A 57,671-nucleotide genomic window follows, 5' to 3' on the forward strand; every position below is an offset into this window, starting at 1 on the left:
GGCATTAACAAACTGCCTGCAAATATCGGGTAAACCGATATGAACTCCAGGCAATTTTTTTAAGCTTGCCAAAATACGAGTCCACTCTTCATCACTTAATGTTATCCGCTTCATTTCATTCAAAACGGCTTATTCTACCGGATTGGTGAAACGTCAACAGAACCTAGAGAACAACCCCAACTTATCTTCTGTTAGTTTCCTTTGTTGTATCTCGGCTTTTAGTTGAGCAGTGCTCGGTAAAGACAATAGTCGAGGGGTTGCCCAAAACATCAGCACAGCGGCGGCGACTGAAATAAAAGCTGTCAAGGCTTTGATCCAACCATCCAGCCAGTATAAAGGTATCCAGATGGTGATTGCCGAGAATAAATGCGTAGTGCCGCAGGCGAGGATAAATCCGGCAAACAGGATAAACATCCACGGATAGGGCAAATCTTTACGCTTCCGGATAAAATAGACAAGCGCCAAGGGAATGGAATAATAGGCGAGGGCGATTAGCAAATCCGAACTAACGTGCAGCCAGAGTAATACGGGACTCCATGACAGGCAATAGCCGTGGGGAATAAAGTCTTTGATGCTAAAAAGGTCAATGAGTGCTTGCATTTTGTCTAGGATGAAGTGTGAGTTTTTTTGGTAATTTAAGATAGTGTAAAACTAAACTGACAGTCTAATTCTAAATAAATTGGCTGTAACAGGGTTTTTGGGAGAGAGTTCGGTTAAGGTAATCGTAAAGCCATAAGGTACTGGTTTCCGTACATAAGGCGATTTCCTGAAATTAATTTACCCATCTGATGGGCCGAATCATAATGTCCCATTTGGGCAAGATTGGGTTACGTTCCAGTCTGGCTTCAATCGCTAACATCGTTTTCTTAGACAGTGAAATTCGTTTTTGATAAATCGTCTTGCTTAATTTGACTACTCGCTTTAAGCCCTTCCAAGTCATGCTTTTTGCCCATTTCAGCATGTTATCAACGGTTACCAACTTCGTACCATTCCAATGTTGCTCCAAAATACCCCAGCAGGGCTCAATTGGATTGTACTTGCTGTGGAAAGGCGGACAATTTATTCCCATACTTGTATGCTCACAGCATTTAGACCGAAAAACAATACGTATAAATACCTAATAAGCACAAACTCAAAAAATAGGCCGCCTAAATATTCAGTCGCCAGTTAACTTTATAAATCGAAAAAACCGTTTAATAATTTCCGATCACACAATGCTTGCTATTGAGTCGAGAAATTAATGTAATTGATAAGAATTGGCTCGCGGCTTTACGAGAGTAAGCGACCATTCAGGAGCTTGGCTCAGATGACTCCAGTTGGCCGTACTTATCCTGTCGGGTAGAAGCATAATATTTATTTTCGGGTATAAGGTATTGAACAAAAAGCCAGTTAAATTGTATTCTGAGAGCAACCAGATAGTGAAGATACCGTCATGAGCCACCCTATAAATTTATTACGGGTCATATTTCAGGACCCTATCAGCGGTAACATCCATTGGCGTGAAGTGGAATCTTTGCTTCATCGCTTGGGGCCAGTGTCGAACCCAATTATGGAGGCCGTTTTCGTGTCATTCTGAATGAGGTTGAAGGTATTTTGCATCATCCGCATCACGGTAGTGTTTGCAATAAGCAAGACATTAAGCATCTGCGTGAATATCTGATGCAGGCTGGTATCAGTCCTTCACTTTACGACGTGTAAACAGACAAATAGCACTCTGAACCCGTGTCCATTTTAGGGTAAATTTTTTAGCCAGGCTCAAAATCAAGCAAGCACAGTTGTTTGGCTTTATGTAACCGTCCGCTTAACAACGCCTGTTTAAGGGCTTCAATACGCAGCATATAAACTTCAGTTTGTTCACCAAAAGCTTGCCGCAAATGGTGACGTTCCAGTCTCGACAAATGACCATCAAAAGCGGCAGATACACTGAGTAAATCAAGAATAAAATAACGTTCCCGCAGGCTGACTTCATTGAGTAAGGTTAAAAAATCTGCCCAGTTATCATATTCACAACGCTCATCTGTTTCGAAGTTTTTGCACAGCTCAATTAGTAAAACCAACATATTAGGATGATGATTTTGTGATAAGACCATCATGGTGGCGACAGCGCGAATAGTGCCTTCTTTGGCTTTAGCCGATAACTGGGAAATAAATTCGGGCTGCATTATTTCATCGGTAATATGCCGCGCCAAACGATTGCCAAATAATCGTAACCGGGCTTCTCTGGCGACTTTATACATGACGACCGCATCCCAAATACCGGTGACAGGTATCGCAACCCAGGCAAAACCTAAACGTGAACCGCCTTTGCCAAAAACACGTACGCAAACAAATTTAATGAACAGGCTACTTAACAGCACTTTTGCTTTGTATAACAGGCCTATAAACAATAAACCGGATTTCGGTACGTGTTTAAGCGGATCAATACCAAGGTAGTGAATAACGGGATCAGGGACTTCCAAAGCGGCTCTGGCCAACATATTAGGCACAGTATAAGCATCGGTTAAAAACGGATCGTCATGCAAATCATGATGTCCCGTCAAGCAGGCAAGCTGGTGTACGGTTCTAAGTCCCAACCAAAATAATACCGTCATTTCAAGTGCCAACATGGCGCTGATCACGAGCAGATAACCAGTGTAGTAAAGAAAGTCATCCAGGCGTCCCGCATATTTCCATTCAAACCACACACTAACTATCGTCGTTAAAGCGCCAATACTAAAAGCAATGAAAGCAGCCAAACGAGTAATATTATTGGCCGCTGAACACAGACTATCATCCGATGGCAAATCATCAATTGCTACCAATGTCTCTACGTTGGTACTACCGGCTTTTTTAGCCAGATATTGATAATACTTAACTCCCCTGTCTTCTAAAAAACCGGCAGGGTTTTTGCGCTGAAAATTCGATTTTTTGGTAGTTAAAGTACTTTGTGACATAAGGATTGTTGAGTTAATAACGCTACTGATGTAGTGCTTGAATCATGTGAGGCACTAAAATTGTAATTAAGAGCAAGGACATTACAGGACGAAGTAAATTGACTGTTTTCATATTGTGATCTTTAATCGCACTAACTGCATGGTTTGCTGCAGAGAAAGTGAAGAACATCAACATAACCGTAACTATCGTTGAATCAGCATATCTCCCCCAATCCAATACATAGACGAGAACGGCCGTAATAGCCGTAGCGGCATTATTTAGTCGCGATTGAATTTGATAGGCTTTGTTGGGTATATAGCCAATCTTTTCCGAGGCGGCATCTCCAAATAACAAACCCTCCAAAGCTACTGTCCCTGACATTAATAAAACAATGAATGGACCCATGATGTGGAATCGTGAAATTGGATCGTTACCAAAAAAGTAAGCAAAAAATATAATGAAGCTTATTCCTAAAGGCCGGATCCATTCCATCATTGAGACTAATTTCTTGTTATCAAATTTTGGCATCATTCATTATCTGTGTGGATTCTAAAAATTCCGGCCGGAAATATAGTATACCAATCACTGGCTACGTCATGTATGAATGCTTTTGTTGAGGGTTGTCTGATGCCTGTCGATACAGACAAGTAATATCTTACTCATAATTAAAGATCATACGAGGTATTGCAAAGCCACCATACGGTGGCTTTATTTCATATCTGAGGATGGTTATTAATTACCTGGTCCCACTAAAGTGATCTCAATACGGCGATTCTGCGCTCTGCCATCAGCCGTGTCATTACTGGCAACCGGGTTGTTTTCACCAAAGCCTTGGGCTGAGATAATAGTAGGATCGACGCCTTTCTTGAGCAAATAATCAACCACTTCATCAGCACGTTTGGATGACAAATCGAGATTTGAGACGATACCCTGACGTTTAAGGTGGCTTCCGATTGGGATATTGTCGGTATATCCGGCAATCACAACCTTGGTTTGATGCAAAGCCGATAAGGTGGGCACCAACTTGACAAGAACTGACTGGGCAAAGGCACTTAGTTTATATCCCCCTTCCGGAAACAGAAGATTATCCAATAGTGTAACTTTAAGTTCTCCCTCAAGCAGAACAATCTTTGCCTGATCAGCGCTAAAAGCCCCTTCCAATTGATCGTATTGCTGTTGCAAGGCGTTATAACTGCTTGTTGTCGTAACACATGCGGTTAATAAAACCAGCACGAGCAATCCCAAGAATTTTGTAATTATCTTGTTCATTTTTTTGTCTCCCATAGTGTTTTGGATAAAACTGTGCGATGTTTAGCGATAGACATAGATAGTTAAAAAAGCTAGTCAACCGAGAATATTAAGGATTCTTTATCAACTTGGCTATGGCTTTCAATGCTTAACCAAGCAGGCAAGATTAACAGTAAAGTCCAATCGATTGCAATGTCATAGTTTCAGTCACTATCGACCGGAATATCCTTCCTCAAATCTGCAAGTGTTAATGGCCTACACCAGGCCACTCATCCTGATCCGAACGAGTGACTTGAGATTAATCAAAAACGATCATACTGAGTAAATTAATGGATAGTTAATCGATAACGACAAGGGAGAGGAGGAAGCAATTTTTACCCTCCATTGAGTAATGAGGTCTGAGATTCCAACACCATCAGCCTTAAAGCGGTTCAACTCATCAACGTTATCACGATTCAACGCAGGTAAAATGGTTTCTGGTAGAAGATCAAAGTTCACAATACATACTCTTTGATCCGTAATGAAAAGCCTGGCACGGTCGCTCGGTACGACACGGAATATGAACGTAATGGTGTGAGTAATGTTTTTATGTTTTTTGAACAGTTATAGGGTAAATGGTTTGTTGAGGTGACCGATCAAAGAACGACTATTGATTGGGCACATCAAATTCGTAACCTGGTTGATATCCATTACCCTCAGGCTAAACGTATTACCCTGGTTATGGATAATCTGAATACCCATACTGGAGCCTCTTTTTATATAAGGCATTTGAGCCAAAAGAAGCGAGAAGAATTCTTGAAAAACTGGAAATACACTACACGCCCAAGCATGGTAGCTGGTTAAATATGGCTGAAATAGAATTAAGCATCCTGTCGCGGCAATGTCTGGATCGCCGTATTCCAGACCAAGAAACTTTAAAACAGAAATTTCCGCGTGGCAAGAAAAAATAAATGCTATTGCTCGGCCTTATATCTTGATTCTGATCCCTCAAAAGACCAGAATCTCCGATTGGTCATCGGGAGAATGGCGATTTACCACTGAAGATGCACGGATAAAACTGAAGAAACTTTATCCGATATTATAAGATTGACTGAGTACTATAGACTTTTAGAAATTAAACTTCGATAACATGATGATTTAGTTCACACGGATAACATCCCTTAAAGGGATGGTATCCGATAGCATAGAAATTATTTATCTGAAAATCTATAGGATGTATTTTAAGACTAGTCCATTTTTATAAGTGCATCAGGATTGTATCAAATGGAAGGGGATTGAATTTCAGGCATAAAAAAAGGACTGGGCTAAAAGCCTAAGTCCTTGTTTTTTATGGTGCCTCGGGCCGGAATCGAACCGGCATGACCTTACAGTCGAGGGATTTTAAGTCCCCCGACACGCGATTTTTCTAGCCTGCGTACTATCTGGCTTTATGCCATGAAAGCATTGTCATTGCTGTATTTGTCACATTACTTGACATTACTCAAGTATTCTATAATATGCCTAAAACACCGTTTAAAAGTTACCCCGGAGTTACCCCGGATTTTAGACTTTTTTACAAAAAAATCCCTAAGTCGTATTTGTATAAGTTCCCCGACTGAATAACAGAATTGCCGGGGTAACTTTGGAGTATTTAACATGGCCGAAAAATTTAATTTCACACAACAAAGAATCGAAAAATTACCCATGCCTGAAAAGGACAGGAAAGATTATTACGATACCGATAATAAAAAATTAATCTGCCGGGTTAGCGCCAGTGGCAATAAAACATTTTGCGTATTAAAACGCACCTCGGATGGTAAGCTTCAACGGGTTACTTTGGGGAAATGTTCCGAGGTGACAGTTAAAGAAGCGAGGGATAAAGCAACAGCGGCATTATCTGATTTAGACAATGGCATTAATCCCGCTGAAAAAAAACGTATCGAGAAAATAAAAAAGATTACCTTGTCTGAATTGATGGCCCAATACATCGACCAAAAGGGCTCAAAATTAAGCGCCGGTACAGCAAACGATTATCGAAAAAAACTAGGTGAGGGTTTTTCTGGTTGGTTGGATAAGCCGGTTAATTCAATTACTCGTGAAATGGTGGCCAAGCGACACAAGGCACTACCGGGCAATAGCACCTCCAAAGATAACAAGATGCGAATATTACGACTTTTAATGAACTCAGCATTGGCATTAAAAATCATCGAAGAAAACCCTTGTGATGTTCTTAAAAAATCAGAGCTGGATTTATGGAGCAAGCCCACACGCAAAAGTCGTATTATCCCTGCCGATAGTTTAAAAGATTGGTATAGTGCCGTTTTGCAACTCACTAACTCCAAAGCAAAAACCTATTTGTTGCTATTGCTTCATACCGGGTTAAGAGCCAATGAAGCCTTACATCTGGAGTGGAAAAACGTAGACTTTAAAAATGATACTGTTACGGTGATGGACACTAAAAACCACAGTAACTTTACCACCTACATTCCCACGCAATTAAAGCCCTATTTGCGCAGTCTTCAAGAATTGACTGGTAACAATAGCTTTGTTTTTCCCGGCGACAATCAAGAAGGAACAATGGCAATACCCCGGTGGCCATTAGATCAGGTTACGCTAAAAACCGGTATTGAGTTTAGTAGCCATGATTTACGGCGCACCTTTGCCACCATTGCCGAAGCATCCCTATTGCCTGAAACAATCATTAAGCGTTTGCTGAATCACACCACGGATAACTGTGTAACTGGCGGTTATATCCGTACTGAATCAAATACCCTGAAACAGGCCATTGATCGTATTGCCGGGTTTATTCAAGAACACGTTACCCCTGATATTGAGAACATTGTCAGTATCAATAAATCAATTACCAATTAAGGAGCAACCATGAATATTGACTATCACACCATTATTACCATTGAACCCGGCAAACGTAGCGGAAAACCCTGTATTAGAGGTTTGCGCATTACCGTTGATGATATTCTTGATTGTTTTGCCGCTGGCATGACTGAACAAGAGGTTTTAGAAGATTACGATTATTTAACTCAAGATGATATTAGGGCGTGTTTTTCTTATGCAGCCGATAGAGAGCGTCACACCCGAGTTATTACCGGATGAAATTATTATTTGATGAAAATCTATCGCCTAAAATGGTGATGGTTTTGGCTGATGTTTTTCCTGATTCCGCTCATGTTGACCGAATTGGATTAGGCGGTGGTTCCGATGATGACGTGTGGCGTTATGCCAAAGAAAACGGCTTTATGATCGTGAGTAAAGATTCTGACTTTTATGAAAAAAGCATTTTATACGGACACCCACCCAAAGTAATTTTAATAAAACGCGGCAACTGTACTAACCGACAAATTCAACTGATACTGAGAAATAAAGTTGAACTGATAACAGAGTTTTATCAAAACGATGATGTTTCATTTGTTCGTATCACTTAAAATTGAAAACATTGTCAGTATCAATAAATCAATTACCCATTAAGGAGTAACTAATGAGTGCACAGCCACAATATATAACCAATGCCGATGGAGAGAAAATATCTGTTATCTTGTCTTTAGCCGACTATCAAGAATTGCTTGACGACCTAGAGGACTTGGCAGCTATTGCTGAACGTAAGGACGAAGCAACCATACCTTTTGAAACCGCACTAAAAGAAATCGGTTATGACGTACGAGATTGAGATCAAACAAAGCGCACAGAAAGAGCTGGCAAAATTACCGCGAAGTATTGCCGATAAGGTTATCAAAAACATCAAAGCCCTTACCAACGACCCACGACCTAATGGCTTTAAAAAGCTGGTAGGCCAGACTATACCTATCGAATCAGAATAAATGATTATCGTGTAGTGTATTCAATCTTCGACCAAAAACTTGTAATTCAAGTAATTAAAATTGCACACAGAAAGCAGATTTACAAATAAACATCAACTATCGCACCTGATACAATCAAATTTAACCGGATAGCTCGACGGGGCAATAAGCGGGATTCATCCCCCGCTTCCGGTTACTACCTTTCAGGATGACTTACGCTTTGATGGAGTGTTATGAGCAACAATCCCGACTACGATCCGGAACTTTATTACCGGTCGCAAAGAAATAATATGGAATCGAAGCTAAAAGCAGACGGTGAGCCTGATTCGCCAATAGATGAAGCTCTTTTTATTATTGAATGCCTTGCATTAAGAATCGGACACAAATCCTATCTGCAGGATGTTAACAATAGATTGATTAAATATCTTGAGGCCGGATTACCTTTGCCTCCAGGATTGAATCAACACTTAGTTACTCAGCTCAAGTGTATTTCCAATGGTGAGGACGCTAACAATGTTTTTAATATCATAGGAGGAAAAGGAACTAAAGTAAGTCATGCCCTAAGAAATAGGGAAATTTACGATTTTTTAAAAAGATTGGATAGGAAGGAATACTCGCTGAATGGCAGCAGAAAAAAGAAGTCCGCTTTTGAATATGCAGCGAAGTATTTTTGTACCAGTGAAGGGACTGTAAAAAAGGCTTATGAAAGAGAATCTATGAGTCTACAACTCACCAAGTCCATTCAAGACAAGCTAAATAAAAAAAATGAAACAATGGTTTTGAGTATCATCATCAATGAGTTTAAACATTATCAAGCCGAAGGTGGAAGTATGTTATTAATTGACTTTGCAGAACAGAGGCTTGGACTTATAAACCGTACCTAAAAATAAACTACTTATCTTTGGGTATGCTTTGCAATCCAAAGTTCTCCAAAATGACCACTAATTAAACAAATCCCTAGAGGGAGAGTGGTCAGTATGGCAGCAACAATCCGTAACATTTCATTAGACGACAATATTATTGTCGATACTTTCGAAGCATCAATACTTATTTGCACACCTGAAAAGTCATTGATTAAATGGCGCTCCACTGGTGAACACAATATTCCTTTTATTAAGATTGGTCGTAATGTCAGATACAGGACTAAAGACTTAAGAGAATGGATAGATGCGCGTGTTCAGGGCGGTATTGTAGATCGTAAAGCAGCATCAAGAATCGGAGTTTAATCATGGACAGATTAGGCACTACCCGGCAGGAACCGGGCAGCAAGAACAAACAACCTCTTTATTCTATCAAAACCCGCTTAAAACTTCATATTATTGCAATCGTAATCAATCTAACGGCGGTTGTCTTTATTATTCATTTGTTGTCGGGTGGGTCCTAATGAGTATTGATACCCTGCTTTCAAAATTAGATAAGGTCAAGCCAATCGGTAACGGTAAATGGCTGGCACTTTGCCCAGCACATCCCGACAAGTCGCCTTCACTAGCAATCAAACAAGCCGATAACGGAAAAATCTTAATACACTGTTTTGCCGGATGCCAAGTTACGGATATTGTCGCAGCGGTTGGAATGGAGTTATCGGACCTTATGCCCGAAAATCTTACTTACCAGAAAGGCAGCCGGCCACCCAAGTTCAATAAATACGAATTATTTGATAGATTGGTTTTTGAGTCAGTCATTTTGAGTATGGGCATTAGGCAGCTTTTAGCAAAAGAGGATTTATCTACAGAAGATTTGTCGAGAGTGCTACTTGCTGAAAATACCATCAATGGAATTGTTCGGGAGGTAAGACAATGAGCTTAGAAGATAAAAGTATTCAGTTTATAAATGAAGATCCAAATAATACTGAAATCATACCTCCTGCTACTTCTGCTACTTCTGCTACTTATGAGCCCGAACCACTACGCGCTCCATTACCAATAGCGGCAGCTTATCCGGTCGAAGCTTTAGGCGATGTATTAGGCAAAGCAGCACAGGCGCTACAGGAAACCGTAAAAGCTCCATTGGCGCTATGTTGTCAGGCTGTACTTGCAAGCGCATCACTGGCAGCACAAGCGCATTTTGATGTTATGTTGCCATGGGGACAAACAAAACCATTATCTTTATTTTTATTATCGGTCGCTGAATCTGGAGAGCGTAAATCTGGTATTGATGATGTTGTTTTGGGTGCGGCAAAAGCTCAAGAGCGCGAAGATATGGCCGGCTATCAAATTGAGCAAGAACAGTATGAAGCGGATTTGGCACGCTGGAAAGCAGAAACCGAGCAGCAGAATAAAAAATCAGCAACCAAGAGTCAGGCAGCAAGCGATTTTGCAGCGGCAGCGACGCACGACAACCCAAAACCCAAAGCGCCTATTATGCCGTTGCGATTTGTCACAGAACCTACGGTCGAGGGTTTATATAAATTGCTGGCAGTTGGTCAGCCCAGTGTCGGGCTATTTTCTGACGAAGCCGGCCTGTTAATTGGCGGTCATGCCATGAATAGTGATAATGCTTTAAAGACCATGGCGCGGTTGTGTAAATTTTGGGATGGTGCTTCATTTGACAGGGTACGAGCTGGGGATGGTAGCGGCAGTTTATACGGTCGTCGTCTGGCTATGCACCAACAAGCGCAACCTGATGTTATGGCAAAACTATTATGTGATCCCATGGCTAACGGTCAGGGCTTTCTTGCCCGTTGCTTGGTAGCATGGCCTGAATCGACTATCGGGACAAGGTACATTGATAAACTTGAATGGTCGGGAGATCGTAGCGAGCTAAAGCGCCTATTTGCTGTACTAACGGGATTAATGCAAGCAGAGCCACGGACCGCAATGTCAGAGCAAGAGCTTGATCCGGTAGCGTTGCCACTAGATGACGATGCCAAGCAAATGGCTATCGAGGCAATGAATCAATTTGAAACGCTTATGCAAAGTGGCAATGATTTATTTGAAATTAGGGAGCGCACAGCAAAAGCGGTAGAGAATGCGTGTCGTATTGCTGGCGTGTTAGCGGTCATTGATGCTGGTATGGCTACGCGGTCCATTAGTGCAAAGCATCTTGTACAAGGCTTAACACTTATTCAGTGGTACTTAAAAGAGGCGTTACGCATCCGAGGCGCTGCGGTTGTATCTCAAGCGGTAAAAGATGCTGAATCATTATCCAAATGGCTAGATGAGCAAGGCATACGGGTTTTTAGATCAAAGCAAGTACAAACACGAGGGCCCAGTCAGTTACGCCCCAAACCACGCTTTCAAGCCGCTGTAAAAGAACTTGTCGATAATGGTTATCTGCTACTCAATGAGCCGAACACCACCGTTGATAATGTAAAAGCCAAATTATCATGGAGAGTTATTCATGTGGTTTAACCCGTCGGAATTACTAATTAAGGAAATCATACCCCCTGCTACTTTCGCTACTTCTGCTACTTTGGAGGTAGAGAGTAGCAAAGTAGCAAGAGTAGCAGCACCCTTGCCAGTGAAAACCAATAATTCAGATTTGGAAAGTAGCAGAGTAGCAAGAGTAGCAGCACCGGACAATCAAACTTTTGTCAGTTGCGGAAAATGTCTTTATTTCAAATGCAATAACGAGCATGGCCGTGGTGCTGGCAGTTGTAACGCTGGTGGTGATTATGGTCTTTGGTCGGAATCATTACACCAATGCACCAAGTTTGATGCTGTAATCGAATATAAAGATTATGTCGTTAACGATAATGCCTTAACAGTCATTTGCTTTACGCCAAACGGGAAACCACTAAAGGTACAGGCAAGCAGCACAGAACATGCCGAATATTTGCAGCGGATGAACTCAAAGCCAGAGGAAATAAAAACATGAGTAACAATATTATTTTGTTTCCAGTAACCGACCATAAACCAGTTTATAGTCCTGCAATGCAGAAGGCGTTCCATGCCGTTGATAATTTAATCGACGATGAAAGAGAAGCCATGATTGACTGGTTATTTTTAATTGGTTACGGCGAAAAGTCACCGACAGATAAAACTTAAACATTAATCAAAAACGCCCATCATAAATTTATGCTTATGGTGGGGGCTACCTGCTCAAATAACAACGAGAAATACATCAATGGATAATTACCAAACCTATTGGCTGGAGCAACAAAAAAAGAAAGCCGAACAGCCGAAACCTGATGATAAATTAGATGGGACTAAAATAAATGGCAGCTAAAAAGAAAGTACCGGAACAGAAAGCGGTAACAGTTGATAAGAAAATAGACGATGACCTTGTAGCGCAAGCATACATACAACCGATAACTCAGGCCGCTTTTACCATTGAGAAATGGCAGTCGGAACTTGATTTGAGTGCGTTAAGTACAGCATTAGTAAAGGAGGTGGAAAAAGTAGCCAGTGGAAACATGAGACGACCCGAAGCCATGTTATTGAGTCAAGCTCATACACTTGATCAACTTTTTAACAGTTTGGCGCAAAAGGCATTTACGCAGACCCACATGCCGCACTATGAAAGTTTTTTAAGATTGGCATTTAAAGCACAGGGGCAATGTAGGGCAACGATTCAAACATTATCAGATATAAAAAACCCATCCGTTGTTTATGCCAAGCAAGCCAATATTGCAAACGGGCACCAGCAAATTAACAATGGTGTTCCTGCACCTCGTACGGAAGATAAAAAAAATCAGCATAACGAACTATTAACGGAGTTACCCAATGAGACACTGGACAGCAGAAGAACGGGCGAAACAATCAGCATTGATTCAGAACTGGCGACCATGGGATAAGTCAACGGGAGTGCGGACACCCGAAGGAAAAGCGGTATCTTCAAGGAATGCCTACAAGGGCGGCGTAAGGACGCTATGTAAAGAAATGAATACTTTGCTTCGTGAACACAAGGAGATGATGAAGCGGTTTGATTAATTGTAAGAATAGATAGGGCATGGCAACAGTTATAAATATATAAATAATAACGATGTAATAATTTAATATTAAAAGTCAGATAATGCTTTTTTTTATGCCTTATGCTTTCTGATATTCATTATATTATATTTATTGACGTTCACACCTGAAATCAGTGACAATCGAACTGCCTTTTATCGTATAGGCAACTATTGAACACACAAGATAAATGAACTACATCAATCTGGATATGGTTTTTTTGTGGGTTTTACTTTGGAAGACAAACGAAAGGCATAGAACAATGATTCGATTTAAACAAACGGCAATGGTGGCGGTAGTTAGTTTAACGAGAGTGTAAAAAAATCTGTGTAAACTGCCTCTAATTAAAATTAGGCATCCCGTCTTGGTAAATAATCATAAACTAATTAATACCTGATTTCTAATCTCGTAATGGCATGGAACATTTTTTTGAGCAAAGTCCAACAATAACCTCGATACTTTTATTTGTTAAGTTCTTAACAAAAATATCTTATATCCATTTTCAATGAGGCATGATGAAATTTTCCAATATTGCAGTTCTATTTACATTGTTGTTGCCACTGATTGGGTGCGATGAAAGAGCTTCTGTAGATAACAGTATTGAAGCGGGGATACCTAAGGGCTCAAAAAAAACATCCTCTATCGTGAATTGGTATGAGTTAAGCTCAACATTTCCAGAGGTTAACAGCAAGCCAAATAAAATTGACGAAAATTCTGATAAAGAGATGAATAGCCTGCTTAATGCCGATTCAGATACCGAAAATCTCCCTATAGCCAAAAGATTTCCACATTTGATCTTGGACTCGAATGACTGGCTTGGAAATTATACGGGAGCAATATTAAAAGGAACAATATCGCCAAGTCAGTCAGAAACTATAGTCCAAACGGAGTGGCGTGATAAGTTTATACAACTTACGAGAAAAGAAGGGGTAACTTTTCGAGAGCAGATAGAATATTGTTTGCGATGGGTGGAAACACAGCCGCAAGATGCAAAAGCATGGGAAATATTGGGGCGAGTGTGTAGTTTTGCTTCACGAAGTGATGAAGCTAATGGAGCATTCAAATCGAGCTTAAGAGTCAATCCAAGAAATGATATAGCTTGGTATTATTTAGGCGAAACTTATGAGCAGAAAGAATATTATAACGAGGCCATTATTGCTTATAAACAAGCGGTGCGGGTCAACCCAGAAAATGATGGAGCCTGGCATTTTTTAGGGGAAGATTACGAACACACAAATCAGTTCATTAAAGCTATTGATGCTTATCAACAAGTAGTACGGATAAATCCGAAATTTGGTCGGGTAACTAATAAATTTAGTACGCCAAATAATCTTTTCGAACCAGGAACCATGGTTTCTGCTTGGACTTCATTGGGTGATGCTTACAAAAAAACCAATCAAATTGACAAAGCATTTTACGCATTTCAGCAAGCCTTACTCATCAACCCCGATGAACTAAGCGCGTGGTATTCTTTGGGCGAAACGTATGCTTTAAACGGGAACCAAAATAAACTTCTTGGTGTTTACAATCGTTTAAAAACAATTGACCCATACGCTGCAAATTTGTTCTCAAAAGAAGTCCTTAATAAATTTGTAAAACTCAATGATGACTCATCATCAGAGTTTGATTGGAATAATACCAAGCTTATTGATGATAATGGTAAGCAAAGTACTAAGTTTGACGCCAAAGATTTTCTGAATGAAGACCCCCGTGTACTCGTGAAATCTGTCAAACAAGCTACTGGCACCGCTTTCACTGTCAGCAACGAAGGCCATGCACTAACTAACCATCACGTCATCAATGCCTGTACCGAAGTTAAAGTTGTTGGTCGCGAGGGTGTTGCCAAAGTTATTACCTCAGACAGTGTAAATGATCTTGCCTTGTTGCAACTTCCCGACAATAGTGATGACTTTGCCAACTTAAATCCAGATCCCGGCAAACTACGACAAGGCGAAGATGTCATCGTATTTGGTTATCCACTTAATTGGGCACTTTCATCCGGCGGCAACCTGACACCAGGTACGGTTAGTGCGTTAACCGGACTCGGCAATAACACTAATCAGATTCAGATTACTGCACCGATTCAACCGGGCTCTAGCGGTAGCCCAGTAATGGATAAAAAAGGCAATGTGATAGCTGTAGTGTCGATGACGCTGGACGATGGCAAGATGACCAAAATAACAGGACAAGTCGGGCAGAATGTTAATTTTGCAGTCAACGGGCAAACCGTTAAATCTTTCCTGGACGCGAACAAGGTGCCTTACAAAACTGGTGGTGGTTTTTTCTCAAATGAAAAGAGTAATGCAGACATTGCCGATGAAGCGCGTAAATGGACTATGCTGGTGGAATGCTGGAAATAAAGAGCCAATAGACGCTGATAATTGAAAGCTTAAATTATTCAAGTCGGGATAATATCTGGGCTTTTTTGTCTGGAGGTTTGGCACTGACTTAACGGGCAGTTTGCAACCCTTATGCAACCCCAAAATAATACATGGTTGCTTGTCTCCAAATGGAGAGTGATGGATTAAGAAATAAATTAATGTTCGGGTAATACCGGCCTTTTTTGTACATGATGTTTTGGCAAGTATTGCCGATAAGAAAACAGAGTCGCAGCAAGTGCGATTTTTTATGTCCAAATTAACCGGTAATCAGGCGGAATAATTATTCTTAAGTATTCCATGGATTACGTTTCAAAGTTACCCCGGAGTTACCCCGTAAATTTCAGGCATAAAAAAAGGACTGGGCTAAAAGCCTAAGTCCTTGTTTTTTATGGTGCCTCGGGCCGGAATCGAACCGGCATGACCTTACAGTCGAGGGATTTTAAGTCCCTTGCGTCTACCAATTTCGCCACCGAGGCATCTATATCTTTGGTAAGCCGTGCATTATATAGCAACTACAAAAATAAACCAGACCTATCTGATTTTTTTTAAACAATAGCCAATGTTTTTATTGTTTAACACGACTGTTATTTGCTTATGCCATAACAATCCACTAAATTAATTGTCACGTATAAGTTTGCGTGAATTATTGATGTTTTTATAGGTACATGGCTATTTTAATAGAGGTATGAGTATTTTTAGTATACATTTAAAGGGCATGAAAAATTACCAGAATTGCACTTCGGAGTTAAATCCGCCTTTTAATACATTTAATTTTAAACAGGAAAAACTTTTAATGCACGTTTTCAGTAAGCTGTTATTTTTCTATCTGTTACTATTTTTAAGTCTTGCTATTCGCGCTGAAGGTACGAGTGAAAAGCTGATGATAGGCTCTTTTTCATCGGGATCACTCGATCACTGGGAAGCCAAGGAGTTTAAAGGCAAGACCAATTATCAATTAGTTGATCTTGCCGGAACCAACGTATTAAAAGCTGAAAGTACTGGAAGTGCTTCAGGTTTATTTAATGAACAGCGTATTGATCTACATAAAACGCCAGTTATGAACTGGCGTTGGCATATCGAAAATCGGCTCGGTAACGATCTTAATGAGCAGGAAAAATCCGGTGATGACTATGCGGCACGGGTTTATGTGGTTGTTAGTGGGGGTGCTGCTTTTTGGCAAACCAAGGTTCTTAATTATGTCTGGGCCAGCACTTCGCCTATCGGTAAAGTCTGGCCTAATGCCTACGCTTATGCAGGTGCCAATGGAAAAATGACGATGATTGCACTTCGGTCATCAGCTGATAAAACCGGTACTTGGTATACTGAAAAGCGAAATATCCTTGCCGACCTGAAACAACAGTTTGGTGAAGATATACAATATATTGATGCGGTTGCCGTTATGTCTGATACCGATGATTCCAATGGGAAAGTAACGGCTTATTACGGCGATATTTACTTTAGTACAAACTAATTACATTATGCACGGCACATTACCTTATTTGGAACAAACCGATTTTCCTGCTATTAACAGACACACTCTGGAAATATTACAGGTTAATCTGGGTTATTTGTGTAACCTGAGTTGCACGCATTGTCATGTCAACGCGGGACCCAAGCGCACGGAATTAATGGGTAAAGAAACCGTAGATTTGGTTCTGGACTTTATTAAAAGAGAAAATATTCATACGCTTGATTTAACCGGTGGTGCGCCGGAAATGAATCCGCATTTTACCTATTTGGTTATGCAGGCAAGGGCAATGGGTGTTACCGTTATTGACCGTTGTAATCTGGTTATTCTTGAAGAACCAGGATTTGAAGACATGGCCGGGTTTCTTGCCGCCAATAAGGTAGTGATCACTGCTTCATTGCCCTGTTATCTTGAAGATAATGTCGATAAACAACGTGGTAAAGGTACATTTAATAGTAGTTTGTCAGCGTTAAAAAAATTAAACAGTTTGGGGTTTGGTCAAGCGGATAGCGATTTACAGCTTAATCTAGTCTTTAATCCGCAAGGTATTGATTTGCCGCCAGAGCAAAAGGCCTTGGAAAAAGCCTATAAGGAGCATCTGCAAGTACACTATGGTATTGTTTTTAACAAGCTGTTTGCCTTAACCAATCTTCCTGTACAGCGCTTTGGCAGTATGTTGATTAGTAAAGGCCTGTTTAATGACTATTTGCAATTATTAAAAGACAATTACCGATCGGAAAATCTGTCGAGTGTCATGTGTCGTAATACCTTGAGTGTGGATTGGCAAGGTTTTGTTTATGATTGCGATTTTAACCAGATGCTACAACTGCCTTTAGGTGCAAATCCGGTAAATAAAACGCATTTAAGCGATCTAATCGATACTTCATTATTAACGGGTTCCGCTATTAATATACGTCAGCATTGTTATGGCTGTACGGCGGGGCAGGGCAGTAGTTGCGGGGGGGCTTTGGATTAAACCGCTCAATTATAGATCAACCGCTACTGTAATCCTGAAAAACGGTGGTTGATTTCTTAAAAGCACGAAAGCCAAAAGTATACACTTTCAGGTGATAGCAAAAAATCAGCTTACCTCAGGGGGCATAGGTATCTACACAACTTTTCCTCATAATAAAAACAATGAGTTGCAGAAGCGCCAAGCTCCCTCTCTTGTTGGAGAGGGCTGGGGTGACGACTGCACGGATGCAGGAGGTAGAGCAATGCAGGAGCAATTGCCGAGGAGAGTAAAATCAAGCAGTTACATTCCCATCATCCCAACCTTCTCCCTTTGGAGAAGGAGCCGTAGGACTTGTGTAGATATCTATGCTCAGGGGGGGGGCATTGCGTAACGGGAATGTTTCGAACTGTTGCAGGAATAAAAAGCAGAGAGCATCAGGACAAATCTGCTACAAGTAGTTGTTTTTAAGTCAAGTAACTAAAAATTTTGCCACAGATTCCAAATTATAAATAAATTTGATCTGTGGCAGTTTATTGCTTAATAAAAAACCTACACTACAGCCATGATGATTTGATCAAGACAGTTTTTTATATTTGAGGCGATGTGGGTTATTGGCATCACTGCCCAAGCGGCGATGGCGATCGGCTTCATAATCTTCATAGTTACCTTCAAACCACACTACCTGACTATCGCCTTCAAAGGCCAGTATGTGCGTAGCAATTCTATCCAGAAACCAGCGATCATGCGAAATAACTACCGCACAACCTGGAAAAGCAAGCAGCGCTTCTTCCAAGGCTCTCAGGGTTTCAACATCCAGATCGTTAGTTGGTTCATCAAGCAGCAAGACATTGCCGCCGGTTTTTAGTAGTTTGGCTAAATGCACGCGATTGCGTTCGCCACCGGAAAGATCGCCGATACGTTTGCCCTGGTCTGCACCTTTAAAGTTAAAGCGTCCAACATAAGACCGTGAGGGCGTTTCATATTTACCAACCGTAATTATGTCCAAGCCATCAGAAATTTCTTCAAAGACGGTTTTTTTCGGGTCAAGGTCATCACGTAACTGGTCAACGTAAGCCAGTTCAACCGTTTGTCCCAGTGTTAAGGTACCGGAATCTGGCTGTTCAAGACCTGCCATCATGCGGAATAGGGTAGTTTTACCCGCGCCGTTAGGGCCGATAATACCAACGATACCGCCGGGTGGCAGTTTAAAGCTCAAGTCGCTGACTAATAACTTGTCTCCGAAAGCTTTAGTGATTTTATCGGCTTCAATAACGACATCACCCAAGCGAGGGCCGGGCGGAATATAAATCTCATGAGTTTCATTACGTTTTTGCACATCGGATGATGACAGTTCGTCAAAGCGTGCAAGCCGTGATTTACTTTTGGCATGACGGCCTTTTTGGTTGGAGCGCACCCATTCCAGTTCTTCTTTCATGGCTTTTTGGCGGGAAGATTCCTGCTTTTCTTCTTGCAACAGTCGAGTGCTTTTTTGTTCCAGCCAGCTTGAGTAATTTCCTTCCCACGGAATGCCTGCGCCTCTGTCCAGTTCCAGTATCCAGCCCGCTACATTATCCAAAAAGTAACGATCATGGGTTACGGCAACTACGGTTCCGGGATAATCATGCAGAAAGCGTTCCAACCAGGCAACCGATTCTGCATCCAGATGGTTGGTCGGTTCATCCAATAACAGCATATCAGGATTGGATAATAACAATCGACATAAGGCTACGCGGCGTTTTTCACCACCCGATAATTTGGTGACATCAGCATCCCAATCCGGCAAACGTAAGGCATCTGCTGCAACTTCAAGTTTGCGTTCCAGATTATGACCGTCACAGGCATTGATAATATCTTCCAAGCGTGCTTGATCGGCAGCTAATTTATCAAAATCGGCATCAGGATCGGCGTAAGCGGCATAAACTGCATCAAGTTGGTCCAAAGCGGCCTTGATTTCAATGACCGCCTCTTCAACATTGCCGCGCACGGATTTATTGGGGTCAAGTTGCGGTTCTTGTGGTAAATAGCCAATATTAATACCTTTTAGCGCGATAGCTTCGCCTTCGATTTCCTTATCGATGCCCGCCATAATTCTCAGCAGCGTTGATTTTCCGGAGCCATTTAAACCCAGAACGCCAATTTTTGCACCAGGGAAAAAAGACAACGAAATATCTTTAAGGATATATTTTTTGGGTGGGACGATTTTGCCGACCCGATTCATTGAATAGATGTATTGCGCCATAGTCTTTACTTGATCAATTTAAGGTGCGTAAAGATTACCAGAAGTAGGCACTTTAGGCCCAGCTTTTACTTCTTGATATTGATTCCTGAATTTTATATTTTTAACATATTTAGCATTTAGTACAGTTAGTGCTGATATTGTAGCAATTATTGTTTTTTCTTGGGGCGTTATTTACAAGTTAATACATCAGGGTAGATAAGGGTTTGACTATTATTATGTCACATGTTTAAAACGTAAATGGTTGTGGCATATTTTCGATAGTATTTTATATGGATTTACATAAGAATTTATGTGTTATCTTAATATTACTGGCAAGCTATGCTTGATGAATAAAGCTTATATACGATACGATTTTTATGCATAAAATATCAAACTGACATAATAATGTAACAAGATGAATGTATAGTCTCTCAGAAATTAAATTTCCTTATTAATTTTAGGTGAAGACTTTAAAATTTAGTGATGTTTTGTACAAGAATTGGAAATTATTTCTCTGAAAATGTACAGATTGATTTATAGCGATTATTTTCCATTTTATTACTAATGAATTTACAAATACAGAGCTCCAAGAAAAAAAAAGTAATCGATTTTGATGTAAGTAACGAATATTTTAATAATTCATTACACCGGAGCCAATTTTCTACGGTAAAAGATCTGGTGTACTACGTTAAACCTATTTCTTCGGATATGTGGTGCCTGGATGTTTTAACGCTTTTTAGTAAAGATACGACAATTTTTACTGTGCCGATTGTTAATGAAAATAATATTCCGGTTGGGTTGATTAGTCGAGGACGTCTAACGGAGCTCTTTTTTAAACCTTATGCCAGGGATTTACATCATAAAAAAACGATTGGCGAAATTATGCAGAAGGATGCAGTTATTGTCGATACCAATACCAGTATTGACGATCTTGCAAATATTACGATTAACGCCGGCATGCTGCATATGGTTAATGGTTTTATTGTTGTTGAGCGTGGTAGCTATATTGGTATGGCAACAGGGCAGAAATTACTTGAGGAAATTACCTATCGCAAGCAACAGGATCTGCATTATCTGGCACATTTCGACCAGCTTACCGGTCTACCTAACCGATTATTGTTTAAAGACCGCTTACTGCAGTCAATTCAACAGGCAAAACGTACTAATAAGCTGTTTAGCCTGATTTTTGTTGATTTGGATCGTTTTAAATATATTAACGATACGTTAGGCCACAGCTTTGGCGATGAATTGTTAAGGATTTTTTCGCAAAAATTAACTGTTAACGTAAGAGAAAGTGACACCGTAGCGCGCTTGGGAGGTGATGAATTTGTTATCATCCTGCAAAATTTGGTTGAAGCTAAAGATGCAGAAAAAATTGCCCTGGATATTATTGAGTATATTAGAAAGCCGATGCTGATATACGATCAAGAAATTCAAATTACCGCAAGCTTGGGTGTGGCATTGTATCCGATGCATGATGATTCGCTCGATGGCTTACTTCGAAAAGCTGATGCTGCGATGTATGAAGTCAAGGAAAAAGGGCGTAATAATTATGCAATGTACTCTGACGTATCTGATTGTGGTTTTATTCAGCGAAACTCCCTTGAGGTAGGACTGAGAATGGCGTTGAATAAAAATGAATTTTCCCTGTATTATCAACCGCAAATTAATCTTGAAAGTAATGAAGTAGTTGGCGTGGAAGCCTTGTTGCGTTGGCATCATAATGAATTAGGTCTAATACCACCTGCCCAATTTATTCCTATTGCCGAAGAATCAGGCCTAATTATTTCTATTGGTGAATGGGTACTAAATGAAGCTTGTCGACAGCAGGTTGATTGGATTAGCCAAGGCTTGCCACCCTTGCGGATCGCCGTTAACGTATCGGCTATTCAGTTTCGGCAGAATAATTTTTTTGATTGCGTCAAAAAGGCAATCGATAATAGCGGCATAGATCCAAGTTATCTTGAACTGGAATTGACCGAAAGTCTGGTGATGACAAATCCGCTACAAACCGTATCAATGTTGAATAAAATCAGGTCTCTAGGAATTAAGTTTGCTATTGATGATTTTGGCACAGGTCATTCAAGTTTGAGTTATTTAACCCGGTTTCCTATAGACAAACTTAAAATAGATCAGTCTTTTATTCGTAATATTCAGGGTGTACCCGGTAATGAGGCTATTGTTCGGGCGATCATTGCATTAGGCAGTAGTTTAGGTTTGGAAATTATTGCCGAAGGCGTTGAAACATTGGATGAACTGGACTGCATTAAAAATTATAATTGCCAAGAAGTACAAGGCTATTTTTTCTCAAGGCCAATTCCCGCAGATGACTTTAAAGCATGGCATCAAGATGTTATGAAAGGTTAATGGCAATCATTTGACCCCGTTGCGATTCTTGTGGCAGATAACCGATATTAACCTTTTTGCGCAATAGCTTCGCCTTCGATTTCCTTATCTATGCCCGCCATAATTTTCAGTTGAGAAATTTAATTAATTCTTGGCCAATTATATCGCTTCCATATATTGATAAGTGATGTTGATCTCGGTAAAAAGGCTTCCCTTTTTTCATGAGAAAACAATTATCTTCATCGCAGAACGTATTGATCGGGTCAAGAATTAAAAGCTCCGGGAATTTTTTGGTTAACTTTTCAATTAATTTATCCTCATTAACTCTCTGGAATTCAACATAATTTCTGGAAATAGTACAGTCGGATGATGAATAAAATAAGGCTTTTTCTCTTTTTAAGCAGTAATCTCTGAAATCGTCTGCAATATCAGGGGGGTCTCTTACAAATACAATTTTCCTCTTGTATTCACGAATTTTCTCGATTGTTCGACTTAAACCAAAGTAAACTTTTTCTTGGTTTGTTAATTTATTTTCATGTTCATATATTGAAACAAGAGAAATCCCTCCCCAAAATTCTCGTTCTCTTTTATTAATCAATTTGCCGTCAAGAACGGGTCTCCAAAAAGAAGAAAGGATTACGGTATTTATACCGGGATTATTTTTTAATAGATCTAAATTTTTAGACAAAAAATCGATCCTTGCACAAGGATGATCATCTTGGTTATTTTTTACATGTAAAAAGATTCCAAGTAATGGCGTGCAAGTGCCTGCTGCAATTATCCCGGTGTTAGTTAACTTTGCGATACCGGGAAAAAGGTGGTTTCCGTGACTATCACCAATAATCATGATTTTAAGAGTATCACCAGAAACTTGGCAAGGGCTCATTAGGTATTTTTTGTTGCATTCCGTGTCGTTTCCGTAATCCCACTTCGAACTTTTTGTAATCATCTCGTACTTTTGAGGGAGCGCCCTGAAGCCTAACCCATCAAGCTTATAGGTGTTGTATCCAACATAACCAACAATTACTATTAGTATGAGTAGTATGATTGTTTTTGCATTGCCATATTTGCCAAAACGAATTGGCTTTTCAACCAGTATGTATGTCAGCCAGGCAAGCAGGATTGAAACAAAAACAGCAGTAATACGTATCTCACGTGCTGGTGTTTCACTTTCCACTATGCGAGCAAATGACAGTAAAGGCCAGTGCCATAAATATAGCGGAAAGCTAATCAGTCCAAACCATACCAATATACGATTAGAGAGAATTGTACGATTTAGCCATGCTTGCGGGCCAGAAGAAATAATAAGTACCGCACCAAGCGTTGGTAATAGTGCCCACGAGCCTGGAAAGTGTCTTTCTTTTGTAATGATTAGAATGCCGGTACTAATTAGTGCTGCACCTAAAAGCGATTGGACGTTGCGTAGCGTGTTGCCGTTTGCTTCAGATGTGTGTACATAGGTAACAACCCCCAACCACAGATCAAGTTTTTGTTTGTATTTGGAAAATATGTTTTGTTTGTATAATTTGATATAGGCGAGAATAGATCCGGTCAATAATTCCCAGAAACGTGTTTGTGGAGAATAGAAAGTCGCTACAGCGCCAGTGTGTACCCCTTTAATATTCAGAACAAATGAGACGACAGCAATAACAATCGTAACCGTTAATAAATTAAATTTTCTTTTCCATGCAGCCCACAGCAACAACGGCCATATAATATAAAACTGCTCTTCAATACCAAGCGTCCATAAGTGCAACAGCGGCTTTGTCTCTGCAGCATTGTCAAAGTAGCCACTTTCATTCCAAAACACAAAGTTAGAAACAAAACCAGCACCAGCAGCAATGTGTTTACCAAGTTGTTTGTATTCGTCTGCCAGTAATGCAAACCAGCCAAATGTAAAGCTGGCAATTAATACCAGTAGCAGAGCAGGAAATATGCGCTTAATACGGCGACTGTAAAACTCAACAAAGCTAAAGCTGTCGCGCTCCAAGTTATCAAAAATAATTGTTGAGATTAAAAAGCCGGAAAGGACGAAGAAAATATCTACGCCAATAAATCCTCCCTTAACCCAGTTGGGAAATGCGTGAAAACCAACGACAGAAAGAACTGCTATAGCACGTAAGCCGTCAATGTCTGCACGATATTTAGGGTGAGATAAATGACCAGATTTGTACGCTGGGAGGGTAGTGTCGATTGTCATTTTTGATAAGGATGATCTTTGCTGTTGGTTGTATTAGCCATTATGCAATGTAACCAGGGCATAAAACCACAAAGACACAAAGTTCACGAAAAAACCTAAGCAAAAAACTTCGTGTTCTTCGTGTCTTCGTGGTGTGAAATTAATCTTCCTGCATTCTGTGTGATTAAATAGTCGGGCTTTCTGATTAAGGTTTAAGAACTGTGTTTTGTGGGGGTTTGCTATTATCTGTTTCAGGATAATCCAGTGTGTAATGCAGGCCACGACTTTCTTTGCGTTGCTGTGCACACCGAATGATTAATTCGGCGACGATGACCAGATTACGCAATTCCAGTAAATCACTGGTGACACGAAAATTACCATAATATTCGGCGATTTCTTTTTTAAGTAATTCCACCCGGTTCATCGCCCGACTAAGGCGTTTATCCGTTCTGACGATGCCTACGTAATCCCACATGAAATGACGTAATTCGTCCCAGTTGTGGGAAACAACTACTTCTTCATCGGAATCGCTGACTTTCGATTCATCCCAGTCCGGAATTTTGGGCGTCGGAAGGATGTTGGGAAGTTTTAGTAAAATATCTTCACAGGCCCGATCGGCAAAAACCAGGCATTCCAGTAAGGAGTTGCTGGCCATACGGTTGGCACCGTGCAGACCGGTACAAGCCACTTCGCCAACAGCATAAAGATTTTTTATGTCAGTGCGTGCATAGCTGTCCGTTAACACACCGCCACAAGTGTAATGGGCAGCAGGAACAACAGGGATGGGCTGTTTGGTAATGTCGATACCAAAGTCAAGACACTGTTGATAAATGGTAGGAAAATGCTCGCGTATGAAGTCTGCCGGTTTGTGACTGATATCAAGATAAACACAGTCTATACCGCGTTTTTTCATTTCGTGATCAATGGCTCTGGCAACAATATCCCTGGGGGCTAATTCGCCTCTTGGGTCAAAATTTTGCATAAAAGAAGAGCCATCAGCCAAAACCAGCTTACCGCCTTCGCCTCTTAATGCTTCGCTGATAAGAAAAGAGCGAGCTTCAGGATGAAAAAGGCAGGTTGGATGGAATTGCATAAACTCCATGTTACTGACGCGGCAACCCGCACGCCATGCCAGGGCAATACCGTCACCGGTTGAACTATGCGGATTGGTACTATAAATATAAGCCATGTTGGCACCGCCGGTCGCCAGCACCACGACGCGGGCAGTTATGGTTTTAACCCGGCTTTTTTTGGTGTCCAGAACATAGGCACCCAATACTTGTTTGCCGTTATCATCTCCGGTTGGGGCAGTAATTAACTCGACAACGCTATGGTGCTCAAATAATTCAATGTTGGCATGTGCTTGCGCACGTTCAATAAGTGATAGTGATATTGCCTTGCCGGTTGCGTCTGCAGAATGTACAACACGTCGATGAGAGTGACCACCTTCGCGATTTAAATGCAGTTGTATTTCGCCTGCCTGGTTTTGCTCTTCAGTAAAAACAACGCCTTGTTCGCGAAGCCAGTCTATGGAGCTTTTTCCGTGAGTGACGGTAAGTCTGACAATGTCAGGATTGCAAAGCCCTGCACCGGCGTCCAGTGTATCTTCAATATGAGATTCAATAGAATCTTCAGCATCAAAAACAGCTGATATGCCACCCTGTGCATAATAGGTGCTGCTGGAAGTTAGTGCAAATTTGGATAATACGGCAACATTGATCGAGTGGTCAGCTAATTTAAGCGCTAAACTTAGCCCGGCACCGCCGCTGCCAATAATAAGGACATCATAATTTTTTGAATAGGGCATAAAGGTTAGTTGGTCAACATCCACAGGGCAAACTTTAGAAAAAATTTCATTATCTAAATTAAGGTTGTGGCTTAGTTATCATTGTTTATGGATAATAACGCTTTTTAGAGTGATAGCACAATTTTTGTACATAATAGAACTTTATGCGATTGTATTTGTCCACCCCCGGGTTAAAGAGCAGTAGTGAGCAGTTACACTAAATACAGCGAACAACTAGATGAAGACCTGGTGTTGCGGGTGCAACAAGGCGATAAATCTGCATTTGATTTTTTGGTGATTAAATATCAGCATAGAATCATTCAGTTGGTAAATCGTTATGTCAAAGACCCCAGTGAGGCTCAGGACGTGGCTCAGGAAGCTTTTATCAAAGCTTATCGTGCGTTGGGGGATTTCAGGGGCGACTCGGCTTTTTATACCTGGCTTTATCGTATTGCCATTAATACGGCAAAAAATTACCTGGTATCACGATCAAGAAGAAGCGCTAATTATCATGTCGATATTCAGGATGCCGAGGCTTTTGAAAATGCACCACAGTTGCAGGGAATGGATACCCCTGAACAGTTATTATTAAATCAGGAAATAGTCGACACTATTAAAATCGTCATTGAAAAGCTTCCTGAAGATATGCGCACAGCCATTATGTTGCGTGAATTTGAGGGCATGAGTTACGAAGAAATTGCACAAGCAATGGATTGTCCTATTGGTACGGTACGGTCACGCATTTTTAGAGCGCGTGAGGCGATCGATGATAAATTAAACCCTTTGCTTGAACACGGTGGTTTTTAATGCCTGAAGATTTAAATTTAAAAATATCTCAATTTCTTGATAATGAACTTGATCAAGTCGATGCTTTGTCTTGTTTGAAAAGAATGCAATCCCGGCCTGAGTTGAAAGACAAGTTGAGGCGTTATGAAATGATTAGTCATGCCATGAAAAAAGACGCTTTTTTATTAATCAAAGCCGATTTTTCAACAAAAATACATCAGCAGATACAGCAAGAACCGGTTTATTTTTTACCTCAACATAAGTCATTTAAGCGTAGCCATAAACAAATTGCGGTCGCGGCATCACTGGTTATTGTTGCCGTAATTGCAGGACGGAGTATAAACATTTCCAATCAGTCGGTTAACGCGGTAACAGCGCTCCAGGTTGCGCAGAATAAACCCCATCAACAGCCGGATAAGCCTGTTGAAGCTACGCAATATCCACTCAATAAACAAATTAATGATTATCTTCAAGCCCATAATAATAGTGTTTATACCAATGGTGAGGCTGATTTTCAGCCCTATGCCAGAGTAACGGCATCCAGTAGGCCGTCCGAGAATAGAAAACCGATTGCGGAAAAGCCAGTTCGGTCAGATTTTCCGCTCATTTTCGTTAAATAGCACAACTATTTGCCTCAAATGATCAAAAAACCTGACTCAAAATGGCTTCTCCTCGCTACAGCTTCTATTCTCGGACAGCTTCCCAGTAATAATAAATGACTGCGATTAAGCATTTTTTTGTGGTTTTTCTTTTGTCTACCGGGATTGTTTCGGCAAAAGAACCTGAGTTAACTGCCCGCCAAATATTAATGAAAATGAACCACGCCATGGCAGTCTTAAATTATCAGGGCACTGTTGCATTTCTTAAAAATGGCAAGCTGGAACCAATGAAATATGTTCACGCTGCTAAAGATGGTGTTGAACAGGAGCGTCTATTGTCGTTAAATTCGCCGTTGCGTGAAATTATCAGAGACGCAGGTAAAGTCAGTTGCCTGTTTAAGGAAACACAACAAACGCTGGTTGATCATCGGCCATTTGAACGCTCTTTTTTGGTTGATATGCCAAGCAACTTGAATGATATAAGTGCCATTTATCAGTTCGGGATAGTGGGGCAGGAAAATGTCGCCATGCTGCCAAGCTACGTTATTGCCGTTCAGCCTCAAGATAATGCAAGGTATCTTCGTAAAATATGGGTGGAAAAACGCTATTTTTTGCCGCTTAAAGTAGCTGTTTACGATAATTCTGGTACTCTTTTAGAACAGGTTGTTTTTACCGATATAACCGTTAAAGATGCGTTGTCTTTTATTCCGGTTAAATCCCTGGATACTAAAAACCCAGCTAGGCATATTCACCAGCTACCGACGCAATCCGCTGATCAGGCGGCTTTTGTTGTAACAGCGAAGCCGGCAGGTTTTCGGGACATTTTCTTTGCTCGCAAGCCGATGCACAATACTGAGCAGCCTGTTGATCACTTATTGTTAAGTGATGGTTTTACTTCCGTATCAATTTACATGGAAAGCAAAAGTGAAGGTATGTTGTCGGGTCTTCAATCTGTCGGTGCGGTTAATTTATATAGCCGAACCATCAATAATTATCAATTGACGGTAATGGGTGAAGTGCCTGTAGAAACTGTCAAATTTATAGCCGAAGGTATCAAACTTCGGGATCTCAAAAATTGAATTATCCTGTTTAGACAGGTACTATCAGTACTTAGGGTGGTTACGCAGTTCAGACTGTTAAATACTGATAGTATAGGCAGCAAGATTAGTTGTTATAGGTCAGTAATATAATTATTTTATTAATGTTAGGGAATGGAGTTTTTATGCTTAAAAAGCTTGGTTGGTCTGTTTTTCTGGTTTTTCTTTGTAGTCAAAATGTAGTAGCGCAGTTACCAGACTTTACCGAGATGGTAAAGGTTAATGGCGTCGCAGTAGTCAACATCAGTACTACCCAAAAAGCGCCGGTCGAGGTTGCCGGAGCACCTAAAGAACAACAGCCCATGCCTGAAGGGTTGCCGCCTGAAATGGAAGAGCTGTTTAAACGTTTTTTTAATAATCCTGATGGTGGTAACGGTGGTGGTGAGGGTGGAAGTGGAGACACCCAGTCGCTGGGCTCCGGTTTTATTATTTCCAAAGATGGCTATATATTAACCAATCATCATGTCGTTAAAGATGCTGATGAAATCATTGTTAAATTTTCTGATAGACGGGAATTAATAGCAAAGCTTATCGGTTCGGATACGCGTACCGATGTGGCGGTATTAAAAGTCGAAGCGACTGATTTGCCGGTAGTGACTATTGGAGACCCTGCTAAACTGCAGGTTGGTGAGTGGGTTTTAGCGATTGGTTCACCATTTGGTTTTGAGCAGTCAGTGACAGCAGGTATAGTCAGTGCTAAAGGCCGCAGTTTGCCGGGTGGCAATTATGTGCCGTTTATACAAACGGATGTGGCGATTAATCCAGGCAATTCAGGCGGGCCGCTATTTAATATGGATGGTAAAGTTGTGGGTATCAACTCACAAATTTATAGCCGTACCGGTGGCTTTATGGGTCTTTCATTCTCTATTCCGATGGATATAGTGATGAATGTCGTTGAGCAAATAAAATCGAGCGGTAAAGCGGCGCATGGCTGGTTAGGCGTGCAAATTCAGGACGTAACTCGTGAATTGGCTGAATCATTTAATATGAAGAAACCACAGGGAGCATTAGTTTCTAAAGTGATTCCTGGTAGTCCTGCAGAAAAAGCAGACTTGCAGATTGGTGATATTATTACCGAGTTTAATGGTCAACCGATTGAAAAGTCAGGTGATTTACCACCTATGGTTGGTATGACACCGATTAATGATAAAGCAACGCTAAAAATTCTCAGGCAAGGTAATGAGAAAACGCTAAATTTCAGTATAGGACTTTTACCGGAACAGATTGATAAAGTCGCTGATACCAAAGCCGAGAAGGCTAGGCCCACCAATAGATTGGGCATTAGTGTTACTGATTTAACCGCTGAAGAAAGAGAGGTCTTGCAAGTTATTAAAGGCGGTGTGTTGGTTCAAAGTGTCGAAAAAGGCATTGCCAAGAACGCAGGTATTCAACCCGGTGATGTTATTTTACGGATTGCCAACAATGTTATTGTTGGTGTCGCTGACTTTGAAAAGACCGTCAAAACTCTTCCAGTTGGAAAATCAGTCGCTGTTTTAATTCAGCGTCGTGGTAGTCCGGCCTTTTTGGCACTTAAAATAGACAAGTAATATTGAGGAAAAAGGCTAAAAAGCAATCGTAAGTAAATGATTGCAGTAATGGCCCAATAAGCAAAAAACGGCGGATTTATTTCGCCGTTTTTTTTGATTTAAAAATAGGCAATAACGCTATAGATTTTCAGATAAATAATTTCGATGCTAACGGATAACATCCCTTGAAGGGATGGTATCCGTAATAGTTTACAGCGACGTGAATAGAAATTTAATTTCTGAAAGATTATAGTATCAAAATAACCGTAGGGGCAGAGCTATGTGTCTGCCCTGCATTGGATGATACTGTTAAATTGGCCTAACGCATAGATTCGCTCCTGCGTGTTTTCATGAGTTCCATGCCACCTAAAAGTCCTCTGTTTTTATTTTTTGCCGCATAATCGCCGTTTGCAGATCGATGGTGGTTAACTAAACTTACCACCCTGTTGTGCATTTAGTTTAAAATCTCTTATAAATTGATCCTCTGTGCATCCTGATTACTTATTTAAAATAATGCAAACAACACCTTTTGAAGTTTTAACTACATTATCGACGCTGCGTGATTATATTCGTTGGGCGTCCAGTCGATTTACCCAATCCAGGGTCAGTTTTGGTCATGGTACTGTTACTGCACTTGATGAAGCCGCAGCTTTGGTTTTACATACTGTTTATCAGCCTTATAATCTGGCTGAAGCTTATCTGGACACCATTCTAACGATGCATGAGCGCCAGGCTGTCATTGATATTATTGATAGACGGATTAATGAAAGAATACCGGCATCTTATTTAACCAATGAAGCTATTTTTGCAGGCTTGTCATTTTACGTTGATCCAAGGGTTTTGGTGCCCAGATCACCCATTGCTGAATTAATCGAACAACGCTTTTCACCCTGGGTAGAAGAAGATCAGGTCGGGCGTATTCTGGATTTATGTACCGGCAGTGCTTGTATTGCCATCGCCTGTGCTTATGCTTTTCAAAATGCTTTGGTTGATGCCGTTGATTTATCCGTTGATGCCCTGGCTGTCGCTGAAATCAATATTGAAAATCATCAGCTATCCGACTCGGTGACACTCTATCAGTCGGATTTGTTTAAAGCACTGCCACCCGTTCAATACGATGTTATCGTCAGTAATCCACCTTATGTCTGTCATCAAGAATGGGAAAATTTGCCGCAGGAGTTTCGTGCGGAGCCGGATATGGGCTTTAAAGGTGGCCTTACCGGTCTGGATATTGTTCTTCGTATATTGGTTGATGCGGATGATTATTTGGCCGAGCAGGGCATTTTGGTTGTGGAGGTCGGTAGTAGTGCAGAAACTCTGCAGAACACTTTCCCTGATGTGCCATTTTACTGGCTGGATTTTGAACGGGGCGGCGATGGCGTATTTTTGCTGACCGCTGAACAGGTTCATGACTATCACGAATTATTTATCGCGGCCTTACGTTAATTATGTCTGGAAATACAATAGGAAAACTTTTTACCGTCACTTCGTTTGGCGAAAGTCATGGTCCTGCCATCGGCTGTATCGTTGATGGCTGCCCTCCGGGACTGGCTTTGACAGAAGCCGATTTACAGGAAGATCTTGATCGTAGGAAACCGGGTACTTCAAGGCATACCACGCAACGGCGTGAAGCCGATGAGGTTAGAATTTTGTCGGGGGTGTTTGAAGGTAAAACAACCGGTACGCCGATTGGTTTGCTCATTGAGAATACTGATCAACGCTCTAAAGATTATTCCAAAATTGCCGATACCTTCAGACCGGGACATGCGGATTACACTTACCAGCAGAAGTATGGATTTAGAGATTATCGTGGCGGCGGGCGCTCATCGGCACGGGAAACTGCCATGCGTGTCGCCGCTGGCGGTATTGCCAAAAAATATCTCAAAGAGCAGGCGGGTATAGAGATTCGTGGTTATTTATCGCAACTGGGACCGATAAAAATTGAAAAGCTCGATTGGAGTATTATTGACAGCAACCCTTTCTTTTGTCCTGACGCTGATAAAGTTCCTGAAATGGAAGCTTATATGGATGCCTTGCGCAAGGAAGGCGAATCGATAGGTGCAAGAATTGAAGTGGTAGCAACCAATGTCCCACCCGGTTTGGGTGAACCCATTTTTGACCGACTTGATGCCGATTTGGCTCATGCTCTAATGAGTATTAATGCGGTAAAAGGCGTGGAAATCGGTGATGGCTTTGCTTGCATTGATACTAAAGGTACACAGTTTCGCGATGAAATAACGCCAGCCGGTTTTTTAAGTAATCATGCCGGTGGTATTTTGGGGGGGATTTCCAGTGGTCAATCAATTACCGCCAGTATCGCTTTAAAAGCAACGTCCAGCTTGCGACTGGCCGGTAAAAGTATCAATCAGCAAGGTGAGGCAATTGATGTGATTACCCAAGGTCGTCATGATCCCTGTGTTGGTATTCGTGCCACGCCAATTGCCGAAGCGATGATGGCAATTGTGTTGATGGATCATTTTCTGCGTCACCGGGCCCAAAATATGGGTGTTGTGTCAGGATTGCCGATTTTGCGATAATCTTGTAGGGGCAATCCTGTGTGATTGTCCTGATTAAAGCCGTTGTGGTTAACCATTTTTATAGTGGTATTTTCGACTACCAACTTAACCAGGGACAGATACCATCCCTTGAAGGGATGTTATCAGTAAAATTATCCCACTTTAAATGGGTAGCCATATTTTCAATAGGTTTGGAAAAGAGATGCCCCTTTTTTTACATGAATAATTAAATGTCTGTTCCATACTGGCGATTGTCAGGGTTTTATTTTTTTTATTTTGCCACGCTAGGCTGTTTTGTCCCTTACTGGAGCCTTTATTTAAAAGGGATTGGCTTTAATCCCGTTGAAATTGGTGAGCTTTCTGCGTTGTTGGTAGGCACCAAAATTATTGCCCCTTTGTTGTGGGGCTGGATTGCCGACCATACCGGAAAAAGTTTACGTATAATTCGTCTGGCTGCATTTTTTGCAGCAGTGCTTTTTGCCGGCTTTTTATATGTCCATGATTATTTATGGGTTGCCGTAATAACGATCAGTTTCAGTTTTTTTTGGAATGCCGTGTTGCCGCAATTTGAAGCCGTTACTCTGTTTCATTTAAAAAAGGAAGCGCATCGTTACAGTCAAATAAGGCTGTGGGGATCGGTTGGTTTTATTGTCACGGTGTTAGGCATGGGACTTATACTCGATAAGTTGCCTGTTGCAACACTTCCGGTTGCCATTGTCGTGTTGTTGGTTTTAAACTGGTGGGTCACCTTAATAACGCCCGAAGCCAAGTCTGTCAGCCATCGATCTGCTTCGCTTGGGATGTTGCAAATAATAAAAAGACCTGAAGTCTTGGCTTTTTTTGTGGTTAACATATTACTGCAAGTGGCTCATGCACCATATTATGTTTTTTATTCGATTTATTTAAAGCAAAATCATTATTCAGCAACAGTCACCGGATTACTCTGGGCGCTTGGGGTTTTAGCGGAGATCGTTTTATTTCTGGCTATGAGACGTTTGTTAAAGCGCTTTTCTTTAAGAGCTATTTTATTATTCAGTTTGGTGCTGGCTACCGGTCGCTGGTTAATAATAGGCTGGTGTCCTGATTATTTGGGTTTGTTGATTTTTGCCCAATTATTACATGCCGCAACTTTTGGCGGTGTTCATGTTGTTGCCATACATCTGGTGCATCTTTATTTTGGCGAGCAGCATCAGGGTAAAGGTCAGGCGTTATATAGCAGTCTTAGTTTTGGTGTCGGCGGTGTGCTGGGTAGTCTTTATAGCGGTTATTACTGGGAGTCATTGGGTTCAAGGTTTGTTTATTCAGTGGCGGCACTCTGTTGCGGTCTTGCCTTGGTGATTACTTATATCTGGGTAGGCAGGGAAAATTCTCAAAAATCAACGGCATTAGGTTAGAATAAGGCGCAAGATTCAAGATTTTTTCAGCTTATATTGGCTCCAATTTACTTTATCAGGAAACAAAGTGTTTGAAATAATAAAAAGCGGTGGCTGGATGATGCTACCCATCATGCTATGTTCAATTGGTGCAATGGGTATTGTCGTCGAACGTTTTTGGTCGTTACAAAAAAAGAAGATATTGCCACCGGAATTGGTTCCTCAGGTATGGAAATTATCTCGCGAAAAAAGATTGGATGATGTGGCTTTACATCGTTTAAAGACCAGTTCGCCTCTTGGTTGTATCTTGGCGGCTGGTCTTGCGAACAGGCATCATGGCCGGGATGTGATGAAAGAATGTATTGAAGAATCAGGCAGAAAAGTTGTGCATGATTTGGAGCGCTATCTTAATACCTTGGGTACTATTGCAACAATAAGTCCATTATTGGGTTTGTTGGGAACGGTGTTTGGTATGATAGATATTTTCGCGTCATTGATGCAGCATGGTTCCGGAGATCCCAGTGTTTTAGCAGGCGGCATTTCGGTAGCATTAATTACCACAGCAGCAGGATTAACCGTAGGCATACCCAGTTTGATTTTTCATCGCTACTTTGAAAGATTGGTGGATGAATATGTCGTCGATATGGAAGCTGAAGCATTAAAACTGATAGATATACTACATGGAGACCGCGAGGTATCCTGATGAATTTTCGACATAAAAAAAGAGAAAAACTTGATATTACTTTGATATCAATGATAGATGTACTGTTTGTGTTATTACTCTTCTTTGTGGTTTCCACCACGTTTAATCGTAACACGGAAGTGAAGGTTACATTGCCTGAGGCGGCTGGAGCAGAAGCAGAACAAGCGCCTAAAATGATTACCTTAACGATTGATGCAGCCGGTACTTATTACCTGATGAGCGACGATGGTGTCTCGAACAAGTTGGTCAATCAGAACGTGGAAACCTTAAAACAGGAGTTATTGAAGTTTACAGAACAATCAAAGGATGTCCCTTTTATTATTAATGCCGATGGCAAAACGCCTCATCAGGCTGTTATTACGGCATTGCAGTGCGCCAGTGAAGCTGGTTTTAGCCATATTACCTTTGCCGCACAACAGCCAAAGACAGCACCATGAAAAAAACGTTAACGCGCTGGGCGGCAGATATTTGGTATAAAGACCATTTTCTGGGGGTGTGGTTATCTCTTTTTGGTTTTTTATTCAGTGATGCGGTGAGGTTCAGACGATTTTTATATCGCTTGGGTATATTAAAAACATTTACCTTACCGGTTCCGGTTATTGTCGTCGGTAATATTACTGTTGGTGGTACCGGTAAAACGCCGTTGGTTATTTGGTTGGCACAGTTTCTTAAAGATTCAGGATTTAAACCCGGTATTATCAGTCGCGGTTATGGTGGACAGGCACAATCATGGCCACAAACGGTTACTGCTGGTAGCGATGCCAGGCAGGTGGGTGATGAAGCCTTATTAATCGCTACACAAACCGGTTGCCCGATGGCTGTAGGGCCATTACGGGTAGAGGCTGCAAAAATGCTGCTTTCGCAAGCCGATTGTAATGTTATTTTATCCGATGATGGTCTACAGCATTATGCCTTAAACAGAACTATCGAAATTGCGGTCATTGACGGGGAAAGACGTTTTGGTAACGGGCACTGTTTACCTGCCGGTCCTTTACGTGAACCGATAGAAAGATTACAACGTGTCGATTTTGTTATCGTCAATGGCGAAAAATACGAAGATCATGAGTTTTCCATGCAACTCGTTGGCCAAACATTGGTTAATGTAGTGACCGGAGAGCAAAAACCGTTACCAGAATTTAATGCCGTTGAGTGTCATGCATTAGCAGGGATTGGTAATCCTGAGCGCTTTTTTAAGCAGCTTGAAGTGGCTGGATTGATTTGTACAACTCATAGTTTTCCCGATCATTATCCCTTTCAGCGTCACGATATTGACTTTGGCGACAATAAACCGGTGTTAATGACCGAAAAAGATGCGGTAAAATGCACAGAATTTGCAGGATTACAGCATTGGTATCTTCCAGTAAAAGCCGTTCCTGATGCTGCTTTTTCAGAACAATTATTAAATTTACTTAAGAGAAAAGCATGATAGATAGAAAATTACTTGATATTTTGGTGTGTCCTTTATGCAAGAGCCCACTGATTTATGATAAGCCCAAGGCAGAGTTAATCTGCCGAGCTGATCGGCTGGCTTTTCCAGTTCGCGATGACATTCCCGTGATGCTTGAAGATGAAGCCCGCGAGTTAAGTAGCGAAGAAACTGATGCATTATATAAATGAATCTGCGCTTTAAAGTAGTTATTCCGGCACGATATGCCTCAACCAGATTACCTGGTAAACCGTTATTGACTATTGCCGGTAAACCCATGATTGCTCATGTTTGTGAGCGGGCGCAGGAAGCCGGGGCGGAAGAAATTGTCGTCGCTACCGATGATCAACGAATTTTTCAAACTGTTTACGATCTAGGTATTAATGTCGTAATGACGCGTTCTGATCATCAAAGCGGTACGGAAAGAATTGCCGAAGTCGCACAGCAATGTGGTTGGTCAGGCGATGAAATTATCGTAAATCTACAAGGTGATGAACCGCTGATTCCACCCTCAATGATTCGTGAAGTAGCGGTTGCATTAGCAGGGCAGAAACTGGCAGGTATAGCAACGCTGGCTGCAAAAATCAGTCATGCAGAAGAAATATTTAATCCAAATGCTGTTAAAGTGGTATTGAATAAAGATGGTTACGCACTTTATTTTAGTCGTGCGCCAATTCCATGGGAAAGAGAAACTTTTACCCAAGCAGGCGGAAAGCCGTCAGAAGGCAGGCAATATCTTCGGCACATCGGACTTTATGCCTATACGGTCGATTTTTTAAATCGTTATTGTTCTTGGGAGCCATCACCATTGGAGTCGATTGAATCATTGGAACAGCTCCGAATACTATGGCACGGCGAAGCAATTATCGTTAACGTGGTGGAAAAAACACCGGAAGCAGGCGTCGATACCCAACAGGATTTGATACGTGTAGAACAAGCATTGTTATTGAAGCACTAAACAGGAATATTATTGCTGTAAAGTAAACCACTATATCAGCAAATAATTGCGTTTATTTGCCATAAAGTGTTAATAACCGTAATTTAGAATTTTTTTGTGATGTTTTACCAATCATTTAATGCTTTAAAAGCATTGAATATTTTGCAGGACATTATATTTTTTTAATCTCACTTATACCCGGGTCGCTCAAGAGCTGTTAATGGAAGAATTTCATAGAATAAGTCGTTTACCCCCCTACGTTTTTAATATTGTTAACGAGTTAAAAGCTAAAGCCCGAGCGGCGGGAGAAGATATTATTGATTTTGGCATGGGCAATCCTGATCAGCCTACGCCCAAACATATCGTTGATAAAATGGTTGAAGCAACGTTGCGTCCTGATACGCACCGCTATTCAGTGTCCAAAGGTATCCCAAGGTTAAGAAAGGCTATTTGTAATTGGTATAAAACCCGTTTTGATGTCGACCTGGATCCTGAAACCGAAGCGATTGTCACCATTGGTTCCAAAGAGGGTTTGGCGCATTTGGCTTTGGCGACACTGGGCCCTGGCGATGTTGTACTGGTGCCAAATCCGGCTTACCCGATACATCCTTATGGTGTAGTCATTGCTGGTGCAGATTTAAGGCATGTACCCATGATTCCGGGTGGCGATTTTTTTGAAGAGTTGCAAAAAGCCATTGTTGATTCATGGCCAAAACCCAAAATGTTAATTCTTAATTTTCCGGGCAATCCCACGACTCAATGTGTGGAACTGGATTTTTTTGAAAAAATTATCGCCGTTGCCAAAGAACATCATATCTGGGTAGTACAGGATATTGCTTATGCGGATATTGTTTTTGATGGCTACAAAGCGCCATCCATTCTTCAGGTTGAGGGCGCAAAAGACATTGCCGTAGAATTTTTCTCGATGTCCAAAAGTTATAACATGCCGGGTTGGCGTGTGGGTTTTATGTGTGGTAACAAGGAACTGGTTTCTGCGTTGGCACGGATTAAATCTTATCTGGATTATGGCACGTTTACACCAATTCAAATTGCTGCCATTGCCGCTCTTGAAGGCCCACAGGAATGTGTGGCAGAAATAGCCGATATGTACAGAAAAAGACGCGATGTTTTGTGTGAAGGCTTAACTGCCGCAGGATGGCCTGTTGAAAAACCAAAAGCAACCATGTTTGTTTGGGCGAAGATTCCCGAAGCTTATCAAGACATGGGTTCATTGGAGTTTTGCAAAAAATTACTGGCAGATGCAAAAGTGGCCGTTTCTCCGGGTATCGGCTTTGGTCAGTATGGAGATGATCATGTCCGCTTTGGTTTAATCGAGAATGAACACCGGACACGCCAAGCGGTGCGCGGTATTCGCCTTATGATGAAAAAAGACGGTATTAAACAGGCAGCCAAGTAAAACTGTAAGGGCGATAAAATCGCCCCATTCAATTGGAACGTGAACGAATTTTTAACTGGAGCTTAATTTGAAACCGGTAAAAGTAGGTGTATTAGGACTGGGTACTGTCGGTGGTGGTACAGTCAATGTGTTAAAACGTAATGCGGAAGAAATTGCCCGCCGTGCGGGTCGGGAAATAATTATCACCCGAGCTTCTGCAAAGGATTTAGATAAAGAACGGATTTGCGATACCCAAGGCATCATTTTAAGTACTGATCCCATGGATATTATTAACGATCCCGAAATTGATATCATCCTTGAATTGATTGGTGGTGCAGGGCTTGTTAAAGAAATGGTCTTAAAAGCTATAGACAATGGCAAGCATGTTGTCACGGCCAATAAGTCGTTGATCGCTTTACATGGTAACGAAATTTTTGCCAAAGCCAGTGAAAAAGGTGTCATCGTGGCTTTTGAAGCTGCTGTTGCCGGCGGTATTCCTATTATCAAAGCTATACGTGAAGGCTTAAGCGGTAATCAAATTGAATGGTTGGCGGGTATTATTAACGGCACCGGTAATTTTATTCTGACCGAAATGCGCGATAAAGGACGGGATTTTTATGATGTATTAGCCGAAGCGCAAGCGTTGGGCTATGCGGAAGCTGATCCGACTTTTGATGTCGAAGGTATTGATGCCGGACATAAATTGACTATCTTGGCCTCGATTGCTTTTGGCATCCCTTTGCAATTTGAGCAAGTTTATACCGAAGGTATTACCCAAATTACCCGTCTTGATGTCGAGTATGCCGAACAATTGGGCTATCGAATCAAACATTTGGGTATTGCCAGAAAAACTCCTGAAGGCATTGAATTAAGAGTGCATCCCACCTTAATCCCCGAGCGTCGATTGATAGCTAATGTTGATGGTGTGATGAATGCCGTGTTGGTTAAAGGTGATGCCGTTGGTGCGACTCTTTATTATGGTGCTGGCGCTGGTGCAGAACCGACTGCCTCAGCTGTGGTTGCCGATGTGATTGATGTTGTGAGAGCGTTAACCAGCGATCCTGAAAATCGCGTACCGCATCTGGCTTTTCAGGCCGATTCATTGGCTGATATTCCGATCTTGTCTTCCGAGCGCTTTAAAACGTCGTATTATTTACGTTTGAATGCAGAAGATAAACCGGGTGTATTAGCCGACGTCACCAGAATATTGGCAGATCATCACATCAGTATTGAAGCTATCATCCAAAAAGAACCGGTAGGCGATGAAACTGCGATACCGATTATTTTGCTGACGCAAATCACGCTGGAAAAAGAAATGAATGCCGCGATTGCTGAAATCGAAGCACTGCAAACCGTTACCGGAAAAGTTAATCGTATTCGCCTGGAAACTTTGAAATAAATAAATATCATGACTACACAAAAACATTACACTGGATTAATTGAGCGTTATAGAGACCGTCTGCCGGTCAGTGCAACAACGCGTATCATCAGCTTGAATGAAGGAAGAACGCCGCTGATTCAATTGCAAAACATCCCCCGAATGATAGGCAAAGACGTTGAAATTTATGTCAAGTTTGAAGGCTTAAATCCAACCGGATCATTTAAAGACCGTGGTATGACCATGGCCGTTACCAAGGCTGTCGAAGACGGCAGTGAAGCCATTATTTGCGCTTCAACCGGTAACACCTCGGCTGCTGCTGCTGCCTATGCGGCTCGGGCAGGCATTAAAGCCTTTGTATTGATTCCCGAAGGTAAAATTGCTCTGGGCAAGCTGGCGCAAACCTTAATGTATAACGCCACCATCATTCAGATTAACGGTAACTTTGATAAAGGTATGGCACTGGTTAAAGAAGTGGCTAACCATGCTCCTGTTACTATTGTTAACTCCATTAATCCGTTCAGAATTGAAGGCCAAAAAACTGCCGCTTTTGAAATTGTTGATGAACTGGGTTTTGCGCCTGATTATCACTGTCTGCCCGTTGGCAATGCCGGTAATATTACCGCCTACTGGAAAGGCTACAACGAATATGCAACCGATCGTGTTTGCGGTAATCGTCCGGTTATGTGTGGTTATCAAGCCGCTGGCGCTGCGCCTTTCGTAGCCGGCATGATGATTGATAATCCTGAAACTGTCGCGACCGCCATTCGTATCGGTCATCCACAATCTTGGGATTTTGCCTGGGCTGCCCAAAAAGAGTCTGGTGGCTGGTTTGACAAATTTAGTGATGAACAAATTTTGGCGGCACAAAAAATGTTATCGCAATATGAAGGTGTGTTTTGTGAACCCGCCTCAGCAGCTTCATTAGCGGGTGCCCTGCAAGATATAATCTCCGGAAAAATTCCTGAAGGCAGCAAAATTGTTTGTACCTTAACCGGTAACGGTATTAAAGATCCTGAAATTGCCATGCAACAATGCGCAGATGCCAAGCCGGTAACTATTGATGCCAGTCTGGATGCTGTTAAAAGGGCGATTCTGGATTGTTTGTAAAAAAATATTCGCAATGAACCACAGGAATTACATAGCCATGGATGGCAGAAAGCGGTTGCCGAGATGCCAAGAAAATATTTGGTCGGCATCTGCTCTGGCCTCTCTCCCAAGCCCTATAGATATACTCCGCGCGGTCACGGATGCGGAAAATAGAAACACATTAACCCTTGGTAATATATGGTGTTAAGCACATTTAAGAATCCGCAATAGTGACCGCGCGGAGTATATCTATAGACTTTCAGAAATTAAATGTGCAATTCACATTACTGTAAGCTTATACAGATATCATCCCTTAAAGGGATGGTATCTGTCGATAAAGAAATTCTTTACCTGAAAATGTGTAACCGCTTTTGAATTTCAGATAATAAAATCTGTAAATTCGATTGATAGAAATAATCTATTGCGTCAATTTTAAATACTTTTGATATAGCGTGTCATGGTCTTCAACATGCATGATATCTTTATCGATACAATCAACCGGACAAACTTCAACACATTGTGGCAAGCCATGATGCCCAACACACTCGGTACATAATTCCGGATCAATAATATAAATGTCCTCGCCTTGTGAAATGGCGGCATTTGGACATTCGGGTTCACAGACATCACAATTGATGCATTCATCATTAATAATAAGGGCCATCTTAATTCCTAACTAAATTTCTCTATTAAACGCTGGAGTACAGGCTCAGGGACAAAACAGGATACATCGCCCTTAAGTTGTGCAATTTCTCTGATCATGGTTGAAGAAATAAATTCATATTGTTCAGCAGGCGTCAGAAACATGGTTTCCAGTTGTGGAGCAAGCCGTCGGTTCATTCCTGCCAATTGAAATTCATATTCAAAATCGGATACTGCACGCAAGCCTCTTAAAATGACATTGGCACCCTGCTGTCTGGCACAATCAACCAACAAGTTATCAAAACCAATAACCTCGACATTAGAAAATTCGGGAGTAACCAGCTTTACCAGTTCGACGCGTTCATCTAGCGAAAATAAGGGGGTTTTCCCTCTGTTGACTGCCACAGCAACAATAACTTTATGGTATAGTTTTGATGCCCTGGCAATGATATCAATATGTCCATTAGTAACAGGATCAAATGTACCGGGATAAATTGCGATAATTTGCATAGTCTATAGCTTTCAAAAAATTCGTTAATTTTATACCAAGGCACTGGTTTAACATACTCATTTAATTAGAATTTTAGCGTAAGGCAGTAATATCAATAATAATGACACTATTGCCAGACCTTTTTGTGTCACAAGCCACATTCCCTGTTACTTACATTATGGGTAGCCAATCGACTTCTATGATGAATACATAACGTCCCTAATATTTGCTGTCTTCATCTAATCTTAATCAAACCTGCAGGCTTTTTTTCATCTTGTTCGTGTAACCTTGATGCAGTTGTAGCAACTTGTGTATAACGCTGGTCGCGATGACTTTAATGATTAACGGTTTCAACTATTTATTATTAGATACCAACAAAATCAGTATTTAGCGAATGTGTCATTCTGATTAAATAATATTGGATGCCTCTAAACAAAACACTACCAAGTAGTAATAATATTGGGTAAGGAAAAATAATATGAAAAAAGTAATAAAATTAGCAATAATTGGTTTGGCTTTCAGTCTACTTGGAGCTTGTGCAACGACTTCCGACGTTGAAAATTTACAGTCGCAGGTAGATGGTCTGGATACGTCTGTTAAACAGGCATCAGCTGATGCAGCTAATGCACAAGCTACCTCTGCGGATGCAGCTACCAAAGCAGAATCAGCAGAGACAGCCGCTAATCGGGCCGCACAACTATCTAAAGATGCCAATAGCAAATTAGATAGAAAATTTAAAAGATCCATGATGAAATAGATCCCCATTGCTTTAGTGCAAAAATAGCCTGGCAGGAAAACTACCGGGCTATTTTTATACCTTATTTTTAATAATTGTTGTCCGGCTTTACTCTTCTATATTATTCTCTCCTGCTTTTGCAGAAAATTGCGATTTCTCATTTATTCTATTAATATTTCTTAACAAGCTTTCATGGCTGGCATGGAAATATTTTTCTCAAAATGGCCTCTTTCGTACCATGATCTTATGCACTTAGAAAGTGGGTAATATCGTCATAGTAAGTGAGTTTTTTATATTCTCGATGGTAATAAACTACGCAGTTTGGAATATTGTGGCAAAATGCTTATCAAAAATAGCCATAATATTTATCACTGGAGTTGTATAAATGCGCCGTCTGCAAATAAAGCATGTGACTACTTACGAATATGCACAAGCGGTAACCTTGTTGCCACATAAATTACTGTTACGTCCTCGCGAAGGCCATGATGTTCGTATTGAATCGGCTGAGTTAACCATTTCTCCTGCCCATCAATTGCAATGGCAACGTGATGTGTACGACAATCCTGTAGCATTGGCAACTTTTATTGAGCCAAGTAACCAACTTTCTATCAGCAGTTGTGTTGTTATTCAGCATTATGACAATCAACCCTTGGATTTTCTGGTAGCAGAGCATGCGGTCTATTTTCCTTTTCAATACGATGTCGCAGAACGTATTGATTTAAGCCCTTATCTGTCAGTGATCTTTGATCAAGATCATGCCATATTAGATTCGTGGTTACGACAATTTTGGAGCACTGGTCAAGTTGTAGAAACCTATATTTTGCTTGAATGGATCAATAAAGCCATTGCCACCGGATTCACTTACCAACAACGCGAGGAACCGGGGGTTCAGACACCGGCAACGACGTTGGCAAAACGTACCGGATCTTGCCGTGATTTTGCGACGTTGTTCATTGAAGCTTGCCATTACTTAGGGTTGGCAGCACGTTTTGTGAGCGGCTATGTCTATTCACCAACGCTCCCTCAGGGCCAGGGTGCAACCCATGCATGGTCAGAGGTTTATCTGCCCGGTGCCGGTTGGAAAGGCTTTGATTCAACCTCGGGTTTGCTGGTTGGCAACCATCATATTACGGTGGCTGTGAGTCGCCATCCCGAATCGGTACCCCCTGTCTCCGGCTCGTTTATAGCCGCCCCAACTGATAACCCGCAGTCGCCTATAATGAACGTGGTTGTTGAAGTAGTCGCCATTTCTGATTAACGTTACTTAAGTTGCTGCTACATTCAAGGCTGCCTATATTCAGTAAGGTTAACTTACCGATAGTGGTTTTATGTGCCGTGCTTTACAGTCAAAATGTAATTTACAATCGAGTGTCAGACGGTATAATTTCTTACCTATAAAAAGATAGATCATTCAATTAATGTTAACGAACATACTTTCCCTGAACCACGCCAGTTTTATTGTTGCCGATTTAGATATTTCGCTGGTATTTTACTGTAAAATTTTGGGCTTACAGCAAATCGACAGACCGGATTTGGGTTTCCCCGGCGCATGGTTTCAACTGGGTGCTCAGCAAATTCACTTACTTCAGTTGCAAAATCCAGACCCAATAAAGGGGCGGCCTGAACATGGTGGACGTGATCGTCATGTTGCTTTAAATGCCTTGTCACTAACGCCGATTCAGGATGCCTTGAAAAAAGCCGGTATTGTTTATACGATGAGTATATCGGGACGAAGAGCACTTTTTTGCCGGGATCCAGATGGCAATACCGTGGAAATTATTGAGCAAGCATAATTTCTCTTTATCTGCCATCCGGTTTATGCAGGCTTAATTAATCCTGAAGCCGGGTCATCCAAGGATCCTTGGTATAAGGATCAATATGAAAAGCCAAGGATTCAGGTTTATGTAACAAGCCTTCTTCACCCGAGGCATTAGGGTTTAATTGTCTTTTTTCGACAAAGTCGACCATCCGACGTGTATTATAAATCACCAGTACACGATTGCGATTTTTACCCGGATAAATTTGAAAAGCCACGTTATTTTCGGTAAATACGGTATTTCTGTTGATGAGTGCTTCAAGGTGACTTTCATCACCTTGAGCCAGATTTTTTAAAATAGAGTCTTCACGGTTCCTGATTAGAAGCTTCAGGTATGTCATTAATGTACCTGCTAACTGATGTTTCTGGAGCGCCCTGATATCCTGGCCAGAAAAAGCAAAGCTTTCGGCGACGAGATAATGCCGGTCTTTTTCGCCATCATTGGCAAACAGTGATATCTTGTCCAGGTCTTCATGTTCCAATGCGTTTAAAAATGATCGGGGTACGCGAATATGTTTATCTACCGTAACTACCCAAGGTAGTGCGCGGCCGGTTGTTTCAAAACGTTCTTTTACGCTGGTGATAACGCTGCTTCTTATTAATTCGTTTTCACGGCCTTGAGGTTTAATAATAAAAGCATCTACTGCTGTTATTTGGGTATAAAAACCATATTCTTTAAATTGGTTGACTATGCTGGAATAGCGGGGTTGGTAGGGAATGCCGGTACCATCATAGAGAATATTGATATGACTTTTCTTGGCATGATCGGCAACCAAATCACGTAGTCTGTTGGCAAAAGGTTCTACATAAACGTAGTCGTCACTATGATGACTGGCGGCAGTGAGAATTTTGTACAGATCGCTTTTTTTACGAAACTCATCCAGTGAAGCAATAACAAAATTATCTCTGCACTGTATCTGTGCAATTTCTTCAACAGCGGTTTTTCCTGATCCTGCGCCGCCCATTGCCATAAATAACGTAGGCTTTGCATCAGCAATCTTGCCTTCAAAGAGCTTATCTTTCGCTTCATCGAGTTTTTTTATAATTTTACTCAGTCGTTCATAGGCTATTTCAATGGCCCGCTCTAATCGTATATCGCCATTGGCAGCAGTTATCATTTTGTCTTTAAGCGCTTCATTTTGTGCCAAATTAAATATCAGAGCCTTATCGCCTTCGCATTGCTTGAGCAGTTGTAAAACTTCTGTATGGCCGGGAGAACGTAATCCGGTTAACATGTTAATATCAAGACAAAAGAGTGGGGCAGCTCCATTTTCGCCTATGCTGATGCCGTCAATTTCGTAGTTTCCAGAGTGCCGTACGGCTTCTGTGCCGGGTAGATAACCAATCATATTTTCGGCAGCACAGAGTGGATAATCAGCAAAATGCTTGCCGGCGATAAAGAACTCTTTTTTAATGTGATTTATCGGTATCAGGCCACCGTTTACCGCAACCAGGCATTCTATACCGGCCTTTGTGGTATGTGACAAAAAAGGGATGCCATAGACAAACTTCTTGTTTTCCGGCCATTTTCCATAAGCGTTGGCTTTGTTTTGCAGGCTTTTACAGCGGGTTGGATCAAGTGCATGTTCAAAGGCCTTTGTGATTTCTCTGAGTGTGCTATCAGGATTATGCAAGGCGACGGCGTCATAAGCTTCAATTCGCCTGAAATCTATGCCCTGTTCATAAACACTCTTGATTGCCGGTAATTTACCCAGCATGGTTAAAAATAAATCAAGTGTTATTCTGTTGCCATAAGTGAAGGGTCTTACACTGCGCATTTTTTGGTAAAAAATGGCCAGTCTTTCAGCAATATCTTCCGTTCTGATAACAAAGCCATTATTGTCAAAAATTGCCGTATCCTGATTCCCGTCGTCATCTAAAACCAGGCATTCTATGGTTTCACGAAATTCTTTTCTTTTATCTGCATCAAGCATGGTACCAGGACGATGGCAAACGGTGGGTTGTTCTTTCCAATCCTGAAAAATTGTCCGGTGAATGCGTGAAAAAAGTTCTGTCAGATAAGTAACGCGCTTTGTTTGATCATGCGATACTGTTCCTTCAGCCTCTTGCTGCAGAGTGGGTAATAGTTGTAAACCCTGATAAATCGCTAATGCGGTGCGCAATTTTTTCAGTTGCTTATAGCCTGTAACTGCAGGAACAGTGCTTTTAGTCATATTTTCAGCCTTTAGAGCATCGATTTTAATTTTGATGCCATTGTAACTGAACAATCTTCAACTAAAGCGTGTAGTTTTCTATAGGGATAGATATTAATACTTATGAGGCCAGCATTTTAAACAACCAGGAACCTTAAACGAGCTTAAGCAAAAATTCTTCGCTGTAATGATCAATGATAAATTTACACACTGGATTGATATCAGGATGAGTAAAAATTCTCGTTATGGCTTGGTGCTGGTATTTATAAGGGGATTTTAATGACTTGAAACCGAGGTGATCAAAGCCCATCATTCGCGAACAACGGGCTTTCTTTATTAATGTATTTACCGAAGGTTTAGTGGCAAAAACAAGTTGATGCCTGGTGACTGCTGCGGTGCGTAATATACTGGGGGCGGCACGTAGACAGGTTGTGCATAGTTATAATTATGATTGTAATTGTATCCTGATCGGTATCCCCTATTGTTATGATGCTTGCCACGCGAGTTATGATTGCCACGATTGCCATGTGATCCTTGATGGCCGCCCCGATGGCCTTTATCTCGATCAGCGAATGCTGTTGATGGCGATAAAAGACTAATTAGTGATGCAAAGATCAGTCCGATCAATACCTTATTGGCAATTGATCTGGAAAATCCGGTTTTTTGTGTTAACGTTTTCATATTGACTTTCCTTTTCTGGAATACTTGATGCGATTACGGACCTAAGGCTGAACTTGCCTGATTTGGATATCACGGTATTCGTCATTATTTGCCAATAGACTTCTTCTCACTATTCTTGTGTTCACCCTTACGGAAGAAGGTATCCGCTTCTTTTTTCTGTGCGTCGGACATACTGGCATAGAGATCGGCAAAAACAGGCGTTAGTTTTTTGATACCGTCTGCATGAGCTTCAACGATCTCGCCATAGGATTTAAGGTCATCGATAGCATTCATATCATCAGCATGATCGGCTCTGGCTTGAGTAAGGGCATCCATGATTTTTGCATCATCAAGCATTGTGTGGGTAACCTTTGCCCACTTTGCTTCCTGTACCTGGGTAATCTTTAGTTTGGTATGCATATCTTTGATGCGCACTTCAGTGCGATCTTCGTGAGCATCTTTATCAGTGGTCGTCGCAGCAAAGGTTAGTCCCGGAGCAAAAGCCAAGGCCGTAGCCAGAGTCACTGAGGTAACAAGACGTGCGCTTGCGTGAATTAATTGATTATTGGTTAATTTAAAGGTTTTCATGAATAAATCTCCAGTAGCGTATTAAAAAAGGATTAAATTGCTCAAAATTTAATTAGCGATCAGATCCCATGTATTACTTAGCCTCCCAAGGTTTTTCTATGGAATAACCTTGGTTAAAGACCTCTCTGTCATTGCAATCAAGAGCCAAGTTTCCAGGTAATTTTGTAAGCTTTGGGACAGGATAGGCGAAAAGCTGACTATAGTCCGTACGTTAACGAACATAGGATTTTTCAGAAATTAAATTTCCGATTGACGTCACCTGAGGTGATTTCCTGCGAATAATATATTCAGTTTACTGGTCTCGTTATTCATTTACTGCGTTGTCAAAATAGTTACGTAGCCACCAGCTACGCATCTATTTTTACGCCTCGGTAACTGCTCCTGCATCTCTTAAGGAGCCTACTGTTGGTGCTCTAGCTCCTGCATAATCCACAGGGATGTTGTGAATGCAGAGTTTGCAGGAGCAAATATCTGTCCTTGCAGTCGTTGTAAATAAATAAAAATCTTGCGTAAAGTGAGTCTGTTTATTCTTGGATATCACCTTAGGCTTACAAGATACCATCCCTTAAATGAATGGTATCTGTATGAGCATCAAAATTATTTATGTGAGAATCTATAACGAGGGTGCAAGCTTGCTTATATCGGACAACATGGCTAAGAAATTTACGCCGTATTGATTATTGGCATTTTTATAATCTGTTAAGCAAGATTTGTGTACACAGGAGAAGGTGTTTATGTTTTTTTTAAGGCAATAATTTTTACTTGTTGGCAAATTATGCTTCGTTGGAACGCATGGTTTCAGTTACATCCTTACCTACGCCACGGTAGCAGGTAAATCCACCAGAGGAGTCGAATATCGGCTCGCCGCTGACCATTAAATATTGCCGAGAGCCATCGGGTTTGATGCGGCTGTAGACAAAATCCAGAAAAGGTCGTCTGGCAACCAGCTTGGCCTCCAGTATTTCTCGCTCGTCCTCATTCCAGAGTGCGCCGTGATCATCTCTTATGTTACCTAGTTCATCATCGACCTTGATTCCAAGCATTTCAAGTACCGGACCAAAAATTTTGGTGAAGTTTCCTTCTGTATCCTGCTCCCAATACCAGTCTGATGACAGCTCGGTCAGGCGACGAAAACGTGCTTCGCTTTGACGTAGCTCGGCAGTCCGTTCCAGCACCTTTTGTTCCAAGGCTTGATTGTTAAGTTCAAGTTGCTTGTACAGCAGTCGCACTTCCAGCATATTATGAATGCGTGTTTGTACTTCGAGCAGATCAAAAGGTTTACTGACAAAATCTTTTGCACCAGAGGCCAATGCCCGTAATTTGTGATTCGGCTGTGCAGTAATCACCAATATTGGCACATAGCCATCTGTTTGGGTTTCCTTAAGGGCTTCCATTACCTCAAAACCATCCATACCAGGCATCTGTAAATCAAGAAGGATCAGATCATAATGGTCTTTTTGATGCAATGCACAAACTTCATAGGGGTTATTTGTCGAGGCAATGCAGCGATAGTCGGCCTCACGCAGCATTTCTGCAAGCAGTTGCACGTTGGCTTGCTGATCATCAACGATCAGAATGCTGGCATTAAGAATATCTTGTGTGCTAATCATGGTGTTTGTTCGGTTTCATTGGTATCGAGCAATCCTGGTTCAGAAAAATTCAGAGCATCGTCCAAGGCATTGATAAATTCATTAACCTTGATGGGTTTGGTGAGATATCGAAAAAATCCCGCTTCCAATCCTTTTTCAATATCACGGAGCATGGCATTGGCGCTGAGAGCAAGAACGGGAATATGCATCGTAGCCGGATCTTCACGTAAAATTTTCAGTGCCTGGATTCCGCTAATTCCGGGCAAATTAATATCCATCAAGATTACATCAGGTAGGTGGGCGCGTGCAAGAGCGACACCTATATTACCGTCGCATGCGCTCAACATGCGCAGATTAGGGTGATGCTCAATAATTTGTTCAACCAGCATCAGGTTGGCAGGATTGTCTTCTACATAGAGCAGGGTGCGCTGTGCTGAATTTTTCCAGGCTTTTGGCATTAATTCTGCCGGCATTACATGGCCTGCAGCAAGCTGCGGTGTAACATCTCTAAGTAGTTCAATCCAGAACTCGCTACCCTCTCCAACAGTACTTTCTACACCGATGGAACCACCCATTAGTTCAATCAATTGCTTGGTTACCACCAGTCCGATACCGGTGCCTTGCTCGGTGCCGGATTCTTGTCCAAGACGATTAAATGGCTGAAATAGTTGCGACAGTTGTTCCGAAGATAAGCCAAAACCGCTATCTTTAACGCTGATACGTATGCGTTCTGAAGCACTTGCCGTGCATTTCACCTCAATCGTTCCCTGTTCACGGTTGTATTTGATGGCATTGGAAAGCAGATTGATCAGAACCTGCTTTGCTCTGGTTTGATCGGCATAGGTAAACCAAGTGTTATCGAATGGTAGAAAAGTCAGTTTAATATCACGCTGTTGCGCTTGTGGTTCCATCATCGCTTGGCATTCTTGCATGATAGCTGTCAATGAAACAGGTTCCAGCGACAATGATAATTTACCTGACTCGATTAATGCGAGGTCGAGTATTTCGTTAATCAAATCCAGTAGATACCAGCCCGCTTTAATAATCTGGTGTAGCCTGACAATCTGGACATCAGTGGGCGGCGGTGAGCCAACTTCGAGCAATTGGGCGAAGCCGAGGATGGCATTGAGTGGTGTGCGCAACTCATGACTCATACTGGACAGAAAATCTGATTTTGCCAGGTTGGCTTTTTCAGCTAAAGACTTGGCGCTTTCCAGTTCGATATTTTTGTCATGGAGAACCTGATCCAGGCGTTTGCGTTCGGTAATGTCGCGTGCTGCAGCGAATACACCTTCCAGATTTCCGTCACGATCGTAAAAAGTGGTCGCATTGTAGGATACTACCGTTTCCTTGCCACTTAAGGCACAAGCGGTAAGCTCATAGTTGGTGAGCTTCTTTTTGCTAAGTACCAGCCTGATAGCAGTCTCGGCCCTTTCCGGTTCAGTAAAATGGTTCTTGAACGGCGCACCGATCAGTTCATCTCGCGTACAATCGGTCAGCACTTCCATTTGCTTGTTAACATCGGTAATGATACCGGACAAATCGGTAGTCATAATGGCGTCGATATTGGCTTCAATCAAAGAGCGGGTGTAGAACTGTTGATCTCGCAGACGTTGATCGAGACGTTTTTGCTCTGCTTCAACCTGTTTTCTAGCGGTATTATCAGTGCCGATCAGCAGGTAGCCAATAATAGTGTTTCGGTCATCACGCAGCGCGGTGACCGAGACGATCGCAGCGAAGCGACTGCCATCTTGACGAATATAGGTTAGCTCATAAATATCTTCGATACCTCGTGAGGCCTTGAATACCAATGCTTCAAAGCCTGGTGCAATAGCGGTTCCAAATTCAATGCTTAATGCTTCGGCACGGACAATCACTTCATTCGGATCGGAAATATCAGCCGGGGTAATTTTGTTTATCACGTCGTCGGCTGTATAACCGAGCATGTGTTCGGCGCCAACATTGAAGATTTGAATGACGCCTTTTGCATCAGTGGCGATACTTGAGAAATTGGCACTGTTGAAAATCGCGCTTTGTAAGGCACTTGCCTTGAGTAGTGCTTCTTTAGCCTGCTTGCGTGCAGTGATATCCCGTAAGATACCGGTAAAGTGTCGCTGACCACCCAACCACATCTCGCTGACTGCCATCTCCATCGGGAAATCGCCGCCACTTTTGTGCTTGCCAATCACTTCACGGCCCAAACCTAAGGCACGAGATTCTTCGCAGGTACTGTAATAGTCCAGGGAACTGCTTATATTTTTATGCTGATCTTGATCAAGTTCGGGAATCAACAGGCTAAATTCTTGACCAATAAGTTCGCCTGCACTATAGCCAAATATTTGCTCGGCAGCCGGATTAACGGTTTCAATAATGCCGCTGGCAGCATTAAGGGTTATGATGCCATCGACCACGGTATTGAGTATCGCCTGAATTACTGTCGTACTGTCAAGCAAGGCCTGCTGAGCCGCGTATTCTTCAGTAACATTACGAAATACCAGTACGGCTCCGATTACTTGATTATTCCGGTCTCGAATAGGCGCACAACTATCGGAGATATCGTATTCGGTTTTATCGCGTGAAATTAGCACGGTGTGATTAGCCAAGCCTTGTATAGTGCCATACACCAAGGTTTCCGTTACCGGGATAGTTGCGAGTTGACGGGTTTCTTTATTGATAATGTGGAAAATATCGGCTATCTTGCATCCGGTAGCTTGTGCGAGTGTCCAGCCGGTCAGTTGTTCGGCAAGAGGATTAAGGAGTGTGATACGGGCTTCGGCATCGGTGGCTATGACTGCATCGCCAATAGAAAAAAGCGTAACGGCAAGCTTTTCTTCGCTGGCCTGCAAGGTTGCATTGGCTTGCTGCAGTTGGCTATTCATCGCCTCCTGAATTTCCAGTGAATTCTGTGTTTCAAGATGCACTAAAGCCTTAAGCCGATGCTGTGCTTCGCGATAGATTAACAAGGCGAACCAAAGTGTAAACAGCAAGGTAAAAAGACTGGCAGTAACAATGATGGCAAATAGATGGCGCATATTGGCCTGGAATTCTACTTCACGCTGAGCCAGCGTACCTTCCTCTATCTTGATAAGGCTACCAATCTCGTTACGAATTGAATCCATCAATTGTTTGCCATGGCCACCATTAATAATTTCCAGCATGGCTTTCACATCATTGTGGCGTCGTAACTCAATGACTTGAGATAATGCTGCCAATTTTGCTTCCACTAATGCCGGCAGTGCCTCTTTGTGTTGCTGTGCAGTGCTGGTTAACGTCAGTGAATTTAATTCTTTCAGATAGCCTGCGATATTATCATGAGCTAGCAAATAAGGTTCTAAAAAGACTTCGTTACCGGTCAGCGAATAACCGCGTTGTCCGGTCTCTACATCTTTTAATGCCGACATCAACAGGTTTGCCTGCTCAATGATATTGTCGGTGTAATTTCGTGCCTCAGCGGCTGTTTCTATTTGTCTGAAAGCCCAGAATGTTGTTACTAATACCAGTGCAATCAGTAGCACTGCGGTAATGAAAGAAGCACCAATTTTAAGCGTTGCTTTCGAGGAATATTTATCCTTTGCTGAACTGGTGTTGTCATTCATAAGTGTAAAATAGAAATTTTTTGGACATAGTTTATCGTTATGAAAATGGTTAGTAATCTGGAAGCAAATATGGCCAGAAGCGATAATTGCAGAGAAAAACTAATTGAGTTAACGTCTGACTTTGCTATCACAAAGCAGGCGATGAAATTCTTTTTTGACGGCATCGTAGCATTCACAAGTATTTGACTCTAAGCCCAAGCGGTCAAGTACCGTGATGTGGCCACGGCGGTAACTAATAAAGCCTGAGCGCTGGAGATCCCCGGCAGCTTCCGTGATGCCTTCGCGACGAACACCGAGCATGGTGGCAATCAGTTCTTGGGTCATGGTCAATTCTTGTGCGGGCAATCGGTCAATCGTTAACAGTAGCCAACGACATAGTTGTTGCCCTATGGAATGATGCCGATTACAGACTGCAGTTTGGGATATCTGGGTAATTAAGGCTTGGGTATAACGCAGCATCAAATGTTGAAATATGCCGTAATGATTAAATTCCTCCATCATAAATTTTTCTTTCAGTCGATAACTGTAGCCCGCAGTTTGCACGGTGGCACGGCTGAGCGTGCTATTGCCGCCCATAAACACTGAAATTCCCAATATACCTTCATTACCCACGCCGGCGATTTCAGCCGACGCGCCATTTTCCATAACGTAGTGCAGAGAGATGATGGCAGTGGTCGGAAAATAGACATATTGCAGTTGGTCGCTGGATTCGTAAATAACCTTGCCGAGCGGCAACAAGATCAGTTCCAGTTGTGGGCTTATACGTTCAAGTATTTCTGCGGGCAGGGTGGCAAGAAGATGGTTTTGATCAGGCGTCTGTAGTGGCATACCAGAGATTGTTTTTATATTACTTTTAAGCATGCAACCAACAGATAAAAATTAAAGAAATAGCAGAAACGAAACTTAAAATTGTAAAATTTACATTCATGGCATCTTTATAACACAATAGGTAAAAATGAGTAAAAAATATTATTATTCTGCCATTTAATCAATGAAGTTATGCTGATAATTATGTAGTCAGCTTCATTACATAAAGCCAATAAATTAAAGTAATCATGCAAAAAAAACGAAATATATGAAATAATTTGACGGTTATCTTTCTGTCGAGTTGTCTTCAAATATCGATAAACCACGTTCGACTGCGTAAATATCTTTGTTGCTTGATATTACTGAATTATTTTCGTATCTTTCATGGACAAATTATTTTTTTCGGGTGGGTATCAGCAATCTTGCTGGTTAATAATGTTTATTTTAAAAGTCGCCTGCCTGACAATATCGCAAAAGCCTTGATCAATGATGTTTTGTTCAGCGAGTTTTTGTAAGCTTAGATTTTTATCTATGCTTGCTGATTTAACCAAAATAAGTTCTTTCGCCGAGAGTACGCCGGCTAACCAGGCCGCCAGACTGTCCGAGGTGATATCCCAGGATGCTGCAATCCCCGCCTGATCCAGCTCAACAATATCGGGTGACCAGATGACAATTTTTTGCCGGGATAATTGTTTTTTAATGTCTGTGACTGAACGAGCGATAGTAAAATACCTTTTAAGCCCCTTAATTAACAAGGCCATCTGCTGCATGGCTAATATCGCCATACTGTGGGCGGTATTGTCGTCAAACTGCCAGCGTTGTTGAGCCAACCTGACTTGATCGGCAAATGCACCGCCCCCCGGAACAATAACGATGGCGTTAGGCGCATAATTTTGTTCCAGGCTATTTAGGCATTTAATCAGTGATTCTGAGTGGGAGAGACTACCGCCCAATTTAACAATGATCATTTTTTTGTCAGTTGTTGCAGTAAATCCAGCAATGCAGCGGCTTTGTCAAAGCTTTCCTGATATTCCTCGTCAGCCACTGAATCATTAACGATACCGCCACCTGCCCAGCAACGAATGGTATTTTTGGAATGGACGAGGGTTCTAATGGCAATATTGGTATCCATATTGCCATTAAAGCCGATATAACCGATGGCTCCACAATAAACACCGCGTCGGTTAGGTTCCAGTTCTTCAATGATTTCCATGGCACGAATCTTGGGTGCACCGGTAATTGAGCCGCCAGGAAAGCAGCTTTTTAATAAATCCATGGCATGCTGATCATCAGCCAATATGCCGGTTACGGTACTGACTAAATGATGCACCGTCGCATAACTTTCTATGGTAAATATACTGGGAACTTTTACGGAGCCTTTTTTGCAGGTTTTGCTGATGTCATTACGCAGTAAATCAACAATCATCAGGTTTTCTGCCTTGTCCTTATCGCTGTTTTCAAGGGACTGGATTTGTTGCTGATCTTCAGTGCTATCTTGTTTTCTGGGACGCGTGCCTTTAATTGGTTTAGTTTCAACAATATTTTTGGCAAGTTTTAAAAAACGCTCAGGTGATGAGCTTAAGATTTGCACTTCAGGAAAATTAAGATAACCACTGAATGGTGCGGCATTTAATTCACGCAGAAGTAAATAAGCCGTCCAAGGATCGCCTTCGCATTCAGCGACAAAGCGTTGTGCCAGATTCACCTGATAACAATCGCCTTCTTTAAGATATTGTTTAATGCGCTTAAAAGCCTCGGTGTAAGAAGACTTGTCCATATTGGATTTAACCGGGCCAAGCACTTTAAAAGCGTCATATTTTTGCTGTTCAGGCAAATAACTAAACTGTGCTATCAACGCTTGCCATTGTTGTTCATCACAGCCATGCCCGACCAATCGGCTTTGCTGTTGTTGATGATCGACAATAACCGCCCATTGATAAATGCCGATAGTCATATCGGCAATATATTCGGCATCTTGGGCAATAACCGGCAAAGTCTCCAGTCTGCGGGCCAAATCATAAGAAAAATAACCGATGGCTCCACCATTGAAAGGGCAGTCCTCATCAAGGACAAAATCAGGCATCAACTGTTCTTTAACCAGATCAAAGGGATCGGCACTGGATCTTATCGTCAGGTTATCACGAGTAATTTCTGTTATACCACCATGCGTTATCAGGGTACATATCGGATCCGTTGCGATAATATCGTACCGGCCTTGATGGCTTGCAGGAAAGCCGCTATCCAGAAAAACGGACCAGGGTTCTCCGGCAAGCGAGGAAAATAACGCTGAACTATCAGCAAAATAAGGCAATGGATATGTACGTTGTTTTTGTGGCGACATTTATGGGGCAGTTTGGGTGGATAAACGAAATAACCTGAAAACTGATCGGGCAGCTACCAGGAAAAGAATTTGTTTAAGGCGTGTTGCTTCATTTTATAAAGCGGGAGTGCAAAAATTTTGTGTAAACACTTTTATGCCTCAGCTTTAAGTGCCTAATAGTAAACTTATTAATGCTTGGTTTCCAGTCACGTTATATTATAGGACTACTTTTGGAAGGATTCTTGCTGACAGTAGTGATATTTTGGCTGAGTAGCTTTTAGTCTTCAGCTTTATTAATAAGGTAACCGGATAGACCAGGCATTTGCTTGCCGTTGGTCACAATCCAGTAAACGCTTATAATAAGGCTATACAAAAAACCGGTAACTCACCTAACCGCTTTCATTACAGAAAAATTCCAATGGCTGACACTGACAAATTATCAAGCTCGTTAAATTTTATCACGCGGTTTTTTTTAAAAAAACTCAGAACGGTTTATTTCCGCGTCAGAGAATCAATAGGTGAGCATAAACGTGAAATTGTTATTTATCAGGTCGAACAGGCTTGTGTCAGCCTTAAAGAAACCAGGGATGAATTTGAAGATGCGCTGGAGCGCTTTAAAATTTTGGTCTGTATCAATGAAACTGGTCTGGAGCATAAATATAACCAGCTTAACCGGCAATATCAGTTTTGTCGCTCAAAATCGGCTGCTGTCAGCGCTAAAATAAGCGCCATACAAGAAGTCAGTGAGGCATTATTTGTCGAATGGGAAGCCGAGTTAAATGAATATACTAATCGGGCTTTACGTAACAGTAGCAAGCAACAGTTAAAAGCAGCCAGACAAAATTATGCCCGGCTGATTAAAGCCATGCAACGGGCCGAAAGCAAAATTCAGCCCGTGCTGGCCGCATTTAAAGATCAGGTGTTATACCTGAAACATAATCTCAATGCGCGAGCTATAGCGGCATTGCAACATGAGTTTATTGAAATCAGTATTGATATTTCTCAACTCATTCAGGCAATGGAACAAACCATTATCGAGGCAAGTCACTTTGTTTCCGCGCTGGTTGATAAAAAAATTATCGAGCAGAAAGCGTTGCCTGGTCGTTAATCGTGTGAGCAGTTTTTATCATGGTTAACTTAACGTAAACCAACTACTTTATTCCCGGTATTTTTTATGTGCAGTAACTTTATTATTAGAGCTTATACATTACTGAATCATTAGGCTTGTTTTTATTTTGATCATCTTTGGAAGTATTTTTTTTGTTATCCTGATC

Annotated in this window: 56 protein-coding genes, 2 tRNA genes and 1 pseudogene (1 of these 59 running past the window's edge); 38 read left to right on the plus strand and 21 right to left on the minus strand. The window is 41.6% G+C overall.

Annotated features, from left to right (window positions below):
* Positions 1-153: 153 nt before the first annotated feature.
* From N7974_RS11875 to N7974_RS11890, 5 genes are all read right to left on the minus strand, one after another.
* Positions 154-600 (minus strand): hypothetical protein, encoded by a 447-nt coding sequence (locus tag N7974_RS11875; protein WP_262965823.1) that lies wholly within the window; start codon positions 598-600, stop codon positions 154-156.
* 172 nt (positions 601-772) lie between these two features.
* Entirely contained in the window at positions 773-1,069 is a 297-nt protein-coding gene (locus N7974_RS20765) for an ISAzo13-like element transposase-related protein (protein ID WP_394813115.1), read from the minus strand.
* Positions 1,070-1,745: 676 nt separating this feature from the next.
* On the minus strand, positions 1,746-2,933 hold the full coding sequence (locus tag N7974_RS11880; RefSeq protein WP_262965824.1) for an LBF_2804 family protein: 1,188 nt from the start codon (positions 2,931-2,933) through the stop codon (positions 1,746-1,748).
* 22 nt (positions 2,934-2,955) lie between these two features.
* Positions 2,956-3,444 (minus strand): DUF6790 family protein, encoded by a 489-nt coding sequence (locus tag N7974_RS11885; protein ID WP_262965825.1) that lies wholly within the window; start codon positions 3,442-3,444, stop codon positions 2,956-2,958.
* Between the two features lie 201 nt (positions 3,445-3,645).
* A complete protein-coding gene (locus tag N7974_RS11890; protein WP_262965826.1) occupies positions 3,646-4,182 on the minus strand; it encodes an OmpA/MotB family protein in 537 nt (178 codons plus the stop codon).
* A gap of 504 nt (positions 4,183-4,686) precedes the next feature.
* Here N7974_RS11890 and N7974_RS11895 point away from each other — a divergent pair.
* A pseudogene (locus tag N7974_RS11895) lies at positions 4,687-5,245 on the plus strand (IS630 family transposase); the annotation flags it as partial.
* 246 nt (positions 5,246-5,491) lie between these two features.
* Here the strand turns inward: N7974_RS11895 and N7974_RS11900 are convergent.
* A tRNA-Leu gene (locus N7974_RS11900) sits at positions 5,492-5,587 on the minus strand.
* Between the two features lie 209 nt (positions 5,588-5,796).
* On the opposite strand from N7974_RS11900, the gene N7974_RS11905 reads away from it, so the two are divergent.
* The 15 genes from N7974_RS11905 to N7974_RS11975 all read left to right on the plus strand — a co-directional run bounded on the left by N7974_RS11905 (position 5,797) and on the right by N7974_RS11975 (position 15,201).
* Entirely contained in the window at positions 5,797-7,011 is a 1,215-nt protein-coding gene (locus N7974_RS11905; RefSeq protein ID WP_262965827.1) for a tyrosine-type recombinase/integrase, read from the plus strand.
* 9 nt (positions 7,012-7,020) lie between these two features.
* Positions 7,021-7,251: a DUF433 domain-containing protein gene (locus tag N7974_RS11910; protein ID WP_262965828.1), complete on the plus strand. Its 231-nt coding sequence runs from the start codon at positions 7,021-7,023 to the stop codon at positions 7,249-7,251.
* On the plus strand, positions 7,248-7,580 hold the full coding sequence (locus tag N7974_RS11915; protein WP_262965829.1) for a DUF5615 family PIN-like protein: 333 nt from the start codon (positions 7,248-7,250) through the stop codon (positions 7,578-7,580). Before N7974_RS11910 ends, N7974_RS11915 begins: the two co-directional genes overlap by 4 nt.
* A 53-nt stretch (positions 7,581-7,633) precedes the next feature.
* A complete protein-coding gene (locus N7974_RS11920) occupies positions 7,634-7,822 on the plus strand; it encodes a hypothetical protein (RefSeq protein ID WP_262965830.1) in 189 nt (62 codons plus the stop codon).
* Positions 7,806-7,973, plus strand: a complete 168-nt coding sequence (locus N7974_RS11925) for a type II toxin-antitoxin system RelE family toxin (RefSeq protein WP_262965831.1) — start codon at positions 7,806-7,808, stop codon at positions 7,971-7,973. The genes N7974_RS11920 and N7974_RS11925 overlap by 17 nt, the downstream gene beginning before the upstream one ends.
* A 14-nt stretch (positions 7,974-7,987) precedes the next feature.
* Positions 7,988-8,062 carry a hypothetical protein gene (locus tag N7974_RS11930; RefSeq protein ID WP_262965876.1) on the plus strand — a complete coding sequence of 25 codons (75 nt, stop codon included), beginning with the start codon at positions 7,988-7,990 and terminating at the stop codon, positions 8,060-8,062.
* A 123-nt stretch (positions 8,063-8,185) separates the two neighbouring features.
* Positions 8,186-8,836, plus strand: coding sequence for a hypothetical protein (locus tag N7974_RS11935; RefSeq protein WP_262965832.1), 651 nt, complete (start codon positions 8,186-8,188; stop codon positions 8,834-8,836).
* A 93-nt stretch (positions 8,837-8,929) separates the two neighbouring features.
* Entirely contained in the window at positions 8,930-9,178 is a 249-nt protein-coding gene (locus N7974_RS11940) for a helix-turn-helix domain-containing protein (RefSeq protein ID WP_262965833.1), read from the plus strand.
* A gap of 2 nt (positions 9,179-9,180) precedes the next feature.
* Positions 9,181-9,336 carry a hypothetical protein gene (locus tag N7974_RS11945; RefSeq protein WP_262965834.1) on the plus strand — a complete coding sequence of 52 codons (156 nt, stop codon included), beginning with the start codon at positions 9,181-9,183 and terminating at the stop codon, positions 9,334-9,336.
* Complete coding sequence (locus tag N7974_RS11950; RefSeq protein WP_262965835.1) at positions 9,336-9,752, plus strand: DNA primase; 417 nt, start codon at positions 9,336-9,338, stop codon at positions 9,750-9,752. The genes N7974_RS11945 and N7974_RS11950 overlap by 1 nt, the downstream gene beginning before the upstream one ends.
* Complete coding sequence (locus tag N7974_RS11955; protein ID WP_262965836.1) at positions 9,749-11,302, plus strand: YfjI family protein; 1,554 nt, start codon at positions 9,749-9,751, stop codon at positions 11,300-11,302. Before N7974_RS11950 ends, N7974_RS11955 begins: the two co-directional genes overlap by 4 nt.
* Positions 11,292-11,768 (plus strand): hypothetical protein, encoded by a 477-nt coding sequence (locus tag N7974_RS11960; protein ID WP_262965837.1) that lies wholly within the window; start codon positions 11,292-11,294, stop codon positions 11,766-11,768. Before N7974_RS11955 ends, N7974_RS11960 begins: the two co-directional genes overlap by 11 nt.
* Complete coding sequence (locus N7974_RS11965) at positions 11,765-11,938, plus strand: hypothetical protein (RefSeq protein ID WP_262965838.1); 174 nt, start codon at positions 11,765-11,767, stop codon at positions 11,936-11,938. The genes N7974_RS11960 and N7974_RS11965 overlap by 4 nt, the downstream gene beginning before the upstream one ends.
* A 170-nt stretch (positions 11,939-12,108) precedes the next feature.
* Entirely contained in the window at positions 12,109-12,687 is a 579-nt protein-coding gene (locus tag N7974_RS11970) for a hypothetical protein (RefSeq protein ID WP_262965839.1), read from the plus strand.
* A gap of 666 nt (positions 12,688-13,353) precedes the next feature.
* A complete protein-coding gene (locus tag N7974_RS11975; RefSeq protein ID WP_262965840.1) occupies positions 13,354-15,201 on the plus strand; it encodes a trypsin-like peptidase domain-containing protein in 1,848 nt (615 codons plus the stop codon).
* Positions 15,202-15,611: 410 nt separating this feature from the next.
* Here the strand turns inward: N7974_RS11975 and N7974_RS11980 are convergent.
* A tRNA-Leu gene (locus N7974_RS11980) sits at positions 15,612-15,698 on the minus strand.
* A 317-nt stretch (positions 15,699-16,015) separates the two neighbouring features.
* Here N7974_RS11980 and N7974_RS11985 point away from each other — a divergent pair.
* Positions 16,016-16,693 (plus strand): DUF3047 domain-containing protein, encoded by a 678-nt coding sequence (locus N7974_RS11985; RefSeq protein WP_262965841.1) that lies wholly within the window; start codon positions 16,016-16,018, stop codon positions 16,691-16,693.
* A 7-nt stretch (positions 16,694-16,700) separates the two neighbouring features.
* A complete protein-coding gene (gene arsS, locus N7974_RS11990; protein ID WP_262965842.1) occupies positions 16,701-17,666 on the plus strand; it encodes an arsenosugar biosynthesis radical SAM (seleno)protein ArsS in 966 nt (321 codons plus the stop codon).
* A 553-nt stretch (positions 17,667-18,219) separates the two neighbouring features.
* On the opposite strand, the gene ettA is transcribed toward arsS, so the two are convergent.
* The gene (gene ettA / locus N7974_RS11995) at positions 18,220-19,884 is read right to left on the minus strand and encodes an energy-dependent translational throttle protein EttA (protein ID WP_262965843.1); all 1,665 of its coding nucleotides are present in this window, start codon (positions 19,882-19,884) and stop codon (positions 18,220-18,222) included.
* A gap of 543 nt (positions 19,885-20,427) precedes the next feature.
* On the opposite strand from ettA, the gene N7974_RS12000 reads away from it, so the two are divergent.
* Positions 20,428-22,230: a putative bifunctional diguanylate cyclase/phosphodiesterase gene (locus N7974_RS12000; RefSeq protein ID WP_262965844.1), complete on the plus strand. Its 1,803-nt coding sequence runs from the start codon at positions 20,428-20,430 to the stop codon at positions 22,228-22,230.
* Positions 22,231-22,336: 106 nt separating this feature from the next.
* On the opposite strand, the gene N7974_RS12005 is transcribed toward N7974_RS12000, so the two are convergent.
* Positions 22,337-24,409 (minus strand): acyltransferase family protein, encoded by a 2,073-nt coding sequence (locus N7974_RS12005; protein ID WP_262965845.1) that lies wholly within the window; start codon positions 24,407-24,409, stop codon positions 22,337-22,339.
* A gap of 184 nt (positions 24,410-24,593) precedes the next feature.
* Positions 24,594-26,195, minus strand: coding sequence for an L-aspartate oxidase (gene nadB, locus N7974_RS12010; protein WP_262965846.1), 1,602 nt, complete (start codon positions 26,193-26,195; stop codon positions 24,594-24,596).
* 183 nt (positions 26,196-26,378) lie between these two features.
* Here nadB and rpoE point away from each other — a divergent pair, with 183 nt between their 5' ends.
* The 15 genes from rpoE (at position 26,379) to thrC (ending at position 41,021) form a co-directional block, all read left to right on the plus strand.
* On the plus strand, positions 26,379-26,981 hold the full coding sequence (gene rpoE / locus N7974_RS12015; RefSeq protein ID WP_243218068.1) for an RNA polymerase sigma factor RpoE: 603 nt from the start codon (positions 26,379-26,381) through the stop codon (positions 26,979-26,981).
* Positions 26,981-27,580, plus strand: a complete 600-nt coding sequence (locus N7974_RS12020) for a sigma-E factor negative regulatory protein (protein WP_243218067.1) — start codon at positions 26,981-26,983, stop codon at positions 27,578-27,580. The genes rpoE and N7974_RS12020 overlap by 1 nt, the downstream gene beginning before the upstream one ends.
* 95 nt (positions 27,581-27,675) lie before the next feature.
* Complete coding sequence (locus N7974_RS12025) at positions 27,676-28,638, plus strand: MucB/RseB C-terminal domain-containing protein (RefSeq protein ID WP_262965847.1); 963 nt, start codon at positions 27,676-27,678, stop codon at positions 28,636-28,638.
* Positions 28,639-28,781: 143 nt separating this feature from the next.
* Positions 28,782-30,203, plus strand: coding sequence for a DegQ family serine endoprotease (locus N7974_RS12030; protein WP_262965848.1), 1,422 nt, complete (start codon positions 28,782-28,784; stop codon positions 30,201-30,203).
* A 492-nt stretch (positions 30,204-30,695) separates the two neighbouring features.
* Positions 30,696-31,628, plus strand: coding sequence for a 50S ribosomal protein L3 N(5)-glutamine methyltransferase (prmB, locus tag N7974_RS12035; RefSeq protein WP_262965849.1), 933 nt, complete (start codon positions 30,696-30,698; stop codon positions 31,626-31,628).
* A 2-nt stretch (positions 31,629-31,630) separates the two neighbouring features.
* A complete protein-coding gene (aroC, locus tag N7974_RS12040; RefSeq protein WP_262965850.1) occupies positions 31,631-32,719 on the plus strand; it encodes a chorismate synthase in 1,089 nt (362 codons plus the stop codon).
* 209 nt (positions 32,720-32,928) lie between these two features.
* On the plus strand, positions 32,929-34,092 hold the full coding sequence (locus N7974_RS12045; protein WP_262965851.1) for an MFS transporter: 1,164 nt from the start codon (positions 32,929-32,931) through the stop codon (positions 34,090-34,092).
* A 67-nt stretch (positions 34,093-34,159) separates the two neighbouring features.
* Positions 34,160-34,774, plus strand: a complete 615-nt coding sequence (locus tag N7974_RS12050) for a MotA/TolQ/ExbB proton channel family protein (RefSeq protein ID WP_243218061.1) — start codon at positions 34,160-34,162, stop codon at positions 34,772-34,774.
* Positions 34,774-35,211: an ExbD/TolR family protein gene (locus N7974_RS12055; protein ID WP_262965852.1), complete on the plus strand. Its 438-nt coding sequence runs from the start codon at positions 34,774-34,776 to the stop codon at positions 35,209-35,211. The genes N7974_RS12050 and N7974_RS12055 overlap by 1 nt, the downstream gene beginning before the upstream one ends.
* Positions 35,208-36,200 carry a tetraacyldisaccharide 4'-kinase gene (gene lpxK, locus N7974_RS12060; RefSeq protein ID WP_262965853.1) on the plus strand — a complete coding sequence of 331 codons (993 nt, stop codon included), beginning with the start codon at positions 35,208-35,210 and terminating at the stop codon, positions 36,198-36,200. The genes N7974_RS12055 and lpxK overlap by 4 nt, the downstream gene beginning before the upstream one ends.
* Positions 36,197-36,391, plus strand: a complete 195-nt coding sequence (locus N7974_RS12065) for a Trm112 family protein (protein WP_449566808.1) — start codon at positions 36,197-36,199, stop codon at positions 36,389-36,391. Before lpxK ends, N7974_RS12065 begins: the two co-directional genes overlap by 4 nt.
* On the plus strand, positions 36,388-37,158 hold the full coding sequence (gene kdsB, locus N7974_RS12070; RefSeq protein WP_262965854.1) for a 3-deoxy-manno-octulosonate cytidylyltransferase: 771 nt from the start codon (positions 36,388-36,390) through the stop codon (positions 37,156-37,158). The genes N7974_RS12065 and kdsB overlap by 4 nt, the downstream gene beginning before the upstream one ends.
* Positions 37,159-37,357: 199 nt before the next feature.
* Positions 37,358-38,554, plus strand: coding sequence for an alanine transaminase (alaC, locus tag N7974_RS12075; RefSeq protein ID WP_262965855.1), 1,197 nt, complete (start codon positions 37,358-37,360; stop codon positions 38,552-38,554).
* Positions 38,555-38,621: 67 nt separating this feature from the next.
* Complete coding sequence (locus N7974_RS12080) at positions 38,622-39,932, plus strand: homoserine dehydrogenase (RefSeq protein ID WP_262965856.1); 1,311 nt, start codon at positions 38,622-38,624, stop codon at positions 39,930-39,932.
* A 9-nt stretch (positions 39,933-39,941) separates the two neighbouring features.
* Positions 39,942-41,021: a threonine synthase gene (gene thrC, locus N7974_RS12085; RefSeq protein WP_262965857.1), complete on the plus strand. Its 1,080-nt coding sequence runs from the start codon at positions 39,942-39,944 to the stop codon at positions 41,019-41,021.
* A 397-nt stretch (positions 41,022-41,418) separates the two neighbouring features.
* Here the strand turns inward: thrC and N7974_RS12090 are convergent, their stop codons facing one another.
* Positions 41,419-41,664, minus strand: a complete 246-nt coding sequence (locus tag N7974_RS12090; RefSeq protein ID WP_262965858.1) for a YfhL family 4Fe-4S dicluster ferredoxin — start codon at positions 41,662-41,664, stop codon at positions 41,419-41,421.
* Between the two features lie 8 nt (positions 41,665-41,672).
* Positions 41,673-42,152, minus strand: coding sequence for a pantetheine-phosphate adenylyltransferase (coaD, locus tag N7974_RS12095; protein WP_262965859.1), 480 nt, complete (start codon positions 42,150-42,152; stop codon positions 41,673-41,675).
* Between the two features lie 458 nt (positions 42,153-42,610).
* Here coaD and N7974_RS12100 point away from each other — a divergent pair, with 458 nt between their 5' ends.
* The 3 genes from N7974_RS12100 (at position 42,611) to N7974_RS12110 (ending at position 44,661) form a co-directional block, all read left to right on the plus strand.
* Complete coding sequence (locus tag N7974_RS12100; protein ID WP_262965860.1) at positions 42,611-42,889, plus strand: Lpp/OprI family alanine-zipper lipoprotein; 279 nt, start codon at positions 42,611-42,613, stop codon at positions 42,887-42,889.
* A gap of 364 nt (positions 42,890-43,253) precedes the next feature.
* Positions 43,254-44,126: a transglutaminase family protein gene (locus N7974_RS12105; protein WP_262965861.1), complete on the plus strand. Its 873-nt coding sequence runs from the start codon at positions 43,254-43,256 to the stop codon at positions 44,124-44,126.
* A gap of 160 nt (positions 44,127-44,286) precedes the next feature.
* Positions 44,287-44,661, plus strand: a complete 375-nt coding sequence (locus N7974_RS12110) for a VOC family protein (RefSeq protein WP_262965862.1) — start codon at positions 44,287-44,289, stop codon at positions 44,659-44,661.
* Positions 44,662-44,698: 37 nt separating this feature from the next.
* Here the strand turns inward: N7974_RS12110 and N7974_RS12115 are convergent, their stop codons facing one another.
* The 8 genes from N7974_RS12115 to pabB all read right to left on the minus strand — a co-directional run bounded on the left by N7974_RS12115 (position 44,699) and on the right by pabB (position 56,418).
* Positions 44,699-46,858, minus strand: a complete 2,160-nt coding sequence (locus tag N7974_RS12115; protein ID WP_262965863.1) for a zeta toxin family protein — start codon at positions 46,856-46,858, stop codon at positions 44,699-44,701.
* Positions 46,859-47,182: 324 nt separating this feature from the next.
* The gene (locus tag N7974_RS12120) at positions 47,183-47,518 is read right to left on the minus strand and encodes a hypothetical protein (RefSeq protein WP_262965864.1); all 336 of its coding nucleotides are present in this window, start codon (positions 47,516-47,518) and stop codon (positions 47,183-47,185) included.
* A gap of 84 nt (positions 47,519-47,602) precedes the next feature.
* Complete coding sequence (locus tag N7974_RS12125) at positions 47,603-48,085, minus strand: Spy/CpxP family protein refolding chaperone (RefSeq protein ID WP_262965865.1); 483 nt, start codon at positions 48,083-48,085, stop codon at positions 47,603-47,605.
* A 773-nt stretch (positions 48,086-48,858) separates the two neighbouring features.
* Positions 48,859-49,695 (minus strand): response regulator, encoded by an 837-nt coding sequence (locus tag N7974_RS12130; protein ID WP_262965866.1) that lies wholly within the window; start codon positions 49,693-49,695, stop codon positions 48,859-48,861.
* Positions 49,692-53,270, minus strand: coding sequence for a PAS domain S-box protein (locus N7974_RS12135; protein WP_262965867.1), 3,579 nt, complete (start codon positions 53,268-53,270; stop codon positions 49,692-49,694). The genes N7974_RS12130 and N7974_RS12135 overlap by 4 nt, the downstream gene beginning before the upstream one ends.
* 108 nt (positions 53,271-53,378) lie before the next feature.
* Positions 53,379-54,098 carry a Crp/Fnr family transcriptional regulator gene (locus N7974_RS12140; RefSeq protein WP_262965868.1) on the minus strand — a complete coding sequence of 240 codons (720 nt, stop codon included), beginning with the start codon at positions 54,096-54,098 and terminating at the stop codon, positions 53,379-53,381.
* A 392-nt stretch (positions 54,099-54,490) separates the two neighbouring features.
* Positions 54,491-55,045 carry an amino acid kinase family protein gene (locus tag N7974_RS12145; RefSeq protein WP_262965869.1) on the minus strand — a complete coding sequence of 185 codons (555 nt, stop codon included), beginning with the start codon at positions 55,043-55,045 and terminating at the stop codon, positions 54,491-54,493.
* Positions 55,042-56,418, minus strand: coding sequence for an aminodeoxychorismate synthase component I (gene pabB / locus N7974_RS12150; RefSeq protein ID WP_262965870.1), 1,377 nt, complete (start codon positions 56,416-56,418; stop codon positions 55,042-55,044). Before pabB ends, N7974_RS12145 begins: the two co-directional genes overlap by 4 nt.
* 397 nt (positions 56,419-56,815) lie before the next feature.
* Here pabB and N7974_RS12155 point away from each other — a divergent pair, with 397 nt between their 5' ends.
* Entirely contained in the window at positions 56,816-57,505 is a 690-nt protein-coding gene (locus N7974_RS12155; RefSeq protein ID WP_262965871.1) for a DUF2959 domain-containing protein, read from the plus strand.
* Positions 57,506-57,590: 85 nt separating this feature from the next.
* Here N7974_RS12155 and N7974_RS12160 read toward each other — a convergent pair whose 3' ends face one another.
* Positions 57,591-57,671, minus strand: partial view of a hypothetical protein gene (locus N7974_RS12160; protein ID WP_262965872.1) — the final stretch only. Its footprint extends 354 nt past the window's final position; the window shows 81 of its 435 coding nt (coding positions 355-435); its start codon lies off the right edge, out of view; it ends in the stop codon at positions 57,591-57,593.

Source organism: Methylobacter psychrophilus (genome assembly GCF_025583945.1).
Lineage (GTDB): Bacteria > Pseudomonadota > Gammaproteobacteria > Methylococcales > Methylomonadaceae > Methylobacter_C > Methylobacter_C psychrophilus.

What these genes read in the sequence shown, in the direction of transcription:
- aroC (WP_262965850.1), top strand. Translation starts at nt 31,631, where the DNA reads ATGTCTGGAAATACAATAGGAAAACTTTTTACCGTCACTTCGTTTGGC.
- N7974_RS11920 (WP_262965830.1), top strand. Translation starts at nt 7,634, where the DNA reads ATGAGTGCACAGCCACAATATATAACCAATGCCGATGGAGAGAAAATA.
- N7974_RS12140 (WP_262965868.1), bottom strand. Translation starts at nt 54,098, where the DNA reads ATGCCACTACAGACGCCTGATCAAAACCATCTTCTTGCCACCCTGCCC.
- N7974_RS11975 (WP_262965840.1), top strand. Translation starts at nt 13,354, where the DNA reads ATGATGAAATTTTCCAATATTGCAGTTCTATTTACATTGTTGTTGCCA.
- N7974_RS12055 (WP_262965852.1), top strand. Translation starts at nt 34,774, where the DNA reads ATGAATTTTCGACATAAAAAAAGAGAAAAACTTGATATTACTTTGATA.
- N7974_RS11890 (WP_262965826.1), bottom strand. Translation starts at nt 4,182, where the DNA reads ATGAACAAGATAATTACAAAATTCTTGGGATTGCTCGTGCTGGTTTTA.
- N7974_RS11945 (WP_262965834.1), top strand. Translation starts at nt 9,181, where the DNA reads ATGGACAGATTAGGCACTACCCGGCAGGAACCGGGCAGCAAGAACAAA.
- N7974_RS12115 (WP_262965863.1), bottom strand. Translation starts at nt 46,858, where the DNA reads ATGACTAAAAGCACTGTTCCTGCAGTTACAGGCTATAAGCAACTGAAA.
- N7974_RS12135 (WP_262965867.1), bottom strand. Translation starts at nt 53,270, where the DNA reads ATGAATGACAACACCAGTTCAGCAAAGGATAAATATTCCTCGAAAGCA.
- N7974_RS12090 (WP_262965858.1), bottom strand. Translation starts at nt 41,664, where the DNA reads ATGGCCCTTATTATTAATGATGAATGCATCAATTGTGATGTCTGTGAA.
- N7974_RS20765 (WP_394813115.1), bottom strand. Translation starts at nt 1,069, where the DNA reads ATGGGAATAAATTGTCCGCCTTTCCACAGCAAGTACAATCCAATTGAG.
- N7974_RS12100 (WP_262965860.1), top strand. Translation starts at nt 42,611, where the DNA reads ATGAAAAAAGTAATAAAATTAGCAATAATTGGTTTGGCTTTCAGTCTA.
- thrC (WP_262965857.1), top strand. Translation starts at nt 39,942, where the DNA reads ATGACTACACAAAAACATTACACTGGATTAATTGAGCGTTATAGAGAC.
- N7974_RS12005 (WP_262965845.1), bottom strand. Translation starts at nt 24,409, where the DNA reads ATGACAATCGACACTACCCTCCCAGCGTACAAATCTGGTCATTTATCT.
- N7974_RS11910 (WP_262965828.1), top strand. Translation starts at nt 7,021, where the DNA reads ATGAATATTGACTATCACACCATTATTACCATTGAACCCGGCAAACGT.
- N7974_RS11960 (WP_262965837.1), top strand. Translation starts at nt 11,292, where the DNA reads ATGTGGTTTAACCCGTCGGAATTACTAATTAAGGAAATCATACCCCCT.
- N7974_RS11935 (WP_262965832.1), top strand. Translation starts at nt 8,186, where the DNA reads ATGAGCAACAATCCCGACTACGATCCGGAACTTTATTACCGGTCGCAA.
- kdsB (WP_262965854.1), top strand. Translation starts at nt 36,388, where the DNA reads ATGAATCTGCGCTTTAAAGTAGTTATTCCGGCACGATATGCCTCAACC.
- lpxK (WP_262965853.1), top strand. Translation starts at nt 35,208, where the DNA reads ATGAAAAAAACGTTAACGCGCTGGGCGGCAGATATTTGGTATAAAGAC.
- N7974_RS12045 (WP_262965851.1), top strand. Translation starts at nt 32,929, where the DNA reads ATGTCTGTTCCATACTGGCGATTGTCAGGGTTTTATTTTTTTTATTTT.
- N7974_RS11970 (WP_262965839.1), top strand. Translation starts at nt 12,109, where the DNA reads ATGGCAGCTAAAAAGAAAGTACCGGAACAGAAAGCGGTAACAGTTGAT.
- N7974_RS11965 (WP_262965838.1), top strand. Translation starts at nt 11,765, where the DNA reads ATGAGTAACAATATTATTTTGTTTCCAGTAACCGACCATAAACCAGTT.
- N7974_RS11925 (WP_262965831.1), top strand. Translation starts at nt 7,806, where the DNA reads ATGACGTACGAGATTGAGATCAAACAAAGCGCACAGAAAGAGCTGGCA.
- N7974_RS12105 (WP_262965861.1), top strand. Translation starts at nt 43,254, where the DNA reads ATGCGCCGTCTGCAAATAAAGCATGTGACTACTTACGAATATGCACAA.
- N7974_RS12155 (WP_262965871.1), top strand. Translation starts at nt 56,816, where the DNA reads ATGGCTGACACTGACAAATTATCAAGCTCGTTAAATTTTATCACGCGG.
- N7974_RS12065 (WP_449566808.1), top strand. Translation starts at nt 36,197, where the DNA reads ATGATAGATAGAAAATTACTTGATATTTTGGTGTGTCCTTTATGCAAG.
- N7974_RS11985 (WP_262965841.1), top strand. Translation starts at nt 16,016, where the DNA reads ATGCACGTTTTCAGTAAGCTGTTATTTTTCTATCTGTTACTATTTTTA.
- N7974_RS12125 (WP_262965865.1), bottom strand. Translation starts at nt 48,085, where the DNA reads ATGAAAACCTTTAAATTAACCAATAATCAATTAATTCACGCAAGCGCA.
- N7974_RS11875 (WP_262965823.1), bottom strand. Translation starts at nt 600, where the DNA reads ATGCAAGCACTCATTGACCTTTTTAGCATCAAAGACTTTATTCCCCAC.
- N7974_RS12130 (WP_262965866.1), bottom strand. Translation starts at nt 49,695, where the DNA reads ATGATTAGCACACAAGATATTCTTAATGCCAGCATTCTGATCGTTGAT.
- alaC (WP_262965855.1), top strand. Translation starts at nt 37,358, where the DNA reads ATGGAAGAATTTCATAGAATAAGTCGTTTACCCCCCTACGTTTTTAAT.
- N7974_RS12025 (WP_262965847.1), top strand. Translation starts at nt 27,676, where the DNA reads ATGACTGCGATTAAGCATTTTTTTGTGGTTTTTCTTTTGTCTACCGGG.
- coaD (WP_262965859.1), bottom strand. Translation starts at nt 42,152, where the DNA reads ATGCAAATTATCGCAATTTATCCCGGTACATTTGATCCTGTTACTAAT.
- nadB (WP_262965846.1), bottom strand. Translation starts at nt 26,195, where the DNA reads ATGCCCTATTCAAAAAATTATGATGTCCTTATTATTGGCAGCGGCGGT.
- N7974_RS12110 (WP_262965862.1), top strand. Translation starts at nt 44,287, where the DNA reads ATGTTAACGAACATACTTTCCCTGAACCACGCCAGTTTTATTGTTGCC.
- N7974_RS12145 (WP_262965869.1), bottom strand. Translation starts at nt 55,045, where the DNA reads ATGATCATTGTTAAATTGGGCGGTAGTCTCTCCCACTCAGAATCACTG.
- prmB (WP_262965849.1), top strand. Translation starts at nt 30,696, where the DNA reads ATGCAAACAACACCTTTTGAAGTTTTAACTACATTATCGACGCTGCGT.
- N7974_RS11885 (WP_262965825.1), bottom strand. Translation starts at nt 3,444, where the DNA reads ATGATGCCAAAATTTGATAACAAGAAATTAGTCTCAATGATGGAATGG.
- N7974_RS12120 (WP_262965864.1), bottom strand. Translation starts at nt 47,518, where the DNA reads ATGAAAACGTTAACACAAAAAACCGGATTTTCCAGATCAATTGCCAAT.
- N7974_RS11940 (WP_262965833.1), top strand. Translation starts at nt 8,930, where the DNA reads ATGGCAGCAACAATCCGTAACATTTCATTAGACGACAATATTATTGTC.
- N7974_RS12020 (WP_243218067.1), top strand. Translation starts at nt 26,981, where the DNA reads ATGCCTGAAGATTTAAATTTAAAAATATCTCAATTTCTTGATAATGAA.
- N7974_RS11955 (WP_262965836.1), top strand. Translation starts at nt 9,749, where the DNA reads ATGAGCTTAGAAGATAAAAGTATTCAGTTTATAAATGAAGATCCAAAT.
- N7974_RS11905 (WP_262965827.1), top strand. Translation starts at nt 5,797, where the DNA reads ATGGCCGAAAAATTTAATTTCACACAACAAAGAATCGAAAAATTACCC.
- arsS (WP_262965842.1), top strand. Translation starts at nt 16,701, where the DNA reads ATGCACGGCACATTACCTTATTTGGAACAAACCGATTTTCCTGCTATT.
- pabB (WP_262965870.1), bottom strand. Translation starts at nt 56,418, where the DNA reads ATGTCGCCACAAAAACAACGTACATATCCATTGCCTTATTTTGCTGAT.
- N7974_RS12000 (WP_262965844.1), top strand. Translation starts at nt 20,428, where the DNA reads ATGAATTTACAAATACAGAGCTCCAAGAAAAAAAAAGTAATCGATTTT.
- N7974_RS11950 (WP_262965835.1), top strand. Translation starts at nt 9,336, where the DNA reads ATGAGTATTGATACCCTGCTTTCAAAATTAGATAAGGTCAAGCCAATC.
- N7974_RS11915 (WP_262965829.1), top strand. Translation starts at nt 7,248, where the DNA reads ATGAAATTATTATTTGATGAAAATCTATCGCCTAAAATGGTGATGGTT.
- N7974_RS11880 (WP_262965824.1), bottom strand. Translation starts at nt 2,933, where the DNA reads ATGTCACAAAGTACTTTAACTACCAAAAAATCGAATTTTCAGCGCAAA.
- ettA (WP_262965843.1), bottom strand. Translation starts at nt 19,884, where the DNA reads ATGGCGCAATACATCTATTCAATGAATCGGGTCGGCAAAATCGTCCCA.
- N7974_RS12030 (WP_262965848.1), top strand. Translation starts at nt 28,782, where the DNA reads ATGCTTAAAAAGCTTGGTTGGTCTGTTTTTCTGGTTTTTCTTTGTAGT.